We start from the raw sequence: 57,671 nt of genomic DNA on the forward strand, positions 1-57,671 counted from the left end.
CCGAGCCCGTCCAGCACCGTCGCGCCGGCCTCGGCCAGCAGGTTGGCGTCGGCGCAGCCACCGGTCGCGGTGTGCGACACCGGTACGCCGAGCCCGGCGCCCACCTTCGCGGCCAGCTCGGCCAGCCGGTGCCCGGCCGGGTCCGGCTCCCACGGCGGGGTGGGCGCCTGCACGGCCAGCTCGGCGTGCACGCCCGAGACGAGCGGCGCGGCGACCAGCCGGCGGATCTCGGCCAGCGCGGCCTCGTACTCGCCGGTGCGCCAGGCGCGCAGGTCGACAAGCATCCGGGCCCGGTCGGCGACCACGTTGGGCCGGCCGCCGGCCTCCAACGCGCCGACGTTCACCGTCACCCCGGGCCAGCGGCCGTTGAGCTGGTCCAGCGCCACGGTCAGCCGGGCGGCGGCGAGCAGCGCGTTGGCGCCGCGCTCCGGTTCGATGCCGGCGTGCGCGGCCCGCCCGCGCAGCGTCACCGCCAGGTCGGCGACGCCCTTGCGGGCGGAGACCAGGTCGCCGTTGTCGCGGGCGCACTCCAGGCAGAGCGCCACGTCGGCCTCGACCCCGAGGGTACGCAGCAACGGCCGGCTGCCCACCGACCCGATCTCCTCGTCCGGCGTGCAGACCAGCACCAGTTCGCCGTAGCGGTGCCGGTCCAGCGTGGCGAGCACCTCGACGGCGGCGAGTCCGGCGAGCACGCCGCCCTTGTCGTCGCTGACCCCCGGCCCGTACGCCCGGCCGTCCTGCACCCGGAACGGGCGGGCGGCGGCGGTGCCCGGCGGGAACACGGTGTCCAGGTGGCCGGCGAGCAGGATCCGGCGGGTGCCGGCGCCCCGGCGGCGGGCGACCAGCACGTCGCCGAGCGGCCGGCCGGCCGGGTCGGCCACCGGCGCCCGCTCGACGGACAGCCCGGCGCCGAGGCACCAGCCCTGCACCAGGTCGGCGACCTCCCGCAGCCCGTCGACCTGACCGGAGCCGGAGTCGACCGCGACCAGTCGGGCGAGCCGGTCGTGGTACGCGGTCAGCCGGTCACCGGCGGCGCGCAGCAGCGGGTCCATGTCAGAGCACCTTGTCGAGGAAGGCGCGGGTGCGCTCGTGGCGGGGTCGGCCGAGCACCTCGTCCGGCGGGCCGGCCTCGACCACCACGCCGTCGTCGAGGAACGCGACCTGGTCGGCGACCTCGCGGGCGAAGCCCATCTCGTGCGTCACCACCACCATGGTCATGCCGTCGGCGGCGAGCCCCTTCATCACGTCCAGCACCTCGCCGACGAGTTCCGGGTCGAGCGCGGAGGTGGGCTCGTCGAAGAGCATCAGTTTCGGGCGCATGGCCAGCGCCCGGGCGATCGCCACCCGCTGCTGCTGGCCGCCGGAGAGCTGGCTCGGGTAGTGGTCCGCGCGCTCGGCCAGCCCGACGCGGTCGAGCAGGCGCATCGCCTCGGCGCGGGCGCGTTCGCGCGGGGTGCGCAGCACCCGCACCGGCGCCTCGGTGACGTTGCCGAGCGCGGTGAGGTGCGGGAACAGGTTGAACCGCTGGAACACCATGCCGATGTCCCGGCGGCGCACGGCCACCTCGCGGGCCTTCAACTCGTGCAGCTTGTCGCCCTGGCGGCGGTAGCCGACCAGCTCGCCGTCCACCGAGAGCTGCCCGCCGTCGATGCGTTCCAGGTGGTTGACGCACCGCAGGAACGTCGACTTGCCGGAGCCGGAGGGGCCGAGCAGGCAGGCCACCTCGCCGGCGGCCACGGTCAGGTCGATGCCCTTGAGCACCTCGACCGGGCCGAACCGCTTGGTCACGCCCTCGGCACGGACCATCGCCGTCATCGCACGCCTCCCCGGGCGAAGCCGCGGCCGAACCGGCGCTCGATCAGCCACTGGCCGACGGAGAGGAGGCTGACCAGGGCGAGGTACCAGATCGCCGCCACCAGGAGCAGCGGGATCACCTTGTAGTTGTTCTGGTAGACGCTCTGCACGGCGGTCATCAGGTCCCGTCCGGCGATGATCGACACGAGCGCTGTCGACTTGAGCATGGTGATGGTCTCGTTGCCCATCGGCGGGATGATCACGCGCATGGCCTGGGGCAGCACCACCCGGCGCAGGGTGAGCGTGGGGCCCATGCCGAGCGCGGCGGCGGCCTCGGTCTGCCCGTCGTCGACGGCCAGGATGCCGCCGCGGATCACCTCGGCCGCGTACGCCATCTCGTTGAGCGACAGCGCGAGCACGGCGGCGACGGTGCCGGTGATCACCACGCTGGTGGGGCGGTCGAACAGCACGGTGCCGGTGAACGGCACGGTGAGCGTGATCCGGGGGAACAGCGCGCCGAGGAACCCGAAGAAGATGATCTGCACCAGCAGCGGGGTGCCGCGGAAGACCCAGATGAACGTCCACGAGACGCCGCGCAGCACCGGGTTGTCGGAGAGCCGCAGCACGGCGAGCAGGACGCCGCCGGCGGTGCCGAGCAGCATGGCGAGCAGCGTGAGCCAGAGCGTGGTGACCACGCCGTCGAGCACGTAGTCCTGGCACAGGTAGTGGGCCACGGTGCGGGGTTCGAGGTTGGGGCTGGTCAGCAGCGCCCGCAGGAACATCGCGGCCAGCCCGGCCACGACCAGCGCGGTCAGCCAGCGGCCGTAGTGGCGGACGGGGACGACCCGTACCGTCGGGGGTTCGGTGGTGGTCATCGTGGGAGTGCCTCCGGCAGGGGTGCGGCGGTCGCCGGGCGCCTTCGGGCCCGCCCTCACGGAGTCGAAAGGGCGCCCGGCGACCGCGGTTCGGGGGGCGGTGGTCCGCCGGTCAGTCGATGGCCTGGTCGACGGTGGCCTTGTCGATCGCGATCGGGGTCTGCTTCCAGCGGGCCAGGATCTTGCCGTAGGTGCCGTCGTCGATCAGGGACTGCACGGCGGCCCGGTACGCCTCGGCCAGCTCCTTGTTCGCCTTGAGGAACCCGAAGCCGTTCGGGCTGGCCAGCCAGCCGTTGGGCGAGGACGGGTCGTCGACCAGCTCGGCCTTGCCGGCGAGCGAGCCGGCGGTCTCCACCAGGTTGACCCGGGTGGCGGCGACCACCTGCACGTTGCCGGCGATCAGCGCCTGCACCGCCTGCGGGTTCTCCGGGTACTCCTTGATCTCCAGCGGCCGGCCGGCGCAGCTCTGGGTGGCGTACGTGGCCAGGTTCTTCGCCTGGTTGCTGGCCTTCTGCACGGCGACCGTCCGGCCGCAGAGGTCGGCCACCGTCTTCACGCCGAGCGGGTTGCCGGCGGCGACCAGGAACCCGGTGCCGGAGGCGGAGTAGTCGACGAACGTGGCGACCTGCTGGCGTTCCTTCTTGTCGGTGATGCCACCGGCGATGGCGTCGTACTTGGCGGCCTGGAGGCCGGGCACCAGGCCGTCGAACGGCTGCTGGGTGAAGGTGGCCTTGAGGCCGAGCCGGGCCGAGGCGGCCTGGAACAGGTCGGGGTCGAGGCCGACGAACTGGTCGGTGCGGCCCTCCACCTTGAAGTCGACGAACGGCTGGTAGGGGGCGTTGGTGGCGACCGTGACGGTGCCGCGACCGCGGACGTCGGACGGGACCTTGGCGGCGACGGCCTTGTCGGTCTCGACCGGTCCGACACCGTCGATGGTGACCGAGACGGGCGTGATCTCGTCGGTGGCGCCGCCGGTGGCGGTGGCGCCACCGCAGGCGGTGGTGGCGAGCAACGCCGTGGTCGCGCCGACCAGGGCGAGGAAACGGATGCGCATGGGGAGTCCTTCCGGGGGCCGGATCAGCCAGCCCCCGGACTGTAACTCACGTTACGATCTCGGTGGGGTTACAGTTTTTTGTAACGGACGTTTCAGTGGTCGCCGAACGCCTGCTGCGCCCCCTCCATCGCCTTCAGCCGCGCGCCGGCCACCGGGCCGAGCCTGTCGATCAGCGCCGCGACCAGCGTCTCCACCAACGCCAGCGTGGGCACGAAGCTGTCGTACGGCGACGGCGAGTCGACCCGGGCGGGCAGCACCACCTCGGCCAGCCCGGCCACCGGCGACAGCCACCGGTCGGTGAACAGCACCACCCGGGCGCCCCGCGCGGTCACCTCCCGGGCCAGCGCCAGCGTCGGCTCCTCGTACCGGCGGAAGTCGAAGAGCACGACGAGATCCCGCTTGCCGACGTCGACGAGCATGTCGGCGCGCGCCACCGGCCCGGGCGGCAGCAGCCGGCTGTTGCCGCGCACCTGCATCAGGTGCAGCACCAGGTAGTTGGCCACCAGCGCGGAGAACCGGCCACCGGCCGCGGTGACCCGGAACTGCTGGTCGGCGAGGAGCCGCACGGCCGCGTCCAACTCCCCCCGGGGCAGGTCGGCGAGCGTGCCGGCCACCGCCGCCGGCAGCGTCGCCTCGGCCCGGGGCAACGCGCCCTCCGGCGGCGCCCCGCCGTGCTCGGCGGCCCGGTAGGCGGTCAGCGGCGAGGTCTCCCGCTCCGCCAACTCGTCGCGCAGCGCCCGCTGGAACTCCGGGTACCCGCCGAAACCGAGCCGGGACAACAGCCGCAGCACGGTCGGCGCGCTCACCTCGGCGCGTTCGGCAAGCGCGGCCACCGTGCCCAGGCCGGCGGAGGGATAGGCGGCGAGCAGCGTGCGGGCGACCCGGCGCTCGGCCGGGCTGCACTCGCCGAGCCGCCCACGGATCAGCGCCGCGACGCCCACCACGTGCGGATCGTCGACAGCTTCGGAGTTCGGCACGAGCAGAGCGTAACGGCCCACCGACCCGTGGGGGGGCGGGCGTCGCCCGCCCGCCCACGAACCCGTTCCGGTCAGGACTTCGTGATCGCGCAGGCGTAGTCGGCGGTGCCGGAGCCGGCGTACGCCTCCAGGTCGAGATGGTAGGTGGCCGAGCCGGAGGCGGTCCGGGTCAGCGTGACCGACTCGTCCGTCCCGGCGCCGTCGTTCACCGACCGGGTCAGCGTGCTGCCGGTGGCGCTGAGCAGGTACAGGTCCGCGTCGTAGGCGGACGGCACCGCGCAGTTGACGGTCAGCGTCTGTCCACTGCCGAGCGTGAGCGAGAAGTAGTCCCGGTCGGCGGTGCTCTTCATGTCCCCGGTGACGGTGGCCGGGTAGGTCAGTCCGGAGATGTCGTTCGCGGCGGTCCGGGAGTCGTTCGGCTCCACCTCGGCGTAGGACGACCCGCCCGACGGCGGCGGGGTGGTCGAGCAGTCGGTCACCGGCGTGCCGCTGTAGAGGCTGCTGTCCGGCACGCCGGCGCGCACGCTGCGCAGGTAGTAGCCGCAGGTGGGCCGGTTGGCGAAGTCGTAGCTCTGCCCGTCGGTCAGCTTCCAGATCTTGACGCCGGTGTAGGTCAGCGGCTGCCCGGACACCGCCACCTCGGGCTGGTGGTCACCGAGCACCACGTACGCGCTCGGGCCGCTGAGCGTGGCCCGGCCGGCCCGGTCGACGTAGAGCGACGCGCCCTCCTCGACCCCGACGCCCCACGCCTTGCCGCCGGCGACCAGCCCGTCCTTGACCGCGCGGGCCACGAACGCGATGGTCCGGCCCATCCGGTCCCGGGTGACGAAGTGCGAGTCGTTGATCGTGCCGGCGTAGTTCGGCCAGCGGAACATGCCGGTGGTGAACGTCAACGACCTGTCGTACGGGTTGGCCAGCGCGGTCGCCGAGGTGGTGCTCGCGGTGCAGGCGTCGTACACCACGTCGCTGTTGACGTGGTGCCCGGCGCTGCCGCCGCCGACGCCGCCGCCCTTGGCCACCACCGACTCCACCGACGCCTCCAGCGCGGTGCCCTTCCAGGCCACGTAGCGGCACTGGTCGCCGCCGGCGAAGTAGACGAACTCGGCGTTGCGGATGTCCGCGTTGACCTGACTGTTGTTGCCGTCCGCGGTGGCGGTGAGAGTGAGCGTGGTGCAGGAGTTGACGCCGGCCAGCGGCGTGATCACGTCGCACTCCGGGGTGCCGGTGCCGGAGCCGGCGACCACCACCACGTCGATCGCGCCGGTGCCGCCGCGGATCGCGTCGACCGCCCTGGTCATGGTGGCGGTGACGATGCCGCCGGAGCCGTTCATGGTGTACGCCGGGCCGGACCAGCTCGCCCGGCTGGCGTCCGTGGCGCTGCCCTGGCGTACCCGGGTGACCTGGGCGTGCGCGGCGGTGACGCCGAGCGGGGCGACGGTGAGCAGCGCGGCGGCGGCCGCCGTCACGGCGAGTCGGTGAGAGTTGCGGGAAGGGGACATGGGCACCTCCGAGGGGCCACGAAGCGATGAAACAGAAGTTACATCCATTGAGTTCACTGCTCAATACGTAACTTCTGTTACATCAAGATGACGGCGGCGCCGGGCACCGGGCCCGACGCCGCCCGCCCGCGTCAGGCCGGTCGGATGCCGACCACCACGTCGGTGAACGTGGTGGCCGTCGCGCCCCGGAAGGCCGCGAAGCCGGTGCCCCGGGTCAGCCGCGCCACCCACACCGGGTCCTTCTCGTACGACGTGCCGCCGACCGCCACGCACCCGGCACGAGCGGCCAGACCGTCCTCCACCAGCCCGACCATGGCGTAGTCGTAGAAGACGTCCTCGGACGGCGTCGCGGCGCACGCGCCGGCGGCCGGCCGGACGCGCGGCTTGCCGGCGGCCGGCACGAGCCGCCAACGCGGCGCGTCGTACGCGTCCCCGGCGGTGAGCCGGCTCCACCGCACGCCCTCGATCCCCCACACCCCGCCGTGGTCGGTGACCCGGGCCCGGCGCAGGTCCAGCACGCCGACCCCGCGCTGCCCGAGCACCCGCAGCGACTGCCGTCGGCCGCCGACGCCGGTCACCTCCAGCGCGGTGTTCTCGTCCAGGCCGAACACCCGGTGGTGCCCGGTGTCCGAGGCGAGGCGGATCGACCGCGCCTCCCGCCCCCGGCGGGAGAAGTGCGTGTCGACCAGCCCGGCGGTGAAGAACCCGAACCCGCCGCGCGGCAGGTAGCCGAGCACGTCCGGGTCGTCGAAGTAACCCGGCTTCGCGCCGTCGCGCAGCCCCGGCTCGGTGGAACCACCGGTGATCATGTCCCGGCCGGCCATGATCTGCGCGCCCGCGCTGGTGCCGGCGACCACCGCGCCGCCCCGCAGCTTGCGCCGGATCGCGGCCAGCGCCGCGCTGTCCCGCTGCGCCGCGCCCCGGGTCATCGTGGTGACGTAGCGGTACTGGTCGCCGCCGCCGAAGAAGAAGCCGGTCATCGACTCGATCTGCCGGACCACCGCCGGATCGTCGGCGGCGCCCGGGTGGTCCAGGTCGATCGGGATCCACCGGGCGTCGGCCACCCCGTAGGAGCGGAACAGGTCGGCGTAGTAGTCGCCGTTGCAGACACTGTTGTTGCAGTCCGGCGTGCCGGCGTCGGGATCCTCGGCGGGCACCGGCGCGCCCGCGGTGAGGATGCCGATCCGGGCCTTTCCGGGGCCGCCGGCCAGCCGGACGATGTCGTCGTAGATCTCCCGGTTGTCGTCGGCGAGCGCGCCGCCGACCAGCACCAGACTGCCGCCGTGGCGGTGCGGGTGGGACCCGGTGGCCGAGGCCGGGACCGCGGCGACCGGCACACTGAGCACGACCGCCGCGCAGGCGCCGACCCCCAGGGTCAGCAGGCGGTTCAAGGGCATGGTTGCTCCTCACAGAACCGTGAGGGCGGACCGCGAGCAGAGCGTACGGCATCCGCGCCGCAGCGACAATGTTGAGAGCGCTAACATCGCCTTCCGTTGATCTCCGACGCCAACGAAGCGTTGACAGTCGACTATGTAAACGCCACGCTAAGAGCGATTGTTAGCGTTAACTTGGTCGTCATCTCCGTTGGAGGAGGATCGATGGACCCCACCACCACCCGTCGTCGCCTGGCGGTCGCGCTCGCCCCCCTGGCCCTGCTCGTCGCCGTGACCGCGTCCGTGATCGCCCCGGACGCGTCCCCGGCGCGCGCCGCCGGCACCGGCCCCTGCGACATCTACGCCGCCGGCGGCACGCCCTGCGTGGCCGCGCACAGCACCACCCGCGCGCTCTACGGCGCCTACGCCGGGCCGCTCTACCAGCTACGCCGCGCGTCCGACAACACCACCCGCGACGTCGCCCCGCTCGCCGCCGGCGACGTCGCGAACGCCGCCACCCAGGACGCGTTCTGCGCCAACACGAGCTGCCTGATCAGCGTCATCTACGACCAGTCCGGCCGCGGCAACCACCTGACCCAGGCCCCGCCCGGCGGGTTCTCCGGCCCGGCGGCCGGCGGCTACGACAACCTCGCCGACGCCACACTCGCCCCGGTCACGCTGAACGGCCGCAAGGCGTACGGGGTGTTCGTGGCGCCCGGCACCGGCTACCGCGACAACACCACCAACGGCATCGCCAAGGGCGACCAACCCGAAGGCATGTACGCCATCTTCGACGGCACCCACTACAACGGCGGCTGCTGCTTCGACTACGGCAACGCCGAGACCAACAGCCGCGACAACGGCAACGGCACCATGGAAGCCATCTACTTCGGCAACATCAAGGTCTGGGGCTACGGCACCGGCAACGGCCCCTGGGTGATGGCGGACCTGGAGAACGGCCTCTTCTCCGGCGTCAATCCCGGCTACAACGCCAACGACCCGTCGGTGAGCCACCGGTTCCTGACCGCGATCGTCAAGGGCGAGCCGAACCACTGGGCCATCCGGGCCGGCAACGCCCAGTCCGGCGCGCTGTCCACGTACTACAACGGGCCCCGTCCCAACGCGCCCGGCTACAACCCGATGAAGAAGGAAGGCGCGATCATCCTCGGCATCGGCGGCGACAACAGCCACGGCTCCGCCGGCACGTTCTACGAGGGCGTGATGACCTCCGGCTACCCGACCGACGCCACCGAGAACGCGGTCCAGGCCAACATCACCGCCGCCGGCTACGCGGCGGCCACCGGCGGCAGCCGGCAGAACGTGGAGATCGTCGGCGGCCAGTCGGGCCGCTGCGTCGACGTGCCGAACGGCAGCACCACCAACGGCACCCAGGTGCAGCTCTGGGACTGCTGGGGCGGCACCATGCAGCGCTGGACCTACACCGCCGCCCGGCAACTCCAGGTGTACGGCAACAAGTGCCTCGACGCCGAGGCGTCCGGGACCACCGCCGGCACCCGGGCCATCATCTGGGACTGCAACGGCCAGGCCAACCAGCAGTGGAACCTCAACGGCAACGGCACCGTCAGCAGCGCCCAGTCCGGGCTCTGCCTCGACGCCACCAGCCAGGGCACCGCGAACGGCACCAAGGTCGCGCTCTGGACCTGCAACGGCGGCGCCAACCAGCAGTGGAACCTGCGCAACTGATCCGGCGTCCGGGCGGGCGACGGCCCGCCCGGCCGACCCCGTACTCCCGTCCCGGAGGCTTCGTATGCCCGCTCCCCTCATGAACCGCCGGATGCTCCTGCGCGCGACCGGCGCGACCGCCGTGGCGGCCACCGCCGGCGCCGCCGTCGGTTCCCTCGCCGGCGGTGGCGCGGCCGGCGCGGCGCTGGCCCCGGCCCGCCCGGACATCGGCGTCTCCGCGTACGCGTTCGACCCCGGCCAGGTACGGCTGACCGCGAGCCGCTGGCTGGACAACCAGAACCGCACGCTGTCCTACCTGCGTTTCGTCGACGTCAACCGGCTGCTCTACAACTTCCGCGCCAACCACCGGCTCTCCACCGCCGGGGCCGCCGCCAACGGTGGCTGGGACGCGCCGAACTTCCCGTTCCGCACCCACATGCAGGGCCACTTCCTGACCGCCTGGGCGCAGGCCTGGGCGGTGACCGGCGACACCACCTGCCGGGACAAGGCGGTCACCATGGTCGCCGAGCTGGCGAAGTGCCAGGCCAACAACGGCGCGGCCGGCTTCAACACCGGCTACCTGTCCGGCTTCCCGGAGTCGGACTTCACCGCGCTGGAGGCCCGGACGCTGAGCAACGGCAACGTGCCGTACTACTGCATCCACAAGACGCTGGCCGGCCTGCTCGACGTGTGGCGCCTGATCGGCAGCACCCAGGCCCGGGACGTGCTGCTGGCGCTCGCCGGCTGGGTCGACCAGCGCACCGGCCGGCTCACCTCGGCCCAGATGCAGGCCATGCTCGGCACCGAGTTCGGCGGCATGAACGCGGTGCTCACCGACCTCTACCAGCAGACCGGCGACGCCCGGTGGCTGACCACGGCGCAGCGCTTCGACCACGCCGCCGTGTTCAACCCGCTCGCGTCGAATTCCGACCAGCTCAACGGACTGCACGCGAACACCCAGGTGCCGAAGTGGATCGGCGCGGCCCGGGAGTACAAGGCCACCGGCACCACCCGCTACCGCGACATCGCCACCAACGCCTGGACCATCACCGTCGGCGCGCACACGTACGCCATCGGCGGCAACAGCCAGGCCGAGCACTTCCGCGCGCCCAACGCCATCGCCGGCTACCTGCGCAACGACACCTGCGAGGCGTGCAACACCTACAACATGCTCAAGCTGACCCGGGAGCTGTGGCAGCTCGACCCCGACCGGGTCGGATACGTCGACTTCTACGAGCGGGCGCTGCTCAACCACATGATCGGCCAGCAGAACCCGGCCGACAGCCGCGGCCACGTCACGTACTTCACCCCGCTGAACCCGGGCGGTCGACGCGGTGTCGGCCCGGCCTGGGGCGGCGGCACCTGGAGCACCGACTACAACTCCTTCTGGTGCTGCCAGGGCACCGGGCTGGAGACCAACACCAACCTGGCCGACGGCATCTACTACCACAACGGCACCACGCTGACCGTCAACCTGTTCCTGCCCTCGGTGCTCACCTGGAGCCAGCGCGGCATCACGGTCACCCAGAGCACCTCGTACCCGGTCTCGGACACCACGACGCTCACCGTCACCGGCTCGGTGGCCGGGTCGTGGACGATGCGGATCCGGATCCCGTCGTGGACCACCGGGGCGACCGTCAGCGTCAACGGCACGGCGCAGGGCATCGCCACCACGCCGGGCAGCTACGCCGTGCTGACCCGCGACTGGGCCGCCGGGGACGTGGTCACGGTCCGCCTGCCGATGCGGGTGACCACGGTGGCCGCCAACGACGACGCGGCGGTCCAGGCGGTCATGTACGGGCCGGTGGTGCTCTCCGGCAACTACGGCAACACGACGCTGAGCGCGCTGCCGACGCTTGACGTCGCCTCGGTCACCCGGACCGGAGGCAGCTCGCTGGCGTTCACCGCCACCGCGAACGGCGCCGCCGTCAACCTCGGACCCTTCTACGACGCGCACGGGTTCAACTACACGGTCTACTGGCGGGCCGGCACGGGCGGCGGCGGTGGCGGCGAGGCGAGCTTCCGGCTGGCCAACGCCGCCAGCGGGCTCGTGCTGGGCATCCAGAACATGTCCACCGCCGACGGCGGGCTCGCCCTCCAGTGGGGCGACACCGGCACCGCCGACCACGACTGGCAGCTCCTGGTCGACGGGTCGGCGCTGAAACTACGCAACGTCAACAGCGGCAAGGTGCTCGGCGTGGAGAACATGTCCACCACCGACAACGCGCGGATCCTCCAGTGGGCCGACAACGGCACCGCCGACCACCTCTGGACCGTGGTCGACGTCGGCGACGGCACCCACAAGCTGCGCAACGTCAACAGCGGCAAGCTGCTCGGCATCTCCGGCGGCTCGACCGCGCAGGGCGCGACGGCGGTGCAGGACCCGGACAACGGCAGCGCGGACAACCAGTGGCGCTTCCTGCCCAACGGCACCCGCCGGCTCCAGAACCTCGGCAGCGGGCTCGTGCTCGGCGTGCAGGACATGTCCACCGCCGACGGCGGGCTGGTCATCCAGTGGGGCGACTCCGGCACCGCCGACCACCTCTGGACCGCGCTCGTGGACACCGGCGGCTACCTGCGGCTGCGCAACTCGAACAGCGGCAGGGTGCTCGGTGTCGAGGGCGGCTCCACCGCTGCCGGCGCGCGGATCGTCCAGTGGGCCGACAACGGCGCCGCCGACCACCGCTGGCGGCTGCGCCACGGCGGGAACGGCTACTTCCGGATCCAGTGCGCGAACGGCGGTCGGGTGCTCGGCCTGAGCGGCGGCTCCGGCAGCCAGGGGGCGCAGGCCGTGCTCAGCGACGATTCCGGCGCCGCGCACCAGCGCTGGCGCTTCGTCTGAGACTCGGGGTACGCGTCGGGGCGCCCCGCCCCGCGTACCTCCGTGGTGACGCCGTCGCCGCCGGGCCGGGCGACCCGGCGGCGACGGCTCCGCCCCGCCGCGCGAGCCGGCTGATCGGACGCGCCCGGCGGACGCCCGGTCGGCGGACGCTGACGCCCCTGCCGAGCCCACCGGCTCGGCGCGGGGCCGGGGTGGGCCGAAGAACCGCTCAGCGCAGCGGGGGCGAGGCTCAGCGCACCGGGGGTGGGCCGACGCTGCGGCGCGGGACCAGCGTCGGCGCGATGGTCTGCCGCAGCGGCCCGACGCTTGCGGACTCGATCTGGGTCAGCAGCAGATCGAGGCTCGCCCGGGCCACCGCCCCGAAGTCGGGCCGCACGGTGGTCAGCGGCGGGATGAAGTAGGCCGCCTCCGGCACGTCGTCGAAACCGACCACGCTGATGTCGTCCGGCACCCGTCGGCCGTGCTCGTGCAGCGCCCGCAGCACACCGAGCGCCAGGTGGTCGTTGGCGGTGAAGACGGCGGTGACCTCCGGCATCCGGGCCAGCATCTGACCGCACCGGTAACCCGCCGCGGCCGACCAGTCCGCCGGGACCAGCGGCGGCACCTCGGCGCCGGCGAGCCGCAACGCCTCGCGCCAGCCCTCGATCCGGCCGGCGCTGTCGAACCAGTCCGACGGGCCGGACACGTGCCAGACCGTGCGGTGCCCGGCGTCGAGCAGGTGCTGGGTGGCGGCCCGGGCACCGGCCACCTGGTCCACCGTCACCAGCGGGATCGGCCGGCGCGGATCGCCGTCGACGGTCACCAGCGGCACGTCGTGGGGCAGCCGTTCCAGTGCCTCGCCGGCCGACTCGACCGGCGCGATCACCACGATGCCGGCCACCCGGTGCGCGAGGTGACGCTCCACCGCGGCCGAGATGGACCGGTGGTCGAGGTCGCTGACGCTGCCCACGCTGACCGCGAAGCCGGCCTCGGCGGCGGTCTGCTCCAGCGCGGCCAGCAGCGAGGCCGGGCCGTAGAGCGTGGTGTTCTGCGCGACCACGCCGATCACCTGGGACCGGCCGGTGACCAGCGCGCGGGCCGCGCGGTTGGGTCGGTAGCCGAGTTCGGTGATCGCCGCCTGGACCCGTAGTCGGGTCTGCTCCCGCACATTGGGATGCCCGTTCAACACCCGGGAAACCGTCTGGTGCGAGACGCCGGCGAGGCGTGCCACGTCCGTCATCGCAGGACCGCGCACGGCCACCTCACTTTCGCCACTGCCCACGTGGCCGAACCGGGTCGACGTCGACCGGGCCGGCCCGGGTGGCGACAGTCTACGCCAGTTGTCCCACCGGTCACGGTACGGTCGATCCACCGTTCGCGTCATCCTGTCGGATTATCGGAGAATTGACGACGAGCCCATTCTCCATTCATGGCGACCACGGGGAAGCCGCAGCTCCGGACCCGGTCGGAGGACCGGGGTGGGGCATTTCCGGCGAGTGCCGGCACCCCACCCCGGGCAATTCTCCGGCGCGTCAGGCGCGGAAAATGGTGACCCGCGTCACGGCGACCGAACCGGTTTCCGGTGCAGAACTGCCGGCCCGGTCAGAATCCGCGGGCGAGCCGGTAGTACGCCTGGTTCCAGCGCAGCTCGTCGGCGAAGCGGTGCGCCTCGGTGTCACCGTCGATGACCACCAGCTCGGTACGCGTCATCGCGGCCAGGTCGCGCAGCTCCTCCACACCCACCGCCTGGGAGAGCACGGTGTGGTGCGGCGCGCCCGCCGTGATCCACGCCTCCGCCGAACCGGACAGGTCCGGCCGGGGCCGCCAGACCGCGCGGGCCACCGGCAGCCGGCGCAACGGCTGCGGCGGCGGCACCACGTCGACCACGTTGGCCACCAGCCGGAACCGCTCCCCCATGTCGGCCATGCCGAGCACCACGGCCGGGCCGGACGCCGCGTTGAAGACCAGCCGGACCGGGTCCTCCCGCCCACCGATGCCCAACGGGTGCACCTCCGCCGTCGGCACGTCCGCGGCGATGCTCGGGCACACCTCCAGCATGTGCGCGCCGAGCACCAGCTCGTGCCCGAACGTCAGGTCGTAGGTGTAGTCCTCCATGAAGGACGTGCCGCCCTCGACGCCGACGGCCATCGCCTTCAGCGTCCGGACCAGCACGGAGGTCTTCCAGTCCCCTTCCCCGCCGAAGCCGTACCCCTCGGCCATCAGCCGCTGCACCGCGATGCCGGGAAGCTGGCGCAGGCCGCCCAGGTCCTCGAAGTTCGTGGTGAACGCGTGGAAGCCGCCGGTGTCCAGGAACGCGCGCAGACCCAACTCCTGGCGGGCGGCGTAACGCAGCGAGTCGTGCCGGTCACCGCCGGGACGCAGCGCGGCGTCCACCCGGTAGGTGTCGTCGTACTCCTTGACCAGGTCGTCCACCTGCGCGTCGGCGACCGCGTCGACCGCGTCGACCAGATCGTTCACGCCGTAGGTGTTGACCGAGACGCCGAACCGCAGCTCCGCCTCGACCTTGTCCCCCTCGGTCACCGCGACGTCGCGCATGTTGTCGCCGAACCGGGCCAGCCGCAGCGTCCGCATCGACGACCAGCCGACCGCCGCGCGGGCCCAGGCCCCCACCCGGCCGACCACCCGCGGGTCGGTGACGTGGCCGGCGATCGTCTTGCGGGCCACCCCGAGCCGGGTCTGGATGTACCCGAACTCGCGGTCGCCGTGCGCGGCCTGGTTCAGGTTCATGAAGTCCATGTCGATGGTGTCCCACGGCAGCGCCACGTTGGCCTGCGTGTGCAGGTGCAGCAGCGGCGTCTGCAGCGCGTCCAGCCCGGCGATCCACATCTTCGCCGGCGAGAACGTGTGCATCCAGGCGATCACCCCGACCGCGCCCTGCACGGCCGCGTCCCGGCACACCGCCAGGATGTCCGCGCTGGAGGTCAGGACCGGCTTCCAGCACACCCGGACCGGGATGTCCGGCGAGGCGTCCAACCGGGCGGCGATCTCCCGGGACTGGTCGGCGACCTGCCGGAGCGTGTCCTCGCCGTAGAGGCCCTGGCTGCCGGTGAGGAACCAGACCTCGGGCTGGGGGTGAGTTGCCATGTTGTTGCCTTCCGCGCTAGGAGCCGTCACTTGAACCGGATGCCGATGAGGCGCTGGAGGAGGATGAACGCGAAGAGCAGCCCGCCGATCACGATCTTCGTCCACCAGGAGTTGAGGCTGCCGTCGAACGTGATCAGCGTCTGGATGACGCCGAGCACCAGCACGCCGAGAACGGTGCCGAAGACGTAGCCGGACCCGCCGGTGAGGACGGTCCCGCCGATCACGACCGCGGCGATCACGTCCAGCTCCATGCCGACGGCGATCAGCGGCGCGCCGGAGAGCGTGTAGAACGACAGCAGGATGCCGCCGATCGCCGAGCACAGCCCGCTGATGGTGTAGACGGCGATCCGGGTGCGCCCGACCGGCAGGCCCATCAGCAGCGCCGACTGCGCGTTGCCGCCGACCGCGTACACGTTGCGGCCGAACCGGGTGTACGCCAGCACGTACGCGGCCACCAGGACCACCGCGAACGCGATCAGCACACTTATCGACACGAAGTTCCCGGCCGGATTGCCGATGCGCTCCTGGGACATGCCGGTCCAGAAGCCGTCGGTGATGGAGATCGAGGCGCCGCTGATGAACGTGCACATGCCCCGGGCGAAGAACATCCCGGCGAGCGTGACGATGAACGGTTGGATGTCGAAGAAGTGGATCGCGCAGCCCATCAGGAACCCCAGGATCGGGCCGATGAGCAACGCGATCACGAGCACCAGGGCCGCCGGCATGCCGTCGCGCAGCAGCGCGGCCGACACCATCGCGGTCATCGCGACCACCGCGCCCACGGACAGGTCGATGCCGCCGGTGAGGATGACGAACGTCATGCCGACCGCGACCACGAGCACGAAACCGTTGTCGATGAAGACGTTGAAGATGACCTGGACATTGGAGAAGGCGCGGTACTGCGACACCCCGATGCCGTACATGACCAGCAACAGCGTGAGGGTGGCCAGGACGGGGACGTGCCGCCGGGACAGGCTGGGCCGCCAGGACCGGCCGGTGGTCAACGACGTGCTGGTCATGCCGGCACCTGCTCCTTCTCCCGCTGCGGGGTCGCCGGGCCGGGCTCGACGCCGCGCCGGCGGCGACGGAACCGGGCCCGGAACGCCGGGGCCTGCACGAGGCAGACGGCGATGACGACGACTGCCTTGAACAGCAGCGACGTCTGCGGCGAAATGTTCATGGCGTACACCGTGGTGGTCAGCGTCTGGATGATCAGCGCGCCGAGGACGGTGCCGCTGAGCGAGAACCGGCCACCGGCCAGTGAGGTGCCGCCGATGACCACCGCGAGGATCGCGTCGAGTTCGATCCAGAGCCCGGCGGCGTTGCCGTCCGCGCTGGACACGTTCGCGGTGACCATGAAGCCGGCCAACGCGGCACAGGCGGCGCTGACCACGTAGACGAGGAAGACGATCCGCCGGGACCGGATGCCGGCCAGCCGGCTGGCCTCGGCGTTGCCGCCGACCGACTCGACGATCAGCCCGAGCGCGGTACGCCGGGTGAACGCGGCCACCAGCAACGCCGCGGCGAGCGCGATCAGGATGGCCAGCGGCAGCGTCAGGAAGTGCCCGAGCCCGATGGCCCGGTAGGGCTCGGAGTTGATCGTGATGATCTGGCCCTCGGTGACGAGCTGGGCGATTCCCCGGCCGGCCACCATGAGGATCAGTGTGGCGATGATGGGCTGGATGCCGATCACCGCGACCAGCACCCCGTTCCACGCGCCGAGCACCAGCGCGACGCCGAACGCCAGCGCCAGCGCGGTGAGCACGGTGGACGGGCTGTTCGGGTCGGCCGCCTCACTGATGTGCAGGCAGGCGATCGCGCCGCTGATGGCGCAGAGCGAGCCGACGGACAGGTCGATGCCACCGGTGGCGATGACCAGGGTCATCCCGAGCGCGACGAGGATCAGCGGCGCGCTCAGCCGGAGGATGTCGATCGGGGTGCCGTACAGGTGGCCGCTCTTGACCTCCACGGCGAGAAAGCCGGGCCGGTAGACCGTGTTCGCGAGGATCATGACCACGAGCACCAGGGCCGGCCAGAACAGGCGGTGCCCGGTCAGCGGGCGGAGGCGGTCGGTGAGGGTGTTCATCGGTTCACCTCCTCCCGGGGGGTTCCGCTGGCGATGGTGCGCATGACGCGGTCCGCGTCGAGCGTGTCGTCGTTGGTGAGCTGGGCGACCATCTCACGGTCCCGCATGACGGCGACCCGGTGGCTCAGGCGCAGCACCTCCTCCAGTTCGGCGGAGATGAACAGCACCGCCATGCCGCCGTCGGAGAGCTGCACCACCAGCTTCTGGATCTCGGCCTTGGCACCGATGTCGATGCCGCGGGTGGGCTCGTCGAGGATGAGCAGGCGCGGCTCGGTGATGAGCCAACGCGCCAGCAGCACCTTCTGCTGGTTGCCGCCGGAGAGGTTGCGCACCGGCAGCTCCGGGTTCGCCGGCCGGATGCTGAGCGCCTGGACGTACTTCTGGACCAGCTCGTCCTGCCGGCGACGCGGGATCGGCCGCAGCCAGCCGCGGGCGGCCTGCATCGCCAGGATCATGTTCTCCCGGACCGACAGCTCCGGAACGATGCCCTCCGCGCGGCGGTTCTCCGAGCAGAAGCCGATGCCCCGGTCGATGGCCTGGATCGGGGTACGCAGCGGCGCCCGGCCGCCGTCGACGAGGACCTGGCCGTGGTCGGCGCGGTCGGCGCCGAAGAGCAGCCGGGCCACCTCGGTGCGGCCGGAGCCGAGCAGGCCGGCCAGGCCGACCACCTCACCGGCGTGGATGCGCAGGCTGAACGGGGCGACCGCCCCGCGCCGGCCCAGCTCCGTGGCGTCCACCAGCGGAGCTCGCCCGTCCGGCGCGACGGTGGCGCGTTTCTGCTGCTCGTCGAGGCGCTCCAGCACGTCCAGCTCCTGGCCGATCATCTTCTCCACCAGGCTGAACTGGGGCAGCTCCTCGGTGCGGTACTCCCCCACCAGGGTGCCGTTGCGCAGCACCGTGATGCGGTCGGCGATGCCGTAGACCTGGTCGAGGAAGTGCGTGACGAACAGGATCGCGATCCCCTCGTCCCGGAGCTGGCGCATGATCCGGAAGAGCTGGGCGACCTCGCCGGCGTCCAGGCTGGAGGTCGGTTCGTCGAGGATGAGCACCCGGGCCCGCACGTCGATGGCCCGGGCGATGGCGACCATCTGCTGCACGGCGAGCGAGTACGTGCCGAGCGGCGCGGCGACGTCCAGGTCGAGGTCGAGCCGGGCCAGGAGCGCCCGGGCCCGGCGACGCATCTCGCCCCAGCGCACGGCGCCCAGCCGGCGGGGCTCCCGGCCGATGGAGATGTTCTCCGCCACCGACAGGTTCGTGCAGAGATTGACCTCCTGGTAGACGGTGCTGACGCCGGCTGCGGCGGCCTGCATCGGACCGGAGAAGGACACCTGCTCACCGGCGAGCGTGACGGTGCCGGCGTCGGTGCCGTAGACGCCGGTCAACACCTTGATCAGGGTCGACTTGCCGGCGCCGTTCTCGCCCATGAGGGCGTGGACCTCGCCCGGGAACAGCCGGAAGTCGACGTCGTGGAGCGCGCGGACCCCGGGGAAGGTCTTGCTGATTCCGGTCATGGTCAGGACCGGACGGTCACCCGTCATGCCATCGGACCTCTTCTGAAACGGTGGTGGCACGGGGGCCGCCGTCGGTGCGACGGCGGCCCCCGGTGTGGGGCTCAGTACTTGCGGTTGGGCAGCGCTTCCTTCGCCGTCTCCTGCGTGAAGGTGGTCTCCTCGGTCTCGATCCGGGGCGGCACCTCCTCGCCGGCCTTGACCTTCTTGGCCAGGTCCATCAGCTGCGGGCCGAGCAGCGGGCTGCACTCGGCGATGAAGTTGAACTTGCCGTCCGCGAGCGCCTGCATGCCGTCCTTCACCGCGTCCACGGTGATGATGGTGATGTCCTTGCCGGGCACCTTGCCGGCCGCGGTGATCGCCTCGAGCGCGCCCAGGCCCATGTCGTCGTTGTGCGCGAAGAGCACGTCGATCTTCGGGTTGGCCTTCAGGAACTGCTCCATGACCTGCTTGCCGCCGGCGCGGGTGAAGTCACCGGACTGCGACGCGACGATCTTCAGGTTGGGGTTGGCCGCGATGGCCTCGCCGAAGCCCTTCTTCCGGTCGTTCGCCGGCGCCGAGCCGGTCGTGCCCTGAAGCTCGACGATGTTGACCGGACCGGTGGCCGCCTTCTTCTGCTCCACCAGCCACTCACCGGCGAGTCGGCCCTCCTTGACGAAGTCCGAGCCGAGGAACGTCTTGTAGAGCGACTTGTCGGCCGAGTCGACCGCGCGGTCGGTCAGGATCACCGGGATCTTGGCGTCCTTGGCCTCCTTGAGCACGGTGTCCCAGCCGGACTCCACCACCGGCGAGAAGGCGATGACGTCGACCTTCTGCTGGATGAAGTTCCGGATCGCCTTGATCTGGTTCTCCTGCTTCTGCTGCGCGTCGTCGAACTTCAGCTCGACGCCGGCCTGACCCGCCGCCTCCTTGATCGAGGTGGTGTTGGCGGTCCGCCAGCCGCTCTCGGCGCCGACCTGGGAGAAGCCCAGGACGAGCTTGTCACTGCCGCCGCTGCCGGAATCGCCGCCGGTGTCGCTGTTGCCGCAGGCGACCATGCCGCCGGCGAGCAGCACGCCGGTCAGGACCGCGATCACCGTACGGGCCGTACTCCTGGTTCGCATCGTTCTCCTCGGGGTGGGGTGATCCGGGCGCGCGACCGGCGGAGCCGGGGCGACCGGTTGTGGTGGTGGGATGAGGTGGTGCTGGTCCGGGTCACCCGGCGGGCGGGCGCTGGCCGTACACGTTCTGGTAGCGGTCGTGGAGCGCGTCGACGTCGGCCGACGCGATGGGCAGCGGCGGCCCGAGCGCGCGGGCCAGGTGCGCGGTGCGGGCGACGTCCTCGCACATCACCGCCGCCTTGACCGCCGCGCGGGCGTCCCTGCCGATGCTGAACACGCCGTGGTTGCGCATGAGCACCGCGGGCGAGCGGTGCCCGGACAGCGTGCTGACGATGCCCTTGCCGATGTCGTCGCCGCCGATCAGCGCGAACGGACCGACCGGGATCTCGCCGCCGAACTCGTCGGCCTGCGCGGTCAACCAGCACGGGATCGCCTCGCCCCGGGCCGCCCAGGCGGTGGCGTAGCCGCTGTGCGTGTGCACCACGCCGCCGACCTCGGGCATCGCGCGGTAGACGTAGGCGTGCGCGGCGGTGTCACTCGACGGCGAGCCGGCGCCGTCGACCACGACCCCGTTGAGGTCGCAGACCACCATCGTGTCGGCGGTGAGGTCGTCGTAGTCCACGCCGCTCGGCTTGATCACCATCAGGTCCTGGCCGGGGACGCGCGCCGAGACGTTGCCGGCCGTCCAGGCCACCAGGCGGTAGCGGGTCAGCTCGCCGTGCAGGCGGGCCACCGTCTCGCGGAGCGCGGTGACCTGCCGGGCGATGTCGGGGTTCATCCGACCACCTCCAGGGCCGGGTCGGCGGGCGTCACGGCGGCGTCCACCGCCGCGTTCCGGATCGCCCGCAGGCGGAGCATGACGTCGTTCGCGCCGCGACCGAAGTGGTCGTGCAGCGCCCGGTACTCGGCGTAGAGCGCGTCGTACGCCCGCACGTTCTCCGGGATCGGCCGGTAGACGGCCTCGTCCACCCGCCCCATGGCCGCCGACGCCTCGTGGATCGACGGGTACGCCCCGGCGGCGACCGCCGCGTGGATGGCCGACCCGAGCGCCGGCCCCTGGGCGGAGCCGATGATGCCCAACGGCCGGTTGGTGACGTCGGCGTAGATCTGCATCAGCAGGCGGTTCGAGGTGAGCCCGCCGGCCACCACCAGGTCGTCGACCGGCACGCCCGCCTCGGCGAACGCCTCCACGATCATCCGGGTGCCGTACGCGGTGGCCTCCAGCAGCGCGCGGTAGACGTCCGGCGGTCGGGTGGCCAGCGTCAGCCCGACGATCAGCCCGCTGAGGTCGTGGTTGACCAGCAGCGAGCGGTTGCCGTTCCACCAGTCCAGCGCCACCAGCCCGTGTGCGCCGACCGGTTGGGCGGCGGCCAGCTCGGTGAGCCGCTCGTGCGAGTCGAGGCCGGTCGGGGCGGCGTGCCGCACGAACCAGCCGAAGATGTCCCCCACGCCGCTCTGCCCGGCCTCGAAGCCCCAGGCGCCCGGGCTGATGCCGCCGTCGACCACGCCGCACATGCCGGGGACCTCGGCGGGGTGGGTGCCGTTGAGCACGTGGCAGGTGGAGGTGCCCATGATCGCCACCAGCCGGCCCGGGCGTAGCGCCTGCGCGGACGCGGCGGTGACGTGCGCGTCGACGTTGCCGACCGCGACCGCGATGCCCTCCGGCAGCCCGGTCCAGGCCGCGGCGCGGGCGCTCAGCGCGCCGGCCCGGTCGCCCAGCGGCCGCAGCGGGCCGTCCAGCTTGGCCACGAAGTCGGGGAAGCCGGGGTCGAGCGCGGCGAGGTACTCCGGTGACGGGTAGCGGCCGTCCTGCCGGATTCCCTTGTAGCCGGCGGTGCAGACGTTACGGGTCTCCGCGCCGCACAGCTCCCAGACGATCCAGTCGGCCGCCTCGATGAAGCGCTCGGCCCGCCGGTAGACCTCGGGGTCCTCGGCCAGGATCTGCAACCCCTTGGCGAACTGCCACTCGGCGGAGATCTTGCCGCCGTAGCGGCCGATCCACGGCTCGCCGCGCTCGTGGGCGAGGGCGTTGATCCGGTCGGCCTGCGGCTGCGCGGCGTGGTGCTTCCACAGCTTGACCCAGGCGTGCGGCCGGTGGCGCAGCTCCGGGACCTCGCACAGCGGCGTGCCGTCGGCGAGCGTCGGCAGCACGGTGCAGGCGGTGAAGTCGGTGCCGATGCCGACCACCCGGGCCGGGTCCACCCCGGCGGCGGCCAGCGCGGCCGGCACCGCCTCGCGCAGCACGTCGCGGTAGTTGTCCGGGTCCTGCAGGGCCCAGTCCGGGGGCAGCGCCGGGCCGCCGTCGGGCAGCGCCGTCTCGATCACCCCGTGCCGGTACTCGTGCACCGCGGTGCCGAGTTCGGCGCCGTCCCGGACCCGCACCACGAGCGCCCGCCCGGACAGCGTGCCGAAATCGACCCCGACCACGTACCGGTCGGTCGCCTCCACGTCGCTCATCTACACCTCCACCGCGTCACGGAGTTAGTGTTAGCGCTCACATATACATCCGTCAAGACACCTCCGCGCAACGGCTGCGTAACGGAGCCGACGGCGACGCCGCACCCTCCACCGTCGGCGCGGGGACCGGCCCGCCCAGGCCGACGGAAGATCCACCACGGACGCCGACGACCGGCTGTCGACACCCGGACAGGGCGCGTTGTTAGCGACAACAATCGATGCCCTGAGAGTCGGTGGAAGAACGGAGCGGGCAGCGACCCGACGGGACGTACGGAGACACGGCGCGACGCCCCGCAGAGGGGCTCTCAACGGCCCGTTTCCGACCCGACCGGCGGCCGGAGGGCCGCCCGGGCGACCACGACGCGACGGGCACGATGATGTACACACTTTGATGTCAGCGATAACATTCCTGACCTCGCCGTGCCGCTGTGCACCCCCGGGACGGGACGACCCCGCAGCACCCCGGAGGGACGGCCGGGGCCGCGACGAGTGGCCGATCCGGTCGGACGCCGACGCGGCCGTGGACCGGTGACATCGGGCCCGGAACGACACGACGGATGCCGGCCGCCGCCGCGTGCACGACGGCGACCGGATGGCCGGCCGGACGGCGCACCCCCGTCCGGCCGGCCGCTCACCGGCTGCCCGCGGCCCGGCGCTTGTTCCAGATGTCGAACGCCACCGCGGCGAGCAGCACCAGCCCCTTCACCACCGACTGGATCGACTGGTCGATGCCCATGAGCTGCATGCCGTTGCTCATCACCGCCATGATCAGGCCACCCACCATCGCGCCGACCACGGTGCCCACCCCGCCGGTGACCGCCGCGCCGCCGATGAAGGCCGCCGCGATCGCGTCCAGCTCGAACATGTTGCCCGCCGCCGGCTGGGCCCCGTTGGAGCGCGACGAGTAGATCACGCCGGCCACCGCGGAGAGGAAGCCCATGTTGACGAAGACCCAGAAGTTGACCGTCTTCACCCGCACGCCGGACAGCGTCGCCGCCGGCAGGTTGCCGCCGATCGCGTAGACCTGGCGACCGAAGACGGTACGGCGGGTGAGCAGGCCGTAGACGAGCACCAGCACGGCCAGGACGATCAGCACGATCGGCAGGCCCCGGGCGTGCGCGAGCTGCCAGGCGAACCACATGACGACCGCGCCGACCACCGCCACCCGCAGCACGAAGAGCGGGAACGACTCCACCGGCTGCTCGTGGCGGACCCGGGCCAGCCGGGTCCGGAACACGCTCGCCGCGTACCCCACCACCGCGAAGACGCCGATGAACAGCGTGAACGCGTCGAAGCCCTGCCCGCCGAGCAGGCCGTTGAGGAAGCCCGCCGCGACCCGCTGGTAGTCGGCCGGGAACGGCGACAGCGAGATGTTGTCCAGCACCCGCAGCGTCAGGCCGCGGAACAACAGCATGCCGGCCAGCGTGACGATGAACGCCGGAATGCCGGCGTACGCGACCCAGAGACCGTGCCAGGCGCCCACCGCGACGCCCACGGCGAGCGCGGCGAGGATGCCGACCCACCACGGCATGCCCTCCCGGATCACCAGTACGGCCGAGACCGCGCCGGTCAGCGCGACCACCGACCCGACGGACAGGTCGATGTGGCCACCGATGATCACGATGACCATGCCGATCGCGAGCACCAGGATGTAGGAGTACTGAAGAACGATGTTGGTGAGGTTGCCGGGGCTCAGCGAGACGCCGTCGGTGAGGATCGCGAACAGCGCGACGATCACCACCAGGGCGATGTAGATGCCGCTCTGCCGCAGGTTGCCGAGGATCAGCGTCCGCGGGTCACTGGTCCCGGTCTTCAGGGTGGCGGCCGCGCCGGTGTCGGGCGCGTCGACCTTCGGGGAGGTGGCGGGCTTCGTGCTGGTCATCCGACGAGATCCCTGTCCTTGGTCATGAGTTCCATCAGGTTCTCCTGGGTGGCGTCGCCCACCGGCACCTCGCCGGTGATCCGGCCGGCCGCCAGGGTGTAGATGCGGTCGCACATGCCGAGCAGCTCGGGCAGCTCGGAGGAGATGATGACGACGGCCTTGCCGTCCGCCACCAGGCGGTTGACGATGGTGTAGATCTCGAACTTCGCCCCGACGTCGATGCCCCGGGTCGGCTCGTCGAGGATCAGCACGTCCGGGTCGGTGAACAGCCACTTCGCCAGCACGACCTTCTGCTGGTTGCCGCCGGAGAGCTTGCCCACCACCGACATGACGCTCGGCGCCTTGATGTTCATGTCGCGCCGGCCCCGCTCGGCGACCGTGATCTCCTCGTTGCCGTCGATCCAGCCGTTGCGCGCGAGCTTGCCGAGCGCGGCGGCCGAGATGTTGCCCCGCACGTCGTCGATCAGGTTGAGGCCGTAGTGCTTGCGGTCCTCGGTCGCGTACGCGATGCCGGCGGCGATCGCCTCGGTCACCGTGCGGGTCCGCACCTGGCGGCCGTTGACGAAGACCCGGCCGGTGATGTCCCGACCGTACGCGCGGCCGAACACGCTCATCGCCAGCTCGGTGCGGCCGGCGCCCATCAGGCCGGCGATGCCGACCACCTCGCCGGCGCGGACCGTGAGTGAGGCATGGTCCACCACCAGCCGGTCCTGCGTCGGGTGACGCACGGTCCAGTCCTCGATCCGCAGCACCTCGGCGCCGGGCGTCGACGTCCGGGTCGGGTAGAACGCCGCGAGGTCGCGACCGACCATGCCGCGGATGATCCGGTCCTGGGTCGCCGTGCCGTCGCTCATGTTCAGCGTCTCGACCGTGCGGCCGTCCCGGATCACGGTCGTCGAGTCCGCGACCGCGGTGATCTCGCCCAGCTTGTGCGAGATCATGATGCAGGTGATGCCCTGGTCGCGAAGCCGCCGCAGCAGGTCCAGCAGGTGCGCCGAGTCGACGTCGTTGAGCGCCGCGGTCGGCTCGTCCAGGATGAGCAGCCGCACCTTCTTGGACAGCGCCTTGGCGATCTCCACCAGTTGCTGCTTGCCCACCCCGAGCTGGATCACCGGGGTCACCGGGTTCTCGTGCAGCCCGACCGAGCGCAGCAGCGCCGCGGCCTCCGCGTTGGTCCGGTGCCAGTCGATCAGCCCGGCGCGACCACGGCGCTCGTTGCCGAGGAAGATGTTCTCGGCGATCGACAGGTACGGCACCAGCGCCAGCTCCTGGTGGATGATGACGATGCCGTGGGACTCGCTGTCCCGGATGCCCCGGAACCCGACCGGCTCGCCGTCGAGGACGATCTGCCCGTCGTAGCTGCCGGTCGGGTACACCCCGGACAACACCTTCATCAGGGTGGACTTGCCGGCGCCGTTCTCGCCGCAGATCGCGTGGATCTCGCCGCGCCGGACGGCGAGCGAGACGTCCTGGAGCGCGGCCACTCCGGGAAAGGTCTTCGTGATGTTCCGCATTTCGAGGATGTGATCGCTCATGGAAACCGTCCTGCTCGTGGCCGTCGCGTCGGTGCGCCGGCGGGCCCGGCGACAGGTGCGTCACCGGGCCCGCCGGAGAGCGGCTCAGCCGGCCCGGCCGGCGGCGACCTCCTGGGCGGTCAGGTAGCCGGAGTCGATCAGCGCCGACTTGATGTCGTCCTTGTAGACGGTCTGCACCGGCAGCAGGAACGCGGGCACGACCTTGACGCCGTTGTCGTACGCCTTGGTGTCGTTCGCCTTGGGCTCCTGCTTCTTGAGGAACGCCTCGGCGGCGACCACGGCCTGGTCGGCGAGCAGGCGGGTGTCCTTGAAGACGGTCGAGCTCTGCACGCCGTCGTTGATGAGCTTGACGGAGGCGACCTCGGCGTCCTGGCCGGTGATCACCGGCATCTTCTTGGCCCCGCCGCGGTAGCCGGCGTTCTGCAGGGCGGTGATGATGCCCCGGGAGATGCCGTCGAACGGCGACAGCACGCCGTCGACCTTGCTGCCGTCGTTGTAGCTGGAGGTGAGCACATCCTCCATCCGCTTCTGCGCGGTCTCCTGCTGCCAGCGCAGGATGGCGATCTGCTCGATCTTCGTCTGGCCGGACTTCACCTTCAGCGTGCCGGCGTCGAAGTACGGCTTGAGCGTGTCCATCGCGCCGTTGAAGAAGAAGTGCGCGTTGTTGTCGTCGAGCGAGCCGGCGAACAGCTCCACGTTGAACGGGCCGGTCGCGGTGCCCTTCGAGCCGTCCTTGTTCTGCAGCCCGAGGCCGACCAGCAGCGCGTTGGCCTGGGCCACGCCGACCTTGTAGTTGTCGAAGCTGACGTAGAAGTCGACGTTCGGGCTGTTGCGGATGAGCCGGTCGTAGGAGATGACCGGGATCTTCGCCGCCGCGGCGGCCTGGAGCTGACCGCTCAGCGCGGTGCCGTCGATCGGGGCGATCACCAGCACGTCCGCGCCCTGCGTGATCATCTGGTCGATCTGCTGCGACTGGGTGGGGATCTCGTCGCCGGCGTACTGCAGGTCGACCTTGTAGCCCTTGGCCTGGAGCTTCTCCTTCACCGAGTTGCCGTCGGCGATCCACCGCTCCGAGGTCTGGGTCGGCATCGAGACGCCGATGGTCAGGTCGCCGGGCTTGGCCGAGCTGGTGTCCCCGCCGCCACCCGCGCCCTCACCACTGCATGCGGCCAGGCTGACGGCGATCGCGACGCCACCGAGCGCGGCCAGAAATCGTCTGCGCACGAGCTTCCTCTCCCCTGCGTACTCACGGACCCACGGATAACCCTCCTCGGAGTGTTAACGCTCACAAGATTCACCGTCAACCGATGACGGGAAATGCGCATGTCTCGGTCTCGTAACAAGGCTCGGCTAGGGCCGGCCGGTTCGCCCGCGGTCTCCGGCGGCGCGACGACGGATCGTCGCGCCGCCGGAGACGTGCCTCAGAGGGCGGCGCAGGTCGGGGTCAGCCCCGACGCGCTGCCGGTGCCCTGGAACCCGAACTCGGTGCTCTGACCGGCCCCGAGCTGGCCGTTGTAGTCCACATTCGCGAACCGCACCGTGCCGGTGCTACCACTGGCGGTCGCACTCCACGTGTTCGTCACACTCGCCCCACCGGGCAACGTCAGACTCACCGTCCAACTCCGCGTACCGGCCGAACCCGCCGTCACCTTCACCGTCGCCACGAACCCACCGGTCCACGAGTTCAGCGACACCGACGCCGAACACGCACCCGGCACCGGCGGCGCCGGAGTCGTCGGACTCGGCGGCGGCGTGGTCGGGCTCGGCGGCGGCGTGGTCGGGCTCGGCGGCGGCGTGGTGGGGCTCGGCGGCGGGGTGGTCGCCCCGGTGCCGTCGAAGCCGAGGAACCGCACCGCCTGGGCGGCGTCGAACGGAATCGAGTGGCCGTAGCCCTGGAAGCTGATCGCCTCGACCGGCGGCGTCCCACCGGTGCCGCCGTAGCGGGTCCGGGTGGCGCTGGCCTGCGGGTAGTCCGTCATGCTCGGGGTCTGCGAGACGCCCAGCACGTTCGTCCACTGCTTGATCTGCTCGCCGAAGTTGACGTAGCTCAGCGTGGTGTCCGTGGTGCCGTGCCAGATCTGCATGCGGGGACGCCGGCCGGTGTAGCCGGGGTACGCGTTGCGGACCAGGTCACCCCACTGCTGCGGGGTCTTGGTGATCCGCCCGCCGGAGCACTCGCTGTTCCACTCCGAGCCGTTGGTGGTGGCGAAGCAGCCGAACGGCACGCCCGACGAGCTGACCCCGGCGTGGAAGACGTCCGGGTACACGCCGGCCATCACGTTGGTCATCATGGCGCCGGACGAAGCGCCGGCGACGCCGATGCGGGCCGGGTCGACCGGGTAGCGGCCCGTCACGTAGTCGATCATCGACTTGAGACCGACCGGGTCGCTGCCGCCACCGCGCCGCAGCGCCTGCGGCGACGACACGTCCCAGCACTTGCTGCTGCGGGTCACCGACGGGTAGATCACGATGAACCCGTAGCGGTCGGCCAGCGGGCTGTAGCCGGAGCCGGTGTGCATGGCCGGACCGCTGCCGGTGCAGTAGTGCAGGACCAGCAGCAGGGCCGGCCGGGCCGGGAGCCGGTCCGGCACGTACAGGTGCATCTGCAGATTTGTCGGGTTGGTGCCGAAGTTCGTCACCTGGGTGAGCGCGGCGGCGGACGCCGGGCCGGCGGCGCTGACGACGGCGACCGCCGTCGTCAGCGCCGTCGCCAGCACGGCCGCGAACAGCGCGATCTTGGCTCTCATCGACGGTTCCTCCAAGGCGGGGGGACGGGAGGGAGGCCGTCGGCCCGGCCCACGGTACGCGCGGGCCGGGCCGACGACGGGCTCAGAGGGCGGCGCAGGTCGGGGTCAGCCCCGACGCGCTGCCGGTGCCCTGGAACCCGAACTCGGTGCTCTGACCGGCCCCGAGCTGGCCGTTGTAGTCCACATTCGCGAACCGCACCGTGCCGGTGCTACCACTGGCGGTCGCACTCCACGTGTTCGTCACACTCGCCCCACCGGGCAACGTCAGACTCACCGTCCAACTCCGCGTACCGGCCGAACCCGCCGTCACCTTCACCGTCGCCACGAACCCACCGGTCCACGAGTTCAGCGACACCGACGCCGAACACGCACCCGGCACCGGCGGCGCCGGAGTCGTCGGACTCGGCGGCGGCGTGGTCGGGTTGCCCGGCGTCGTCGGCGGCGGGGTGTTGGACCCACCGGCGTTGAGCGCGTTCAGCACCGACGTGTACGCGGCCTTCTTGTTGCCGGAGCAGTCGAAGAGCAGCGCGTTGTCCGAGCCGCGCCACGAGTCGCAGTCCCGCACGCCCCACACGGTGATGCCGGTGCAGCGCGACACCGCCATGCAGGACCGGGTGACCGTGCCGAAGATGTTCGCCTGGTTGCCGCCGGTCATCACGTCCAGCTCGGTGATCTGCACGTCCACGCCGAGGTCGGCGAAGCGCTGGAGGTTGGCCTGGTAGTCGCCCGGGATCGTGGTGCCCAGGTGCGACTGGAAGCCGACGCAGTCGATCGGCACGCCCCGGGACTTGAAGTCCCGCACCATGTTGTAGACGCCCGTCGACTTCGCGTTGACCCCGTCGGTGTTGTAGTCGTTGTAGCAGAGCTTCGCGCCCGGGTCGGCGGCCCGCGCGGCCCGGAAGGCCGCCTCGATCCAGTCGTTGCCGGTGCGCTGGAGGTTGGAGTCGCGGCGCCCACCGCCGCCACCGTCGGCGAACGCCTCGTTCACCACGTCCCAGGCGTAGATCTGGCCCCGGAAGTGCGTGGCGACCTGGGTGACGTGGTTGATCGCGGCGTTGCGCAGCGCGGTGCCGGACAGGCCCTGCGCCCAGCTCGGCTGCTGCTGGTGCCAGAGCAGGGCGTGGCCGCGCACGCTCATCCCGTTGGCCCGGGCGTGGCTGACCAGCCGGTCACCACCGGTGTAGGTGAACCGCCCCTGCTGGGGCTCGGTGGCGTCCCACTTCATCTCGTTCTCGGCCACCACGGAGTTGAACTCGCGGTTCAGCACCGTCACGTACGTGTTGTCGGACAGTTTGCCGGTGGCGACCGCGGCGCCGAAGTAGCGGCCCTTCTCGGCCGCCGACGCGCCCAGGGTCGTGCCAGCGCTGGCGTGGGGCGCCAGCGCCACCGCCATGCCGGCGGCTAGCGCACCGGCCAACAGGCTGGTGGACAGCAGGGCTCTCATGGGTCTCATGCGGATTCCTCTTCCGGGTTGCAGCGGTGGTGGTGCGACGCCTCGTCCCGCCTCGACGGCGGTGCCGAGGGTCCGGCCAGCGCGGCTCGCCCGGTGAGCCTTGCGGTGCCTGTGCCCTGCCATCGACTGTGAGCGATAACATGCGGCACGTCAAGTCGCGGGCCGCAGCCGGCTGCGGCCGACGCCGGCTAGCCCGCCCCGCCCGAGGGCACCGGCGCGGCGCCGGACCGGCCCGGCTCGGCGGCGAGCAGCCGGGCGGCGAACTGGTGCACGGTGCGCAGCATCGTGTACCGGGGACGCGCCGCGTGGTGCCGGGCCGTCAACAACGACTTCGCCACCAGCGCGTCGAGCACCACCCGGGTGCCCGGTCGCCACCGGGGCGCGACGCCGCAGACCCGGTCCACCTCGTCCAGGCCGAAGAGCCGGGGCAGCCCACCGAGGCGGACGAAGCACCAGCGCTCGGCCGGCGTCAGGCAGTCGAGGCTGCGGTGCAGCGCGGCGGACAGCGACCGCCCGGACGCCGGCTGCCCGGGCCGTCGGGGCGGCTCCAGGGTGGCGAGCGGGTTGTCCAGGTGGCGCAGCAGCTCGTCCAGGGTCCGGTCGGCCATCCGTTCGGCGGCCAGCTCGACGGCGAGCGGCAGCCGGTCGACCAGGCCGCAGATGGTGGCCACCGTGCCGACCTCCTCGACCCCCAGCTCGAAGCCGGGTCGGGCCCGGGCGGCCCGGCGGGCGAACAGCTGCACGGCGGGCATGCCGCGTACCCCGTCCGGGCCGGTGGTCAGCGCCGGCAACGGCGGCAGGCGCCACACCGACTCGTAGGGCAGGCCGAGCGGCTCACGCGAGGTGACCAGCACGGTGACCCGACGCCCGGCCCGCACCACGTCGTGCACCAGGCCGGCGCAGGTGTCGGTGAGCCGGTCGACGTTGTCCAGCACCAGCAGCAGGTGCCGGTCGGCCAGCAGCCGGGCCACGGGTGCCGGGTCCGGGCCGGCCCGGCGGACGCGGCGACGGATCGCCCGCAGCGCGTCGGCCGGGGTGCGGGCGGCAGCGAGGTCGACGGTGACGACGCCGTCGGCGTACCCCTCGCCGACCCGCTGCGCGACGGCGGCGGCGAGCGCCGACTTGCCCCCGCCCGCCGGCCCGGCCACGGTGACCACCCGCTGCTCGGCGAGCAGGTCGGACAAGGCGGCGAGGTCGGCCTCCCGGCCGATCAGGTCCGCGTCGTCCCGGGCCGGGTCCGGTCCGGACGGTCTCCCGCCGGTCGCGCCGCGGGCCGGCGGAGGCGTCCCGGGTCGGCGCGGCGCGGGACCGCGTCGCAGCTCACGGCCGGCGGCGGCCAGTTCCGGACCGGGCTCGATGCCCAGTTCGGCGGTGAGCCGGGCGGTGATCTCGGCGAGCCGGTCCCGGGCGGTCGCCCGCCGGCCGGTCCGCGCCAACACGCTGACGTGCCCGGCCTGCACGGCCTCGTGCAGCGGCTCGGCGGCGGCGAGCCGTGCCGCGACGGCCAGCACCTCGTCCGGCCGGTCGAGGTCCAGACCGAGACGGACCAGATCGAGGCCGGCATTGACCCATTCCCGGCGGAGCGCGGCGACCGTCTCCGACCCCGGCAGCAGCGCGCGCAGGTCGGTCAGGTCGGGATCGGACCAGCCCGCGACCGCGGCGGTCAGCAGCGCGAACGCGGTCGTCCGGTGGGCTCGGCGCGCCAGGACGCGGGCCGCCTCGGTGAGCCGCCGGAACCGGGGCAGGTCGACCTGGTCCGGGTGGAGCTGGAGGCGGTACGCCCGGGGCGCGGAGACGATCACGTTGGTACGGGCGTGCCGGGGCGACGCCGGCTCCAACACGCGCCGCAACCGCGCCACGTAGGTGTGCAGCAGACGGCTCCCGCTGGGCGGCAGACGGTCGCCCCACAACGACCGGGCGAGCGTCTCGATCGGGAGGTTCTCCCCGACGTGCAGGGCCAGCAACGCCAGCAACGCGCGCTGCTTCGACGGACCGAGCGCCACCGGCGTGCCGCCGTCGTGGACCCGGACCGCGCCGAGCACGGTGACGGAGAAGTGACGTCCCACGGACCGGTGATTCCCTCCCCTGACCGCTCCCTGTCTGCGCGTCAAGAATGCTGCATACCGCTCGTGCGACGCTTCTTCGTGTTTGCCGGCCCGGCGCGGAACTTTCGGCCCGGACGCGGACCAGGGGAGGATCGTCGATGACCACGCTCGCCAGACCCACCGCCAACCGCCCGCTCACCCACCACCGCCGCCCGATCGCCGCGCTGGTGGCCGTGGCCGGGGGCCTGCTGCTCGCCATGCTCTGGTCGTTCGAGCTGGTCGACCACGTGATCGGTGACTCCGTCGCCAACTCCGTGCTCGGCACCGACGCCAAGCAGACCGTGATCGGCGGGTCCGCGGCCGGCGCCCTGTTCGCCTTCGTCTCCGGCTTCGCCGGCACGTTCACCGCCTGCAACATCGCCGTGTTCGGCGCGCTGCCGGACGTCGCCGGCCGGGCCGACGGGTCACGCCGGGGGCGCGTCGCCGCCGTGCTGGCGCCGCTGGGCTGGCTGGCGCTCGGGCTGGTGGCGGTGGCCGCGGTGTACGGCTTCGTGGCCGTGCTGATCGGGTCCCGGCTCCCCCAGCTCTCCACGGCCACCGTCGGCTCCGGCTTCCCGGTCCGGCTGGTGCAGGCGTCGGTGGTGTTCGGGCTGATCGGGCTGGCGTTCGCCGCGCTCGGCCTGGCGGCGCTGGGGCTGCTCCCCGACCCGTTCGCCAACCGGCCCACGGCCCGCCTGGTGACGCTCGGCGCCCTGGTCGGCGGCTTCCTGGTCGGGCGGCCGTACCCGCTGTTCCACAAGCTGCTGGAGCAGGCGGTGGACAGTCACAACCCGTTCTACGGCGCGCTGGCGCTCGTCCTCCAGTCGCTCGGCAACATCCTGGTGATGGTCGTGCTGGCGCTGCTGCTGGTGCTGGGCACGCGCGGCGGCGTACAGCGGTGGTTGTCCCGGCCCGGCCGGGCCGGCCTGCTGGTCGGCGTCGCGCTGCTGGTGCTCGGCGCGTTCCTGGTCTTCTACTGGGACGTGCGGCTGCCCGCCAAGTTCGGCTACGGCTGGTTCCCGACCATGCCCTGGAACGCCTGACCGTCGTCCCCGTCGCGCTCACCGGCTGCGGCCACCGCCACGGTGCGCAGCAGCCGGTAGCGGGCGCCGTCCGGGCCGGCGTCCGGCTCCAGCAGGCACTCGTCGGCCAACCGGTCGAGCACGTCGCGCACCTCGCCGTCCGGGACGATGCCGGCGCAGCGCGCGACCGCGTCGTCCGGGGAGAAGCACAGCTCCCCCCGGGCCAACCGGGCCAGGCACGCCCGGTCGGCCGGTCGCAGCGGGGCCAGGCTGCGCCGCAGCGCCGAGGTGAGTGACCGGTGGTGCCGCGGGTGTCCCCGCCGCCGCGGTCGCAGCAGGTGGAGCGGGTCGGCGACCCGCCGGAGCACGCCGTCGAGACTGTCGGTGTAGAGGCAGGCGGCGGCGAGTTCCAGGGCCAGCGGCAGCCCGTCCAGCTCGCGGCAGATCCGGGCCACCGTGGGAGCGTCGGCCGGCGACAGGCGGAAACCGGGGCGGACCAGCCGGGCCCGGTCGACGAAGAGGCGCACCGCCGGATTCGCGGCCAGCGTCTCCACGTCCGCCGGCCCGGGGACCGGCAGCGGGCCGAGCCGGAACACCGCCTCGCGGGCCGGCCCGGGCCGGCGGCGGGACGTGACCAGCACGGCCGTGCGGGGGCAGCGGTGCCGCACGTACTCGATCATCTCCGCGGCGCGCCCGGCCAGGTGCTCGACGTCGTTGAGCACCAGCAGCATCCGACGCTCCGCCACGACGCGCAGCGGATCGGCGGTGGCCGCCAGCCCCAGCGTCTCGGCGAGCAGGCGCAGCACCGCGCCGCAGTCCGGGGCCTCGGCCGCGTCCACGGCGGCGACGCCGTCCGGGAACACGGCGGCGACCCGTTCGGCGACCGCCAGGCCGGTGGCGGACTTGCCGCAGCCGGCCGGGCCGACGATGGTCACGTGCCGGTGCGCCACCAGCAGCGTGGCGCAGTGCGCGACCTCGGCGTCACGGCCGATCAGCGTGCCGACGGCCGGCCCCGGCCCGCGCCAACCGGGCGGCCGTGCGGTCCGCGGCCGGGCCGGGGCGCCCGACGCCGCCAGGGCCGGTGCGTCCCCGGCGCGCAGCAACGCGGCGTGGATGCGGCGCAGTTCCGGTCCGGGCTCCACGTCCAGCTCGGCGCGGAGCCGGGCCCGGACGTCGAGGTAGTGGTGCACGGCGGCGGCGCGCTGGCCGCTGCCCGCGAGCACCTCCAGGTAGCGGGCCTGCACCGCCTCCTGCAACGGCTCGGCGGCGGCGAGCCGCTCGACCACCGGCACCACCTGCGAGGTCTGGCCCAGGGCGACCGCCACCGAGGCGTACAGCAGGCCGGCGTCGACCCAGGCGGTACGCAGCGCGGTGACGTGCCGCGGGCCGGCCAGCAGCCCGGTGAGGTGGGTGAGCGTCGGGTCCCGCCACAGGTCCAGCGCGGTGGCGAGCAGTTCGAACGCGTCGTCGAGCGCGCCGGCCGCCCGCCGACTGCGGGCCTGGCCGAGCAGCGTGCGGAACAGGCACGCGTCGACGTCCTCCGGGGGGACGTCGAGCCGGTAGCCGCCGGGCACCGACGCGATGACGTTGGTGCGGGCCCGGGGCGCGGTGTCGGGCTCCAGCACCTGGCGCAGCCGGGCGACGTACGTCCGGATGAGGTGTGCGCCGCTGTCCGGCGCGTCGTCGCCCCAGAGCGCCTCGGTGAGCGCGCCCAGCAGGACCGGCTGCCGGGGGTGCAGGGCGAGGTAGCCCAGGACCGCACGTTGCCGGGCGGGACCCAACGGGATCTCCACCGGGCCGCGGAGCGCGGCGACCGGACCCAGCACCCTGATCCGGACCGGGTCCACGGCAGCGGCCATGTGCGCCTCCCCCCACCGGGAGGCTAGGTGACCGACAGACGACTGTCCATGACGGAGCGCCACTCGTCGATGACCCACCGCACAAGCTGGCCGGCATTGCGCACGGCAGGAGTCCCGCCGCCCCGGGTCGTGTCGGGGCCGCCTGTTACGGTTCCGCCGCCCTTGCCGCTGCCGCACCGGAGGTTGGTGTGATCAATTCGCACGTCTCGTCGTTCGCCGGGTTGCCGGTCCTGCCGTTCACACCGGGAATGGCGCTGCCGGCGGATCCGTCCGCCGTGGCCTGGCGGTTGGAGGTCGAGGAGTTCGACGCCGACCCGACCGAGTTCGCCGGTCTGGTCCGCGCCCTGCTCGACGAGGTGCCGGCCGAGGCGGTACGCGCCGTGGTGGTGGGCGAGTGGGGCGAGGCGTACGAGCGTCCGCTGCCGGTCGACCTGCTGGTCGACGCCGCGTCGAAGTGGACCGGGCTGCGGGCGGTGTTCCTGGCCGACCTGGTCGGCGAGCAGTGCGAGATCTCCTGGCTGACCCACGGCGACGTCACGCCGCTGCTGGCCGCGTGTCCGGCGCTGGAGGTGCTGTGGATCCGCGGCGCGCAGGGGCTGCGGCTGGAGCCGGTCCGGCACACCGCGCTGCGCGAGCTGCGGATCGAGTCCGGCGGCCTGCCGGCCGAGGTGGTGCGCGCGGTCGCGGCGTGCGACCTGCCGGCGCTGCACCGGCTGGACCTGTGGCTCGGCGTCGCCGACTACGGCGGCGACGCCACCGTGGACGACCTGGCCGCGGTGCTGGCCGGCGACCGGCTGCCGGCGGTGCGGCACCTCGGGCTCTGCAACGCGGAGCACGCCGACACGATCGCCGCGGCGGTCGCCGACGCGCCGGTCGTCGGCCGGCTGGAGGTCCTCGACCTGTCCATGGGCGTGCTCGGCGACGCCGGCGCGACGGCGCTGCTGGCCGGGCAGCCGCTGACCCACCTGCGCCGGCTCGACCTGCACCACCACTTCCTGTCCGAGGAGGTGGCCGCGTCGGTGGTCGCCGCGCTGCCCGGCGTCGAGGTCGACGTCTCCGACCCGCAGACCGCCGACACGTACGACGGCCGGCCCTACTACTACACCGCGGTCGGGGAGTGACCGGCGGCGGTGGCGTGCTGACATGCGACTGACCGTGGTGGGCAATCCCGCGAACCGCCGGGTGGCGCTGTTCACCCGCGCGGTGCGCGCCGCGGGGCTGCCCGCCCCCGCCGTCCTGCCCTGGGCGGACGTGCTGACCGGGGCCGTCCCGCCGCCGGCCGGCGCGCTGGTGCGGGTCGACTCCCCGGGCGAGGATCCGCACGTCGACCGGCTGCTGCGACGGTCGGCCACCGCCGCCCGGCACGGCGAGCTGATCGGCCTCGCCGACGCGTACGCCGGTCTGGTGGCCGGGCTCGACCGGGTCGCCGCCGGCGGCGCGGAGCTGCTGAACCCACCGGCGGACGTCGCGGTGCTCTGCGACAAGCGGCGCTGCCACGCGGTGCTGTCGGCGGCCGGCGTGCCGGTGCCGGACGCGCTGCCGCCGATCGGCGGCCATGCCGCGCTGCGCGAGGCGATGGCGGCGGCCGGGTGGCGCCGGGTGTTCGTCAAGCCGGCGCACGGGTCGTCCGCCGCCGGGGTGCTCGCGCTCGCGGTCGGTCCGCGCGGCGTGCGGGCCGACACCACCGTCGAGCCCACCCAGGACGGGTTGTTCAACTCGCTGCGGGTCCGCCGGCACACCGACGAGGCGACGATCGCCGCGATCGTCGACCGGCTGGCCCCGGACGGCCTGCACGTCGAACGGTGGCTGCCCAAGGCCGGCCTGCGGGACCGGGTGGTCGACGTGCGGGTGCTGGTGGTCGCCGGCCGGCCGACGCACGCGGTGGTGCGCGCCGCCCGGGGCCCGCTGACCAACCTGCACCTCGGCAACGCCCGGGGCGACCTGGCCGAGCTGCGCGCCGCGGCCGGCCCGGCGGGCTGGTCGGCGGCGATGGAGACCTGCGAGCGCGTCGCCGCCTGCTTCGCCGGCTCGCTGCACGTCGGCGTCGACCTGATGTTCCTGACCGGGTGGCGCCGGCACGCGGTCGCCGAGGTGAACGCGTTCGGCGACCTGCTGCCCGGCGTGCTGACCGAGGGCCGCGACAGCTACGCCGAACAGGTGCACGCGCTGACCACCGGCCGGTGGCGGCGGTGGCGGGCGGAGGTGGCCGCATGCGCGGCCTGATCGGCAGCCACGACCTGCTCCTGGTCACGCTTGACACGTTGCGCCACGACGTGGCCGCCGAGCTGGTCGCGGCGGGGCGGACGCCGCGGCTGGCCCGGGCGCTTCCCGGCGGCCGGTGGGAGCGCCGGCACTCCCCCTCCAGCTTCACCTACGCCGCCCACCACGCGTTCTTCGCCGGCTTCCTGCCCACGCCGACCACGCCGGGGCCGCACGAGCGGCGGTTCGCGGCGGCGTTCCCGGGCAGCGAGACGGCCGGTGCGGACACCTGGGTGTTCGACGCCCCGGACCTGCCCAACGCGCTCGCCGCGGCCGGGTACCACACGCTCTGCCTGGGCGGGGTCGGTTTCTTCAACCGGCGTACCCCGCTCGGCGCGGTGCTGCCCGGCCTGTTCGCCGAGGCGCACTGGGAGCCGGAGTTCGGCGTCACGTCCCCCACCTGCCTGGACGCCCAGCTCGACCGGCTGGCCGAGGTGCTGGCCCGGGTGCCGACGGCCCGGCCGTTGTTCACCTTCCTCAACGTCGCCGCGCTGCACCAGCCGAACCGGCACCACCTGCCCGGCGCCGAGACCGACAGCCGGGCCAGCCACGCCGCCGCGCTGGAGTACGTCGACGGCCGGATCGACCGGCTGTTCCGGCTGGTCACCGGTCGCGGCCGGCCGGTGTTCACGATCATCTGCTCCGATCACGGCACCGCCTACGGGGAGGACGGCCACACCGGCCACCGGATCGGCCACGACGTGGTGTGGACCGTCCCCTATGCCGACTTCACCCTGCACCCGGGAGAATGGTGACCAGCACCGAACCGAGCCTCGACGGCTCCGCCTACCAGCAGTATCTCTACGCGTACCCGCACAAGACCTCCTACCGGGCGCTGCGGCCCCGGCCCCGGCTGGCCGACGTGTGGCGCGCCGAGGCGCGGGACGCGCTCTTCCTCTACCTGCACGTGCCGTTCTGTGAGATGCGGTGCGGCTTCTGCAACCTGTTCACCCGCGCCAACGCGCCAGCCGAGCAGGTCACCGCGTACCTGCGGCAGGTGCGCCGGCAGGCCGGGCGGGTCGCCGAGGCGCTCGGCGCGGACGCCGGGTTCGCCCGCGCCGCGTTCGGCGGCGGCACCCCGACCTACCTCACCGCCGACGAGCTGACCGCGCTGTTCGCCGTCGCCACCGAGACGCTCGGCGCGCGCCTGCCGGGCGTACCGCTGTCGGTGGAGACCTCGCCGGCCACCGCGACGCCGGACCGGCTCGCGGTGCTCGCCGCGCACGGCACCACCCGGGTGAGCATCGGCGTGCAGAGCTTCCTCGACGTCGAGGCCCGCGCCGCCGGCCGGCCGCAACGCCGCGCCGAGGTGGAGGCCGCGCTGGCCGCGATCCGGGACGCGCGGATCCCGTCGCTGAACATCGACCTGATCTACGGCATCGACGGCCAGACCGCCGACACGTGGCGGCAGAGCCTGGACGCGGCGCTGGCCTGGCGGCCGGAGGAGCTGTTCCTCTACCCGCTCTACGTCCGGCCGCTGACCGGGCTCGGGCGGCGGACGCACGCCCGCGCCGACTGGGACGCCCAGCGCCTCGCGCTCTACCGGCAGGCGGTGGAGACGCTCGGCGCGGCCGGCTACCGGCAGGAGTCGATGCGCCAGTTCCGCCGGGCCGACGCGCCGGCGGCCGACGGTCCGGGCTACTGCTGCCAGGACGACGGCATGGTCGGGCTGGGCTGCGGCGCCCGCTCCTACACCACCGCGTTGCACTACTCCTTCGACTACGCGGTGAGCGTCACGCAGGTGCGCGCGGTGCTCGACGACTACCTCGGCCGTCAGGCCGACGACTTCGCGTACGCCGAGTTCGGTTTCCGGCTGGACGACGCGGAGCAGCGTCGCCGCTGGCTGCTCACGTCGCTGCTGCGCGCCGACGGGGTGGACGCGGACGCCTACCGGGCCCGCTTCGGGCGGCGGCCGGTCGACGACTTCCCGCAGCTCGGCCGGCTCGTCGAGCGGGGCTGGGCCACCGACGGCGGGCTGCGGCTCACCGCGGCCGGGCTGGCCCGCTCCGACGCCGTCGGCCCGTGGTTGACCTCCGCCGAGGTCCGACACGCGATGACCGGGTACGCGTTGCGATGACGCTGTCGATCCTCTACCGCGGTCCGCTGGCGAGCTGCAACTACGACTGTCCCTACTGTCCGTTCGCCAAGCGGCGCGACCCGCCGGAGCTGCTGCGCGCCGACCGGGCGGCGCTGGCCCGGTTCACCGACTGGGTCACGGCGACCACCGACGTGCGGCTGTCGGTGCTGTTCACGCCGTGGGGCGAGGCGCTGACCCGGCGCTGGTACCGGGACGCGATGGTGTCGCTGTCGCACCTGCCGCACGTCGACCGCGTGGTGGTGCAGACCAATCTCGCCGCCCGCGTCGACTGGCTGGCCGACGCCGACCCGGGCTCGGCCGCGCTCTGGACGACCTACCATCCGGGGCAGGTCGAGCGGGCGCGGTTCCTGGGCCGCTGCGCGCGCCTGACCGAGCTGGGCATCCGGTACTCGGTGGGGGTGGTCGGCCTGCCCGAACACCTCGACGAGGCGCGGGCGCTGCGGGCCGCGTTGCCGCCGGCCGTCTACCTGTGGGTCAACGCGGCCGAAGGTCGCCGTTACGACGCCGAGGAGGAGGCGACCTGGACCGCGCTGGACCCGCACTTCGGCTACAGCGTCCGGCCGCACCTGTCGCTCGGGCGGCCGTGCCACGCCGGGGAGACCGCCGTCTCGGTGCTGGGCGACGGCACGGTCCGCCGGTGCCACTTCATCCCCACCCCGATCGGCAACCTCTACGACGGCTCGTGGCGGGCCGCGTTGAAGCCCCGCGGGTGCGAGACCGCGGTCTGCGACTGCCACATCGGGTACGTCCACCTCAAGCCGCTCGGCCTGCGGGAGGTCTTCGCCGGTGGGGTGCTGGAGCGGATCCCGGCCGGCTGGCCGCCGCCGGCCTCGACGCCGCGCTGACGGTTGGTCGAAACGGTCCCGCCCATTGACAGACGTCGAATGTTAACGCAAACATTGACCGATGCCTCTTCATGAGGCACCGGGAGCTGGGCACACCTCGCACCGCCGCCGGTCCAGGGCAGGCCGTCGCCACCCCACTCACGGACCGGGAGGTCCCCGTGCGACTCACGCACCATCCCCGCCACCGGGCGGCGTTGATCGCCGCCGCCACCACACTCACGCTCACCACCGCCGGCCTCACCGCCACCCAACTGCCCGCCTCGGCCGCCACCGGCTGCGCGGTCAGCTACACCGTCTCCTCGTCCTGGTCCGGTGGCTTCGGCGCGAACGTCTCCGTCACCAACCTCGGCGACCCGGTCAGCAACTGGCGGCTGACCTGGTCGTTCGGCGCCGGCCAGACCGTCACCCAGTACTGGAACGCCACCATCACCCAGACCGGCGCCGCCGTCACCGCCGCCAACGTCTCCTACAACGGCGCCATCCCCACCGGCGGCAGCACCAGCTTCGGCTTCAACGGATCGTGGACCGGCAGCAACCCCGCCCCCACCAGCTTCGCGCTCAACGGCACCACCTGCACCGGCGGCGTCAGCACGCCGCCCACGACGACGCCGCCGACGAGCACGCCACCCACCACGCCGCCACCGAGCACCCCGCCACCGGGCGGCGACGGGACGTGTGACATCTACGCGGCCGGCGGCACCCCGTGCGTCGCCGCGCACAGCACCACCCGGGCGCTGTTCCGCGCCTACAGCGGGCGGCTCTACCAGGTGCGCCGCGCCTCCGACAACACCACCCGCGACATCTCCACGCTCAGCCCGGGCGGGCCCGCCAACGCCGCCGCGCAGGACTCGTTCTGCGCCAACACCACCTGCGTCATCACCTGGATCTACGACCAGACGACGCGGGGCAACAACCTCGGCTACCAGGGCGCCGGCGGCATCGGCGGCGCGGTGCAACCGGCCGTGGCGAACCGCGAGGCGATCACGGTCGGCGGCGCGAAGGCGTACTCGCTGTTCATCCCCGGCAACAGCAGCTACTGGCGCGACGGCCACCTGACCGGCGTACCGACCGGCAGCGCGCCCGAGGGCATGTACATGGTCACCAGCGGCACGCACGTCAACAGCGGCTGCTGCTTCGACTACGGCAACAGCGAGACCACCCGCCGGGCCGACGGCGCCGGCGCGATGGACGCGATCTACTTCGGCACCAGTTGCTGGTTCGGCGGCTGCTCCGGCAGCGGCCCCTGGGTCCAGGCCGACCTGGAGTGGGGCCTCTACCCCGGCGGCAGCCAGACCTGGAACCCCAACCAGCGCGCCTTCACCAGCAAGTTCGTCACCGCCACGCTGAAGAACAACGGCACCTCACGGTTCGCCATCAAGGGCAGCAACGCCCAGTCCGGCAACCTCTACACGCTCTACGACGGGTCGCTGCCCCCCGGCTACAGCCCGATGAAGAAGCAGGGCGCGATCATCCTGGGCAGCGGCGGCGACTGCTGCATCGACAACAGGAACCAGAGCGTCGGCACGTTCTACGAGGGGGCCATGGTGGCCGGCTACCCCTCGGACGCGACGGAGAACGCGGTCCAGGCCAACGTCGTGGCCGCCGGCTACCGCTGAGCCGATCCGGCCGCCGCCCGGTCCCACGGGGCGGCGGCCGGATCACGGGCGGACCCGGTCGCCGTGGACGGGACGCCGCACGCCGGGCGGGCGCGGGACGGACGGTAGGCTGCGGGCGGTCATCGGGGCGTCCGAAGGGGAAGTGCGTGACAGGCGTGTCGGTTCGCGGGGCGGTTGCGGCCTGCGGAGTCCCGAAGTGAGCGAGGGACTGCGTCCCGGTGACCCGGTCCGGCTCGGTGGCTACGAACTGCTCGGCCGGCTCGGCGAGGGCGGCATGGGCAGCGTGTTCCTGGCCCGGTCACCGCAGGGCCGGCAGGTGGCGGTCAAGGTGGTCCGCGCCGAACTGTCCCATCACGACGAGTTCCGGGGCCGGTTCCGCAGCGAGGTGAACCGGGCCCGCCAGGTGCCGCCGTTCTGCACCGCCGAGGTGCTGGACGCCGACCCGGACCACGACCCGCCGTACCTGGTGGTGGAGTACGTCGACGGGCCCAGCCTGGTGCAGGTGGTCCGGGACCGGGGGCCGATGACGGCGGCCGGCGTGCACGGCATCGCGGTCGGGGTGGCCACCGCGCTCACCGCCATCCACGGCGCCGGCGTGATCCACCGGGACCTGAAACCCGCCAACGTCCTGGTCGCACCCGGCGGGATCAAGGTCATCGACTTCGGCATCGCCCGCGCGTTCGAGGCCACCAGCCAGCACACCCGGACCGACCAGATGGTCGGCACCGTCGCGTACATGGCTCCGGAGCGGTTCGAGACCGCGTCCGGCCAACGCACGGGCCCGGCCGCGGACATCTTCGCCTGGGGCGCCGTGGTCGCCTTCGCCGCGACCGGCCGGACGCCGTTCGAGGGCGAGTCCGCCACCGCCACCGCGATGCGGATCATGACCCAGCCGCCGGACCTGACCGGTCTGGACGGGCCGCTGCGGGAGCTGGTCTCCCGGGCGCTGGAGAAGGATCCGGCCGACCGGCCCTCGGCCCGGGACCTGCTCGACGGCCTCCTGACCGCGGCCGCGCCGGCGGGCGGGGCCGCCGTCCGGGCCGCCGGGCCGGTGACGCCCGCCGGCGCGGCAGCGGCGAGCGGCCCCGGTGTCGGTCCCGGCCCCGCCGCCAACGCGGGAGCGAACGCCGGTCCCGCAGGGGGAGCCGGCCCCGACGGCGCGGACCGGGGCGCCCCGGCGGACGCCGGCGCGGCCACGACGCGGCGCCGCCGACTCATCGGGATGGCCGCCGGCGCCGCCGTGATGGCGGTGCTGGTGCCGGCCGCGCTGTACGGCGCGGACCTGGTGGGTGACCGGTCCGGCGCGACGCCCACCGGCTCCGCCGGCAGCGGCACGCCGACCCCCGGCGGCCCGCCGTCCGCGTCCCCCTCGACCGGCGGTCCGGCCACCGGCGGCACGCCCGCCGCGACGCCGGCGTCCCGCACCCCGGGCGGGTCACCGCCGGCGGCCGACCGGACCCGGGCCATGCTGGCCGGGCAGCGGCGGGTCCTGCTGCACGTGGTGGAGATCGACCGGGACCTGTCGCTGCCGTTCGACGGTGAGCTGACGGTCGGCGACGGCACCGGCAAGGACGCGCTCTTCGTGCTCGAACCGGTCGGTGTCGACTACCTGATCAAGTCGGTGAACCCGGACATCGCGCACCGTCCGTGCCTCGGCGTCAAGCTCGACCCCGAGGGGTACGCGTCGCTGGTGGGCGCCGAGTGCGAGCCCACCGGGGCCACCGTGTTCAGCATCACCCGCGAGGGCAAGGACGACAAGGGCCGCACCTCCTACTCGATCTTCAACGACAAGTACGGCCTGGTGCAGTGGGAGGACACCGAGAAGAAGATCTACGTCCAGGAGCTCGGCGACGCCCCGATCGACACCACATTCAGCCTGGTCGACCGCGGCGCCGCCTGAGCACCGTCAGGTCAGGTCAGCAGCTCGACGTACCCGCCGGAGCCGTGCACGCGGATCCGCTGCCCGTCCCGGATCAGCCGGGTGGCCCGCGGCACGTTCACCACGGCCGGCAGGCCGTACTCCCGGGCGATGACCGCGCCGTGGGTCATCGGCCCGCCCACCTCCGTCACCAGGCCGGCCACGGCCACGAACAGCGGCGTCCAGCTCGGGTCGGTGTGGACGGTGACGAGGATGTCGCCCGGTTCGAGGTCCGCGCGGGCCAGGTCGAGGACGACCCGGGCCCGCCCCTCCACCGTGCCGGCCGACACCGGCACGCCGGCCAGCGCGCCGGTCGGCAGGTCGTCGCGCCGGTACGCCCCGTGGACCGCCTCGCCGTCCGAGGTGAGCACGCGGGGTGGCGTGAGCGCCTGGTGGAACCGGAACGTCTCCGCGCGCTCGCGGACGAGCCGCGCGTCCACCCGGCGCGTCCGCACCGCGTCGCGGAACTCGTCGAAGGTCAGGAAGAAGACGTCCTCCCGGTCGGGCAGCACACCGTCGCGTACCAGCCGGTCGGCCTCCACCATCAGCGCCTGCTTGTAGACGAGGTAGCGGCTCACGATGGCGTACTTCGGGTACTCGCGGTAGCCGATGAAGGTCCGGACCCGGTCGATCATCCGCTGGGTCTCGTCGGCCTTGCGGTCCCCGTCCGGCAGGGCCCGGAGCCGGTCGAGCACCTCCCGGGCCTTCCGCTGCACCGCCTGCCGGCCCTCCGCGAAGCGCCGTCCGGCGGCGCCGGGCGCGAAGTTCCGGACGTGGTCGAGGATCAGCGGTACGAGCGTGGCCGGTCGCTCGCTCCACCGTGGCCGGGTGATGTCGATCTCGCCGACGCACCGCATGCCGTACCGGTCGAGGTAGTCCTGGAGGGCGTCGTGTGCCTCGCGCCCGCCCGGCAGCTTCGGCAGCTCGTCCAGGAAGCCGTCGTCGTCCGCGGCGTCCCGCAGGAACGCCACCACCTCGGGGTGGGGGCGGATGACGTCGGCGACGTCGAGCAGCGCCAGCCCCATCTCCGAGGTGACGTTGCCGGGGGCGGACAGGCTGAGCGTGTCGGCGGCGTTCCGCTCGCCCAGCCACTCCCCCAGCTTGTCGTTGAGCCACCAGGTGGCCTCCATCCCGGCCATGATCGCCTGCATGTTGACCGGGTCGACGAGGGCCCGCTTGTGCTCCGGGAACGCCTCCGCCACCAGGAAGTCGAACAGCGCCGGCCCGGTCCGGGTGCCGATGTCGCGCCGCAGCGCGGCGATGCTGGCCCGACTCTGCTCGATCAGCGCGGTGACGACGGCCGGGTCGGTCTCGATCGTCGCCGACGGCAGCCCGGGAGGCGGACCGGCGGGGCCGTCGTCGGCCAGCGTCGGCACGACGTCACCGCGCTCCAGGAGCGTCTCCAGCGCGTCCCTGGTCAGCGGATCCGATCTGGTCATCAGGTCCAGGAAGGCGGCCCGGCCCGCCGGGGTGGCCAGGTGCCGGGTGGCGTCGACGAACAGCCGGCCACCGGCCTCGTGCATCGGCGCCATGGCGGTCAGCCGCCACATCGACAGCCCCAGCGGCTTCATCGCGTCGGTCATCATCTGCTGGTGGCCGACCGAGAGGTAGACGTGGTTCTGCCCGTCGTCGACCACCGGGACCGGGAACAGCGTGGTGATCGGGCGGCTCTGGAGGATGTGGGGTTCGCCGTCGGCCAGGGCCCACTCCACGTCCTGCGGGCCGCCGAACCGCGCCTCGATCCGCCGCCCGAGCCGGACGAGACGGACGACCTGCTCGTCGGTCAGCGCGGGCTGCTCCCGCCGGGCCGGATCGACCGCCTCGGTCCGCGTCCCGCCGCCCGGCACGGCACGGACGGCCCGTGGCTTGCTGGCGATGGTCCGGGAGACGACCCGGTCGTCGCGCACCGTGAACACGTCCGGGGTCACCAGGCCGGCGACCAGGGCCTCGCCCAGACCGAACCCGGCCTCCACGGAGGCGACCTTCCGGTTCCCGCTGACCGGGTCGGCGGTGAACAGGATCCCCGCCGCGTCCGGGAGCACCATCCGCTGCACCACCACGGCCATCTGCACCGTACGGTGATCGATGCCGTTGCGTAGGCGGTAGGTCACCGCCCGTTCGGTGAACAGCGACGCCCAGCACCGGGCGACGTGGGTGCGGATCTCGTCCGGGCCCACCACGTTCAGGTAGGTGTCCTGCTGGCCGGCGAAGGAGGCCGTCGGCAGGTCCTCCGCCGTCGCGCTGGACCGCACCGCGTAGGCGGCGTGCGCGCCGAGCCCGGCCAGCGCCCGGCTGATCGCCGCCGCGACCTCGCCCGGCACGGCCACCTCCTCGACGACCCGGCGGATCTCGGCGCTGACCGTCCGGATCGCCTGCCGGTCGTCGGGGCCCAGACGGCAGAGCCGGTCGAGCGGCGCGTCGAGCGCCGGCAGGTCCGCCACGGCCCGCCGGTACGCGTCGGTGGTCACGCAGAAGCCGGGCGGCACGCTCACCCCGTCGAGCCGCGACAGCGCCCCCAGGTGCGCGCCCTTGCCACCGACGGTCGCGAGCTGCTCCTCGTCGATCTCGTCGAACCCGACCACGTATCTTCCGGCCCTCATCGTGCCCCCGTTTCCCCAGCTCATCCGCGTCCGGCCGACGATTCTGCGGCACCACCGGGGTCTTGCCGCAAGCCCCGGGGTGCGATATACGTTAGAAGTGGCAGGGAGCGACGTCTCCCTGCCTTCGGTGTTTTCCGGCCCTCTCCCCGCGGCGTCAGTGGCGTCCGGCGGCAGGCCCCGGTCCGAGAACACCACGCGTCGGCCGGCGACGACGGGAAACGTCGCAGCGGACGGGCGGGCAGCGGCCGGGATCGTGGCGCTCCCGACGGCGGTCGGTGGCATGACGGGGACGTCCTGGGGGCAAGACCGGAACGGAGAGCTACGCTGAGGGGCCGTTCGGGCGACTCGATGACGGGTTGTATCCGGATTTGTCGCCCACGGTGGTGCCTCGACCTGGACGAGCGGGATCTGCTGCGGTGAGGGAGACTCGGGCGATGACCGGCGCTGGCACCGACCCGCGGACACGTGCCGACGTGTTCGCCGTCGACGGTGAGATCGGCCCGGATCTGGCCCGGGTCGACTGGTCGACCCATCCGCTGGGGCAGCCCGACGGGTGGCCGCAGAGCCTGCGGACGGCGGTGCGCATCCTGCTCTCCTCCCGCTTCCCGATGTGGATGGCCTGGGGCCCCGAGCTGACGTTCTTCTGCAACGCCGCCTACCGCCGCGACACGCTGGGCCGCAAGTACCCGTGGGCGTTGGGCCGACCGGCGAACGAGGTGTGGGCGGAGATCTGGGCCGACATCGGCCCCCGCATCGACACCGTGCTGCGCACCGGCGAGGCGACCTGGGACGAGGGGCTGCTGCTGTTCCTGGAACGCGCCGGCTACCGGGAGGAGACCTACCACACGTTCTCCTACAGCCCGCTGCGCGACGACGACGGCACGCTGGTCGGGATGCTCTGCGTGGTCAGCGAGGAGACCGAGCGGGTCATCGGCGAGCGACGGATGGCCACGCTGCGGGACCTCGGCTCCGACCCGAGCGTGATCCGCACCGAGCAGGAGACGCTCGCCTTCGCCGGCCGACAGTTGGGGCGCAACGCGCACGACCTGCCGTTCACGCTGACGTACCTGTTCGGGGACGAGGGCGACGCACGTTTGGCGGAGGCGACCGGGTTCGCCGCCGGCCATCCGGCGGCGCCGGCCACGCTGTCGCTCGACGACCCCGACGCGGTCTGGCCGGCCCGGGCGGTCACCGAAGGGGACCTGGTCCGGGTGCCGCTGGACTCCGCCGTGCACCACGACCTGCCGACGGGCGCCTGGCCGGACCCGCCGACCGAGGCGTTGCTGGTGCCGCTGCGGCAGCAGGGCGGAACGCCGTACGGGTTCCTGGTGGCCGGGCTCAACCGCTACCGGGCCCTCGACGACGGCTACCGCGGGTTCGTGGAACTGACCGCCGGGCATGTGGCGACCGGGATCGCCAGCGCCCGCAGCTACCAGGCCCAGCAGCGGCGGGCCGAGGAGCTCGCCGAGCTGGACCGGGCGAAGACCGCGTTCTTCTCCAACATCAGCCACGAGTTCCGCACCCCGCTGACGCTGATCATGGGACCGGTGGACGAGCTGCGCGGCCGGCTGCGGGACGCCGACGGGCCGATCCGCGAGGAGCTGGAGGTCATCCGCCGTAACGGGCTGCGCCTCGGCAAGCTGGTCAACAGCCTGCTCGACTTCTCCCGGATCGAGGCCGGCCGGATGCAGGCCCGCTACCAGCCGGTGGACCTGGCCGCGGTGACCGCCGACCTGGCCAGCGTCTTCCGCTCGGCGGTCGAACGCGCCGGCCTGACCTTCGAGGTCGACTGCCCGCCCCTGCCCGAGCCGGTGCACATCGACCCCGGCATGTGGGAGAAGGTGGTGCTCAACCTGCTCAGCAACGCCCTGAAGTTCACCTTCGACGGCACCGTGCGGGTCGAGCTGCGCGCCGAGCACGGGCAGGCCGTGCTGCGGGTGGTCGACACCGGCATCGGCGTCGCCGAGGAGGAGATGCCCCGGCTGTTCGAGCGGTTCCACCGCATCGAGAACGCCCGCTCCCGCTCCGACGAGGGCAGCGGCATCGGGCTGGCCCTGGTCAAGGAGCTGGTCACGCTGCACGGCGGCAGCATCACCGCCAGCAGCACGGTGGGCCGGGGCACCGCGTTCACGGTCCGGCTGCCGTTCGGCGACGCCCACCTGCCGGCCGACGCGATCGCCCCGGCCGGCTCCGGCCGGGTGCCGGTCTCCGCCGAGCCGTTCGTGCAGGAGGCGCTGCGCTGGCTGCCCGGCGACCCGACGGCCGAGGTCGTCCCGGAGGACGCCCCGCCGGTCGATGGTCCCGCGCCGACCCGGCCGGGGCAGGCCCCGGCGCGGGTCCTGGTCGCCGACGACAACGCCGACATGCGCGAGTACCTCACCCGCCTGCTGCGCGCCGCCGGGCACCGGGTGCGGGCGGTGGCCGACGGGCAGGCGGCGTTGGAGGCCGCCCGCACGCACACGCCGGACCTGGTGGTCAGCGACGTGATGATGCCCCGGCTGGACGGCCTGCAACTGGTGGCCGCGCTGCGGGCCGACTCCCGGACCGCCGGCACGCCGGTGCTGCTGCTGTCCGCCCGCGCCGGGGAGGAGGCCGCCATCGAGGGGTTGGAGGCCGGCGCGGACGACTATCTGGTCAAGCCGTTCCCGGCCGCCGAGCTGCTGGCGCGGGTGCGGGCGAACGTGGAGCTGGCCCGGCTGCGCAACCACCACGCCCGGTGGCGCACCGCGCTCGTCGACTCGTTGCAGGAGGCGTTCTTCGTCTGCGACGAGGCCGGGGCGGTCATCGAGATCAACACGGCCTTCACCGACATTCTCGGCTACGGTCCGGAGAACCTGCCCTACCTGCCGGTGCAGCCGTGGTGGCCGGACCCGGAGGCCGAGCCGGAGGCACACCGTCAGGTGTCCACCGCATTCTCGGCGCTGATCGGCCAGACGAAGGGCACCTACACCGTGCCGGTGACCCACCGCGACGGGCACCGGCTCTGGATCGCGACCGCGTTCAACCAGGTCGACGACCCGGACACCGGACGCCGGGTCATCGTGGGCACGTTCCGCGACGTCACCACCGAGCACTACGCCGTGCAGCGGGAGACCGCCCTGGCCGGGCTGAGCCTCCGGCTGTCGCAGGCGGACGATCTCACCGACGCCCTGCACGGGGTGCTGGACGAGATGCGCAAGCTGTGGCGCGCCACCGGAGTGGTCACCGCCGTCTTCGGCGACACCTCGGATCCCGACGTCACCGCGACCGACCCCCTGCCGCAGTGGGACACGCTGCCCGACGAACGCCGGCAGGCGTTGCTGGCGTTGCGGGACACGCCGCTGCTGACTCCGGTGGCGACGCCGGCGCACGGGGCCGGCATCGCGCTGGAGCATCCGGACGGCACCATGGCGCTCTGGATCGACCTGGGCGAGAAGCGGCCCTTCACCGAGCAGGACCAGACTCTGCTGGCGCTGCTCGCCGGCCACGTCGCCCAGGGGCTGCACCGGGTGCACCAGATCGACCAGCAACGGGAGACCGCGCTGGCCCTGCAACGGGCGATCCTCGGCCCGGCCCAGCTGCCCGCCGGCTTCGCCGTGCGCTACGCCCCGGCGTCGCTGCCGCTCAAGGTCGGTGGCGACTGGTACGACACGGTCGAGCTGCCGGACGGGCGGATCGCGATCGTGGTCGGCGACTGCGTCGGCCACGGCCTGCGGGCCGCCACCGTGATGGGGCAGCTGCGCAGCGCGTGCCGGGCGCTGCTGTTGCAGGACGCCAGCCCGGCCCAGACGCTGATGGCCCTGGACCGGTTCGCCGCCCTGCTCCCGGGCGCGCAGTGCGCGACCGTCCTCTGCGGTGTGCTGGACCCGGCGACCGGCCGGCTGCGCTACTCCAGCGCCGGGCACCCGCCGGCCATCGTGGTGCACCCCGACGGCACGTCCGAACTCCTCGACCAGGGCCGGTCCCGGCCGCTCGCGGTCCGCGCCGGGCGGGAACGCCCGGAGGCGGAGGTCACCGTGCCGGCCCGGGCCACGCTCATGCTCTACACCGACGGTCTGGTCGAACGCCGCCGCCAGCCGCTGACCGCCGGCATCGACCGGGCCACCGCGGCGATCCAGGAGGGCCGGGGTGTCCCGGTCGAGGCGCTGGCCACCGAGCTGATGGACCAGCTCACCCCGGAAGGCGGGTACGACGACGACGTGGCGCTGCTGCTCTACCGACACCCCGGGCCGCTGGAGCTTGACTTCCCCGCCGAGTCGTCGCGGCTGGCCGAGGTGCGTACCGCGTTGCGCGGGTGGCTGGACCGGTGCGGGCTGGCCCCGGCGTACTCCTACAACGTGCTGGTGGCCGCCGGTGAGGCGTGCGCCAACGCGATCGAGCACGGCCACCGGGACAGTCCCGGCGGGCGGATCCGGCTGCGCGCCGCCGCCACCGCCGACGCGTTGCGGCTGAGCGTCACCGACAGCGGGCACTGGCGGGACCGGGACCGGCCGTCGGACCCGCACCGGGGCCGCGGGCTGGTGCTCATGCGTGCTCTGATGGACTCCATCACGGTGACCCCGGGGGCCACCGGCACCACCGTCGACATGCAGGCAAGGATCATCCGATGAGCACGGCCCTGACGCTCACCACCGGCAGCGACCCCGACGGGGGGCGCGTGCTGACCGCGGTCGGCGAGATCGACATGAGCAACGCGGCCGCCTTCGCCGCCGCGCTCGACGACGCCGTCCGACCCGACGGCGACCCCCTCGTGGTGGACCTGACCGCCGTGGATTATCTCGACAGCGCCGGCCTGGCCGCGCTGTTCCCGCACGCCGAACGCATCGCGCTCGTCGCCAGTCCACTGCTGGAGCCGCTGCTCACCATCTCCGGTCTGGCCGACCTCACCACCGTGCGCAGCGGTTGAGGGTCTGACCGGCGCCGACCACGACGTCAGCCCGGCACCCGCCGGAGTCACTCGGGCGCTGTCCTCCGTAACCGGTTTCCGCAGCACCGCGTCCCGCAACCTTGAGAAGCATCGATGTTAGCGTTAACGCAGGTGGTGGCGTTGGCGCGGGCATTCATAAGACGTATGGCCTCTTGTTTGGTCATTCTCACCCGGACACAAGCGTTGACGTTACGCAGATGTAACGCTTAACGTCTGATGTCTCAGTCATGTGAGCCCCCTCACCCACCACCACTTTCGGAGGGATCACCATGTCCCGTCCCCACCTCACCCGCCGTTCGCTCCTGGCCGCTCTCGGTGCCGGCGGCGCCGCGGTCGCCGTCGGCGGCGTCCTCCGTCCCGGGTCCGCCGCCGCCGCCATCCCCGGACCCGCCAGCTACGCCGAGACGTGGGCGTCGGTCGGTCAGCACCCGGCCGCGCCGGAGTGGTTCCAGGACGCCAAGTTCGGCGTCTACTTCCACTGGGGAGCGTTCAGCGTTCCGGCGTACGCCAACGAGTGGTACCCGCGCAACATGTACAACAACGGCTCCAACGAGAACAACCACCACAAGTCCGTCTACGGTGACCCGTCGGTCTGGCCGTACCACAACTTCATCAACGGCGCGAACGACCGGTCGGGCCGGTTCGTGCAGTTCGCCCCCCGGCTGCGCTCGGCCGGCGGCAACTTCGATCCCGGCGAGTGGGCCCAGTTGTTCGCCGACGCCGGTGCCAAGTTCGCCGGGCCGGTGGCCGAGCACCACGACGGTTTCTCCATGTGGAACAGCCAGGTCAACGAGTGGAACTCGGTGGCCCGCGGGCCACGGCTGGACCTGCTCCGCCTGCACACCGACGCGATCCGGGCCCGCGGCCTCAAGGTCATGGTCGCCATGCACCACGCGTACAACTTCACCGGCTTCTACCAGTGGGCGCCGCAGCAGTCCGACGCCAGCCTGCGCAAGCTCTACGGCCAGTTGGGCACCGCGGCGGAGGAGCAGCTCTGGTACGACAAGCTCCGCGAGGTCATCGACCAGGCCCAGCCGGACATGATCTGGCAGGACTTCAACCTCAGCCGGATCAGCGAGGCGCAGCGGCTGCGGTTCCTTGCCTACTACTACAACCGGGCCGTGGCGTGGAACAAGGAGGTCGTCGCCACCTACAAGGACGGGTTGGACCTCGGCGGCACGGTCTTCGACTACGAGCGCGGCGGTCCCGCCGCACTGCGTCAGCCGTACTGGCTCACCGACGACAGCATCAGCAGCTCCAGTTGGTGCTACACGGTGGGGATCGGCTACTACTCGCTGAACCAGATGCTGCACTCGCTGCTCGACCGGGTCAGCAAGAACGGCAACATGGTGCTCAACATCGCGCCGACGGCCGACGGCACCATCCCCGACGGACAGCGCAGCATCCTGCTCGCCATCGGTGACTACCTGCGCCGCTTCGGCGAGTCCGTCTACGCCACCCGGGCCTGGACCACGTACGGCGAGGGGCCCACCCAGATGGGCGGCGGTTCGTTCAGCACCCCGCGCGCCGGCACCGCCCGGGACATCCGGTTCACCCGCAGCAAGGACAACCGGGTGCTGTACGCCACGTTCCTCGGCTGGCCGGGCAGCACCGCCACCATCACCACGCTGGCGTCGGGCCGGATCAACCTCGGCACCCTGACCGGGGTGCAACTGCTCGACACCACCGCCGGCAGCTACGTCAACCTGCCGACCCGCACCCAGGACTCCAGCGGCCTGCGGATCACCATGCCGTCGGCCGGCGCGCCGTTCAACGCGCCCGCGTACGTGGTCAAGCTGACGTTCAGCGGCCCGATCCCGGCGCTCGGCGGCGGTTCGACCACCTGGCAGCGGATCACCAACGTGACAAACGGCCTGGCGCTCGACAGCGGCGGCAACGTCGCCTCCGGCTCCCCGCTGAAGCAGTGGAGCTGGGACGGCAGCACGAACCTCCAGTGGCAGCTCGTCGACCTGGGCACCGGGTACCACCGGATCGTCAACCGGACCAACGGCATGGTCGTCGACGGGTTCGGCCAGACCACCAACGGCGCCGCCGCCCAGCAGGCGCCCTGGAACGGCGGCAACAGCCAGCAGTGGCAACTCACCGACCAGGGCAACGGGCGGTACCGGATCGCCAACCGGGCCACCGGCCTGGTGCTCGACGGGGGCGGCCAGGTCGCCTCCGGTTCCCCGGTCAAGCAGTGGAGCTGGGACGGCAGCACCAACCTGCTGTGGACCCTCGCCACCGTCTGAATCCCTGAATCCACGTCCGACGCGTGCGCGTCACGCACCCCCGGCGGTGCTGGCGACACGCGTCGGACGACGTTCCGACTTGGAGGACCACGATGACCCGTAGAGTTCTGCTGGGGCTGGGCCTGACGATGACGCTCGTCGCCTCGGCCACGCTCGCTGCCGGCTGCGGCGACGGTGCGGGGAAGGACAGCGACTCGGGCGGCTCCGCCCCGCTCGTCGGGGTGGACTACCCCCGATCCGACACCGACTTCTGGAACTCGTACATCACGTACGTGCCGACGTTCGCCGACGAGCTGGGCGTCGACCTGAAGACCACCAACTCGCAGAACGACATCGCCAACCTGATCTCGAACGCCCAGACCTTCATGAGCCAGGGGGTCAAGGGCGTGGTGATGGCCCCGCAGGACACCGCCGCGATCGCGCCGACGCTCCAGCAACTGGCTGCCAAGAAGATCCCGGTGGTCACCATCGACACCCGCCCGGACTCCGGCGAGGTGGCGATGGTGATCCGCGCCGACAACCGCGCCTACGGCACCAAGGCGTGCAAGTTCCTCGGCACCAAGCTCGGCGGCAAGGGCAAGGTGGTGATGTTGCAGGGCGGCCTCGACTCGATCAACGGCCGGGACCGGACCGAGGCGTTCCACGAGTGCATGCGCGCCGACTACCCGGGCGTCACGGTGTTCGGCGAGGCGACCGACTGGAAGGCCGACGTGGCGGCCAGCAAGCTCCAGACCCGGTTCGCGTCGGACCCGGACCTCAAGGGCATCTACATGCAGTCCTCGTTCGCGCTCTCCGGCACGCTCCAGATCCTCAAGCAGCGCGGCCTCCAGGTCCCGGCGAGCGACCCGAAGCACGTCTTCGTGGTCTCCAACGACGGCATCCCGGAGGAGCTGGCCGACATCGGCCGGGATCTGATCGACGCCACCGTCAGCCAGCCCGCCGACCTGTACGCCAGGTACGGCCTGGAGTACGTGAAGGCGGCGATCGACGGCAAGACGTTCCAGCCCGGCCCGACCGACCACCACAGCACGATCATCCAGGTGCGGGAAGGGCTGCTGGAGGACCAGCTCCCCGCGCCGCTGGTGACGAAGGACGGCGCGCCGGTCGCGGGCGAGCCCACAGTGAAGTTCGACGACAGGTCCCTGTGGGGCAACACCGCATGAGCGTCCGCTCACCCGCCTCGACCGACGGGCCGGCCGGCGACCTCCGGCCCGTCGTGGAGGCCGTCCAGATCACCAAGCGTTTCGGGTCGACGACCGCCCTCTCCGACGCCGGCATCGTGGTCCGGCCCGGCGAGACGCACGCCCTGGTGGGCCGCAACGGCGCCGGCAAGTCGACGCTGGTCAGCATCCTCACCGGCCTCCAGGCGCCGGACGACGGGGCGGTGGCCTTCGACGGCCGGCCCGCGCCACCGCTCGGTGACCGGGCCGCCTGGCGGCGGCGGGTGGCCTGCGTCTACCAGAAGTCCACGATCATCCCCACGCTCACCGTGGCGGAGAACCTGTTCCTCAACCGGCACGACCGCGGTCGCGGCGGGCTGATCCGCTGGTCGCGGCTGCGCCGCGCGGCGCAGGAACTGCTGGCGACCTGGTCGGTCGACGTGGACGTGCGGCAGCCCGCCTCGACCCTGCCGGTCGAGCAGCGGCAGTTCGTGGAGATCGCCCGGGCGCTGTCGTTCGGCGCCCGGTTCATCATCCTCGACGAACCGACCGCGCAGCTCGACGGCGCCGGCATCAACCGGCTGTTCACCCGGCTCCGTGACCTGCGTGCCCACGGGGTGACCTTCCTGTTCATCAGCCACCACCTCCAGGAGATCTACGAGATCTGCGACCAGGTGACGGTCTTCCGCGACGCCCGGCACGTCCTCACCGCACCGGTGGCCGAGCTGAGCCGTCCGGCCCTGGTGGCGGCCATGACCGGGGAGGACGTGACCCTGCCGGAGGCCGACCACCCGCCGCTGCCGGCCGACGCCCCCGTGCTGCTGTCCGTCCGCGACCTGGTCACCCCGTCCGGCGCCGAACTGTCCCTGGAGACCCGGGCCGGCGAGGTGGTGGGCGTCGCGGGCGGCGGCGGCAGCGGCAAGGTCGAGGTGGCCGAGGCGATCGTCGGCCTGACCCGGGGCGCCGGTGGGACGGTCGCCGTCGACGGCCGCGTGCTGCGGCCGGGCAGCGTGCCCGACGCCCTCGACGCCGGGGTGGGCCTGGTGCCGCAGGACCGACACCGCGAGGGCCTGGTGCCACTGCTGTCCATCGCGGAGAACGTCACGATGACCGTGCCGGAGCGCATCGCGCGGCGTGGGCTCATCTCGCCGGGACGCCGGGACGCCGTGGCCCGCACCGCCATCACCGAGCTGGCCGTCAAGGCGGCCGGACCACACGTCCCCGTCGCCGACCTGTCCGGGGGCAACCAGCAGAAGGTGGTGATGGGCCGGGCGTTGGCCAACGACCCGAAACTGCTGGTGCTCATCACGCCGACGGCCGGCGTCGACGTGCGGTCGAAGCAGACCCTGCTGGGTGTGGTGGAACAGGTACGCCGCCGGGGCACCGCCGTACTCATCGTCTCCGACGAACTCGACGACCTGCGGATCTGTGACCGCGTCCTGGTCATGTTCGCCGGGCGGGTCATCCGCGAGCTGGCCCACGGCTGGCCCGACAACGAGCTGGTAGCCGCCATGGAAGGGGTGGATCTCCACCATGCCTGAGACGCTGTCCACCACGACGTCGCCGCCGGCCGGGGCGTCCCCGCCGGCCCCGCCGTCGCCCTCCGCACGGAGCCTGGTCCTCACCCGCCTGCGGGACCTGGCCCTGGTGCCGGCGATCGTCGCGGTCGCCGTCGTCGGCTCGCTCGTGAATCCCGTCTTCCTCAGCGCCGACAACCTCCTCAACGTGCTCCAGAGCATGTCGGAGATCGCCATCCTGGTGCTGGCGCAGACCATCGTGCTGATCACCGGCAAGATGGACCTGTCGCTGGAGTCCACCTTCGGCCTGGCCCCCGGCATCGCGGCCTGGCTGGTCGTCGACCCGGCGCTCACCCGCGGTCTTGGGCTCGACGTGCTGCCCGACGGCCTGGCGGTGCCGGTGGTCCTGCTCGTCGGCGCCCTGGTCGGCGCCGTCAACGGGCTGCTGATCGTCCGCTTCGGCCTCAACGGCTTCATCGTGACGCTGGGCATGCTGATCGTCCTGCGCGGACTCCTCACCGGGATCTCCGGTGGTCAGACGTTCTTCGCGCTGCCGGAGTCGATGACCTACCTCGGCTCGGCCACCTGGTTCGGCGCGCCGGCGTCCATCTGGGTGTCGCTGCTGTTGTTCGCGGTCGGGATCGTGGTGCTCGGTTACACCCGTGTCGGCCGGGCGTTGTACGCCATCGGCGGCAACGCCGACGCGGCCCGCGCGGCCGGCATCCGCACCGACCGGGTGTTGTGGGCCGCCCTCGTGGTGGCGAGCGTGCTGGCCGCGCTCGCCGGGTTGCTGATCAGCGGGCGGCTCGCCGCGGTTGCGGCGGCGCAGGGCGACGGCGCCATCTTCCAGGTGTTCGCGGCGGCGGTCATCGGCGGGGTCAGTCTCAACGGCGGCAAGGGCAGCGTGTTCGGCGCCTTCACCGGGGTCCTGCTTCTCTTCATGATCATCAATGTGCTCACGCTCGCCGGGGTGCCCGCCCAGTGGACGAACTTCCTCAACGGCGCCGTCATCCTGGTCGCCCTGACGGTCTCCCGGATCACCGGCGGCAAGGCGCAGACATGACGCCACCGCCGCGTCCGGCGCCGCCGACGAGCCAGCCCACCTCGACCGACCGGGAGAACCGTTGTCCGAGCACATCACATCCGTAGAGACCATCGACGTCCGATTCCCGACGTCGCGCCACCGCGACGGCTCGGACGCGATGAACCCGTTCCCGGACTACTCCGCCGCCTACGTCATCCTGCGCACCTCGGCCGGCGCCGAGGGACACGGCCTCGTGTTCACCGTGGGGCGGGGCACCGAGATCCAGATCCGGGCTCTGCGGTCGCTGGCCCCGATGCTCGAGGGCCAGCCGGTCGACGCGCTGGTCGCCGACCCCGGGGCGCTCGCGCGCCGGCTGGTCGGCGACAGCCAGATCCGCTGGCTGGGCCCGGAGAAGGGGGTCGTGCACATGGCCGCCGGCGGCCTGGTGAACGCGGTCTGGGACCTCGCCGCCCGGCGGGCCGACAAGCCGCTGTGGAAGCTGCTCGCCGACCTCACCCCGGAGCAGCTCGTGGCGCAGGTCGACTTCCGCTACCTGCGCGAC

40 protein-coding genes (2 of these 40 cut by a window edge) are annotated in these 57,671 nt (G+C 72.7%); 17 read left to right on the top strand and 23 right to left on the bottom strand.

All coding sequences use genetic code 11. The annotated features are described in order from the left end of the window. The 7 genes from ACLQ2W_RS13880 to ACLQ2W_RS13910 form a co-directional block, all read right to left on the bottom strand. Positions 1 to 1,052, bottom strand: partial view of a M20/M25/M40 family metallo-hydrolase gene (locus ACLQ2W_RS13880; RefSeq protein ID WP_425786744.1) — the 5' portion only. The gene continues 115 nt to the left of window position 1, outside the view; the window shows 1,052 of its 1,167 coding nt (coding positions 1-1,052); its start codon is at positions 1,050 to 1,052; its stop codon lies beyond the left edge, outside the window. Position 1,053: 1 nt separating this feature from the next. Then, positions 1,054 to 1,815 carry an amino acid ABC transporter ATP-binding protein gene (locus ACLQ2W_RS13885; RefSeq protein ID WP_107157273.1) on the bottom strand — a complete coding sequence of 254 codons (762 nt, stop codon included), beginning with the start codon at positions 1,813 to 1,815 and terminating at the stop codon, positions 1,054 to 1,056. Further along, complete coding sequence (locus ACLQ2W_RS13890; protein WP_425786745.1) at positions 1,812 to 2,669, bottom strand: amino acid ABC transporter permease; 858 nt, start codon at positions 2,667 to 2,669, stop codon at positions 1,812 to 1,814. The genes ACLQ2W_RS13885 and ACLQ2W_RS13890 overlap by 4 nt, the downstream gene beginning before the upstream one ends. A 112-nt stretch (positions 2,670 to 2,781) precedes the next feature. Beyond that, complete coding sequence (locus ACLQ2W_RS13895) at positions 2,782 to 3,723, bottom strand: transporter substrate-binding domain-containing protein (protein WP_425786746.1); 942 nt, start codon at positions 3,721 to 3,723, stop codon at positions 2,782 to 2,784. Positions 3,724 to 3,815: 92 nt separating this feature from the next. Then, positions 3,816 to 4,700 (bottom strand): MurR/RpiR family transcriptional regulator, encoded by an 885-nt coding sequence (locus ACLQ2W_RS13900; protein ID WP_425786747.1) that lies wholly within the window; start codon positions 4,698 to 4,700, stop codon positions 3,816 to 3,818. 71 nt (positions 4,701 to 4,771) lie between these two features. Continuing rightward, positions 4,772 to 6,166, bottom strand: coding sequence for a hypothetical protein (locus ACLQ2W_RS13905; RefSeq protein WP_425786748.1), 1,395 nt, complete (start codon positions 6,164 to 6,166; stop codon positions 4,772 to 4,774). A gap of 164 nt (positions 6,167 to 6,330) precedes the next feature. After that, positions 6,331 to 7,596 (bottom strand): cyanophycinase, encoded by a 1,266-nt coding sequence (locus tag ACLQ2W_RS13910; RefSeq protein WP_425786749.1) that lies wholly within the window; start codon positions 7,594 to 7,596, stop codon positions 6,331 to 6,333. Positions 7,597 to 7,797: 201 nt separating this feature from the next. Here ACLQ2W_RS13910 and ACLQ2W_RS13915 point away from each other — a divergent pair, with 201 nt between their 5' ends. Together ACLQ2W_RS13915 and ACLQ2W_RS13920 are read left to right on the top strand one after the other, a co-directional pair. After that, entirely contained in the window at positions 7,798 to 9,276 is a 1,479-nt protein-coding gene (locus ACLQ2W_RS13915) for an arabinofuranosidase catalytic domain-containing protein (RefSeq protein ID WP_405089884.1), read from the top strand. Positions 9,277 to 9,340: 64 nt separating this feature from the next. Next, complete coding sequence (locus tag ACLQ2W_RS13920; protein WP_425786750.1) at positions 9,341 to 12,097, top strand: beta-L-arabinofuranosidase domain-containing protein; 2,757 nt, start codon at positions 9,341 to 9,343, stop codon at positions 12,095 to 12,097. Positions 12,098 to 12,326: 229 nt separating this feature from the next. Here the strand turns inward: ACLQ2W_RS13920 and ACLQ2W_RS13925 are convergent, their stop codons facing one another. The 14 genes from ACLQ2W_RS13925 to ACLQ2W_RS13990 all read right to left on the bottom strand — a co-directional run bounded on the left by ACLQ2W_RS13925 (position 12,327) and on the right by ACLQ2W_RS13990 (position 32,015). Then, a complete protein-coding gene (locus tag ACLQ2W_RS13925; protein ID WP_281942136.1) occupies positions 12,327 to 13,316 on the bottom strand; it encodes a LacI family DNA-binding transcriptional regulator in 990 nt (329 codons plus the stop codon). 362 nt (positions 13,317 to 13,678) lie between these two features. Continuing rightward, the gene (araA, locus tag ACLQ2W_RS13930; protein WP_425786751.1) at positions 13,679 to 15,181 is read right to left on the bottom strand and encodes an L-arabinose isomerase; all 1,503 of its coding nucleotides are present in this window, start codon (positions 15,179 to 15,181) and stop codon (positions 13,679 to 13,681) included. A 26-nt stretch (positions 15,182 to 15,207) separates the two neighbouring features. Next, positions 15,208 to 16,200, bottom strand: coding sequence for a galactofuranose ABC transporter, permease protein YjfF (yjfF, locus tag ACLQ2W_RS13935; RefSeq protein WP_107157265.1), 993 nt, complete (start codon positions 16,198 to 16,200; stop codon positions 15,208 to 15,210). After that, entirely contained in the window at positions 16,197 to 17,267 is a 1,071-nt protein-coding gene (locus tag ACLQ2W_RS13940) for an ABC transporter permease (RefSeq protein WP_425786752.1), read from the bottom strand. The genes yjfF and ACLQ2W_RS13940 overlap by 4 nt, the downstream gene beginning before the upstream one ends. Then, complete coding sequence (locus ACLQ2W_RS13945) at positions 17,264 to 18,805, bottom strand: sugar ABC transporter ATP-binding protein (protein ID WP_107157263.1); 1,542 nt, start codon at positions 18,803 to 18,805, stop codon at positions 17,264 to 17,266. The genes ACLQ2W_RS13940 and ACLQ2W_RS13945 overlap by 4 nt, the downstream gene beginning before the upstream one ends. A gap of 74 nt (positions 18,806 to 18,879) precedes the next feature. Then, positions 18,880 to 19,878, bottom strand: coding sequence for an ABC transporter substrate-binding protein (locus ACLQ2W_RS13950; protein ID WP_425786753.1), 999 nt, complete (start codon positions 19,876 to 19,878; stop codon positions 18,880 to 18,882). Between the two features lie 91 nt (positions 19,879 to 19,969). Next, complete coding sequence (locus ACLQ2W_RS13955) at positions 19,970 to 20,653, bottom strand: L-ribulose-5-phosphate 4-epimerase (protein WP_425786754.1); 684 nt, start codon at positions 20,651 to 20,653, stop codon at positions 19,970 to 19,972. After that, positions 20,650 to 22,332, bottom strand: coding sequence for a ribulokinase (gene araB / locus ACLQ2W_RS13960; protein WP_425786755.1), 1,683 nt, complete (start codon positions 22,330 to 22,332; stop codon positions 20,650 to 20,652). The genes ACLQ2W_RS13955 and araB overlap by 4 nt, the downstream gene beginning before the upstream one ends. 631 nt (positions 22,333 to 22,963) lie before the next feature. Further along, a complete protein-coding gene (mmsB, locus tag ACLQ2W_RS13965) occupies positions 22,964 to 24,214 on the bottom strand; it encodes a multiple monosaccharide ABC transporter permease (protein WP_425786756.1) in 1,251 nt (416 codons plus the stop codon). Next, on the bottom strand, positions 24,211 to 25,749 hold the full coding sequence (mmsA, locus tag ACLQ2W_RS13970; protein WP_425786757.1) for a multiple monosaccharide ABC transporter ATP-binding protein: 1,539 nt from the start codon (positions 25,747 to 25,749) through the stop codon (positions 24,211 to 24,213). The genes mmsB and mmsA overlap by 4 nt, the downstream gene beginning before the upstream one ends. Before the next feature lie 84 nt (positions 25,750 to 25,833). Further along, positions 25,834 to 26,973, bottom strand: coding sequence for a multiple monosaccharide ABC transporter substrate-binding protein (gene chvE, locus ACLQ2W_RS13975; protein ID WP_425786758.1), 1,140 nt, complete (start codon positions 26,971 to 26,973; stop codon positions 25,834 to 25,836). Between the two features lie 197 nt (positions 26,974 to 27,170). After that, entirely contained in the window at positions 27,171 to 28,496 is a 1,326-nt protein-coding gene (locus ACLQ2W_RS13980) for an extracellular catalytic domain type 1 short-chain-length polyhydroxyalkanoate depolymerase (RefSeq protein WP_425786759.1), read from the bottom strand. Between the two features lie 82 nt (positions 28,497 to 28,578). Next, positions 28,579 to 29,949: an endo-1,4-beta-xylanase gene (locus tag ACLQ2W_RS13985; protein WP_425786760.1), complete on the bottom strand. Its 1,371-nt coding sequence runs from the start codon at positions 29,947 to 29,949 to the stop codon at positions 28,579 to 28,581. A gap of 188 nt (positions 29,950 to 30,137) precedes the next feature. Beyond that, entirely contained in the window at positions 30,138 to 32,015 is a 1,878-nt protein-coding gene (locus ACLQ2W_RS13990; RefSeq protein WP_425786761.1) for a BTAD domain-containing putative transcriptional regulator, read from the bottom strand. Positions 32,016 to 32,152: 137 nt separating this feature from the next. On the opposite strand from ACLQ2W_RS13990, the gene ACLQ2W_RS13995 reads away from it, so the two are divergent. Continuing rightward, positions 32,153 to 33,076, top strand: a complete 924-nt coding sequence (locus ACLQ2W_RS13995; protein ID WP_425786762.1) for a hypothetical protein — start codon at positions 32,153 to 32,155, stop codon at positions 33,074 to 33,076. On the opposite strand, the gene ACLQ2W_RS14000 is transcribed toward ACLQ2W_RS13995, so the two are convergent. Beyond that, a complete protein-coding gene (locus ACLQ2W_RS14000) occupies positions 33,040 to 34,914 on the bottom strand; it encodes an AfsR/SARP family transcriptional regulator (RefSeq protein WP_425786763.1) in 1,875 nt (624 codons plus the stop codon). The genes ACLQ2W_RS13995 and ACLQ2W_RS14000 overlap by 37 nt on opposite strands. 188 nt (positions 34,915 to 35,102) lie before the next feature. On the opposite strand from ACLQ2W_RS14000, the gene ACLQ2W_RS14005 reads away from it, so the two are divergent. From ACLQ2W_RS14005 to ACLQ2W_RS14035, 7 genes are all read left to right on the top strand, one after another. Further along, entirely contained in the window at positions 35,103 to 36,035 is a 933-nt protein-coding gene (locus tag ACLQ2W_RS14005) for an STM4015 family protein (RefSeq protein WP_425786764.1), read from the top strand. A gap of 22 nt (positions 36,036 to 36,057) precedes the next feature. Next, on the top strand, positions 36,058 to 37,137 hold the full coding sequence (locus ACLQ2W_RS14010) for an STM4014 family protein (RefSeq protein ID WP_425786765.1): 1,080 nt from the start codon (positions 36,058 to 36,060) through the stop codon (positions 37,135 to 37,137). Continuing rightward, positions 37,125 to 37,928 carry an STM4013/SEN3800 family hydrolase gene (locus ACLQ2W_RS14015; protein WP_425786766.1) on the top strand — a complete coding sequence of 268 codons (804 nt, stop codon included), beginning with the start codon at positions 37,125 to 37,127 and terminating at the stop codon, positions 37,926 to 37,928. The genes ACLQ2W_RS14010 and ACLQ2W_RS14015 overlap by 13 nt, the downstream gene beginning before the upstream one ends. Beyond that, a complete protein-coding gene (locus tag ACLQ2W_RS14020; protein WP_425786767.1) occupies positions 37,925 to 39,250 on the top strand; it encodes an STM4012 family radical SAM protein in 1,326 nt (441 codons plus the stop codon). Before ACLQ2W_RS14015 ends, ACLQ2W_RS14020 begins: the two co-directional genes overlap by 4 nt. Further along, positions 39,247 to 40,116, top strand: coding sequence for an STM4011 family radical SAM protein (locus ACLQ2W_RS14025; RefSeq protein WP_425786768.1), 870 nt, complete (start codon positions 39,247 to 39,249; stop codon positions 40,114 to 40,116). The genes ACLQ2W_RS14020 and ACLQ2W_RS14025 overlap by 4 nt, the downstream gene beginning before the upstream one ends. Positions 40,117 to 40,274: 158 nt before the next feature. Next, entirely contained in the window at positions 40,275 to 41,732 is a 1,458-nt protein-coding gene (locus ACLQ2W_RS14030; RefSeq protein ID WP_425786769.1) for an arabinofuranosidase catalytic domain-containing protein, read from the top strand. A gap of 196 nt (positions 41,733 to 41,928) precedes the next feature. Beyond that, positions 41,929 to 43,632, top strand: a complete 1,704-nt coding sequence (locus ACLQ2W_RS14035) for a protein kinase domain-containing protein (RefSeq protein WP_425786770.1) — start codon at positions 41,929 to 41,931, stop codon at positions 43,630 to 43,632. 11 nt (positions 43,633 to 43,643) lie between these two features. On the opposite strand, the gene rph is transcribed toward ACLQ2W_RS14035, so the two are convergent. Then, the gene (gene rph, locus ACLQ2W_RS14040) at positions 43,644 to 46,250 is read right to left on the bottom strand and encodes a rifamycin-inactivating phosphotransferase (RefSeq protein ID WP_425786771.1); all 2,607 of its coding nucleotides are present in this window, start codon (positions 46,248 to 46,250) and stop codon (positions 43,644 to 43,646) included. Positions 46,251 to 46,684: 434 nt separating this feature from the next. On the opposite strand from rph, the gene ACLQ2W_RS14045 reads away from it, so the two are divergent. From ACLQ2W_RS14045 to ACLQ2W_RS14075, 7 genes are all read left to right on the top strand, one after another. After that, positions 46,685 to 50,839 carry a SpoIIE family protein phosphatase gene (locus ACLQ2W_RS14045; protein ID WP_425786772.1) on the top strand — a complete coding sequence of 1,385 codons (4,155 nt, stop codon included), beginning with the start codon at positions 46,685 to 46,687 and terminating at the stop codon, positions 50,837 to 50,839. After that, the gene (locus tag ACLQ2W_RS14050; protein WP_425786773.1) at positions 50,836 to 51,135 is read left to right on the top strand and encodes an STAS domain-containing protein; all 300 of its coding nucleotides are present in this window, start codon (positions 50,836 to 50,838) and stop codon (positions 51,133 to 51,135) included. Before ACLQ2W_RS14045 ends, ACLQ2W_RS14050 begins: the two co-directional genes overlap by 4 nt. A gap of 290 nt (positions 51,136 to 51,425) precedes the next feature. Continuing rightward, positions 51,426 to 53,408 carry an alpha-L-fucosidase gene (locus ACLQ2W_RS14055; RefSeq protein ID WP_425786774.1) on the top strand — a complete coding sequence of 661 codons (1,983 nt, stop codon included), beginning with the start codon at positions 51,426 to 51,428 and terminating at the stop codon, positions 53,406 to 53,408. A 92-nt stretch (positions 53,409 to 53,500) separates the two neighbouring features. After that, complete coding sequence (locus ACLQ2W_RS14060; RefSeq protein WP_425786775.1) at positions 53,501 to 54,571, top strand: sugar ABC transporter substrate-binding protein; 1,071 nt, start codon at positions 53,501 to 53,503, stop codon at positions 54,569 to 54,571. Next, positions 54,568 to 56,109, top strand: coding sequence for a sugar ABC transporter ATP-binding protein (locus ACLQ2W_RS14065; protein ID WP_425786776.1), 1,542 nt, complete (start codon positions 54,568 to 54,570; stop codon positions 56,107 to 56,109). Before ACLQ2W_RS14060 ends, ACLQ2W_RS14065 begins: the two co-directional genes overlap by 4 nt. Beyond that, positions 56,102 to 57,148: an ABC transporter permease gene (locus ACLQ2W_RS14070; RefSeq protein ID WP_425786777.1), complete on the top strand. Its 1,047-nt coding sequence runs from the start codon at positions 56,102 to 56,104 to the stop codon at positions 57,146 to 57,148. Before ACLQ2W_RS14065 ends, ACLQ2W_RS14070 begins: the two co-directional genes overlap by 8 nt. A 61-nt stretch (positions 57,149 to 57,209) precedes the next feature. Continuing rightward, positions 57,210 to 57,671: the start of an enolase C-terminal domain-like protein gene (locus ACLQ2W_RS14075; protein WP_425786778.1), read on the top strand. 858 nt of this gene lie beyond the right edge of the window; only the first 462 of its 1,320 coding nucleotides appear in the window; it begins with the start codon at positions 57,210 to 57,212; the stop codon falls past the right edge of the window.

Origin of the sequence: Micromonospora sp. DT227 (assembly GCF_049841835.1) — a bacterium.
In the GTDB taxonomy this organism is placed as follows: domain Bacteria; phylum Actinomycetota; class Actinomycetes; order Mycobacteriales; family Micromonosporaceae; genus Micromonospora.

Coding starts and splice junctions, on each gene's coding strand:
- ACLQ2W_RS13885 (WP_107157273.1), bottom strand. CDS start 1,815: ATGACGGCGATGGTCCGTGCCGAGGGCGTGACCAAGCGGTTCGGCCCG.
- ACLQ2W_RS13890 (WP_425786745.1), bottom strand. CDS start 2,669: ATGACCACCACCGAACCCCCGACGGTACGGGTCGTCCCCGTCCGCCAC.
- ACLQ2W_RS13895 (WP_425786746.1), bottom strand. CDS start 3,723: ATGCGCATCCGTTTCCTCGCCCTGGTCGGCGCGACCACGGCGTTGCTC.
- ACLQ2W_RS13910 (WP_425786749.1), bottom strand. CDS start 7,596: ATGCCCTTGAACCGCCTGCTGACCCTGGGGGTCGGCGCCTGCGCGGCG.
- ACLQ2W_RS13915 (WP_405089884.1), top strand. CDS start 7,798: ATGGACCCCACCACCACCCGTCGTCGCCTGGCGGTCGCGCTCGCCCCC.
- ACLQ2W_RS13920 (WP_425786750.1), top strand. CDS start 9,341: ATGCCCGCTCCCCTCATGAACCGCCGGATGCTCCTGCGCGCGACCGGC.
- ACLQ2W_RS13925 (WP_281942136.1), bottom strand. CDS start 13,316: ATGACGGACGTGGCACGCCTCGCCGGCGTCTCGCACCAGACGGTTTCC.
- araA (WP_425786751.1), bottom strand. CDS start 15,181: ATGGCAACTCACCCCCAGCCCGAGGTCTGGTTCCTCACCGGCAGCCAG.
- yjfF (WP_107157265.1), bottom strand. CDS start 16,200: ATGACCAGCACGTCGTTGACCACCGGCCGGTCCTGGCGGCCCAGCCTG.
- ACLQ2W_RS13940 (WP_425786752.1), bottom strand. CDS start 17,267: ATGAACACCCTCACCGACCGCCTCCGCCCGCTGACCGGGCACCGCCTG.
- ACLQ2W_RS13945 (WP_107157263.1), bottom strand. CDS start 18,805: ATGACGGGTGACCGTCCGGTCCTGACCATGACCGGAATCAGCAAGACC.
- ACLQ2W_RS13950 (WP_425786753.1), bottom strand. CDS start 19,878: ATGCGAACCAGGAGTACGGCCCGTACGGTGATCGCGGTCCTGACCGGC.
- ACLQ2W_RS13955 (WP_425786754.1), bottom strand. CDS start 20,653: ATGAACCCCGACATCGCCCGGCAGGTCACCGCGCTCCGCGAGACGGTG.
- araB (WP_425786755.1), bottom strand. CDS start 22,332: ATGAGCGACGTGGAGGCGACCGACCGGTACGTGGTCGGGGTCGATTTC.
- mmsB (WP_425786756.1), bottom strand. CDS start 24,214: ATGACCAGCACGAAGCCCGCCACCTCCCCGAAGGTCGACGCGCCCGAC.
- mmsA (WP_425786757.1), bottom strand. CDS start 25,749: ATGAGCGATCACATCCTCGAAATGCGGAACATCACGAAGACCTTTCCC.
- ACLQ2W_RS13980 (WP_425786759.1), bottom strand. CDS start 28,496: ATGAGAGCCAAGATCGCGCTGTTCGCGGCCGTGCTGGCGACGGCGCTG.
- ACLQ2W_RS13985 (WP_425786760.1), bottom strand. CDS start 29,949: ATGAGACCCATGAGAGCCCTGCTGTCCACCAGCCTGTTGGCCGGTGCG.
- ACLQ2W_RS13995 (WP_425786762.1), top strand. CDS start 32,153: ATGACCACGCTCGCCAGACCCACCGCCAACCGCCCGCTCACCCACCAC.
- ACLQ2W_RS14000 (WP_425786763.1), bottom strand. CDS start 34,914: ATGGCCGCTGCCGTGGACCCGGTCCGGATCAGGGTGCTGGGTCCGGTC.
- ACLQ2W_RS14010 (WP_425786765.1), top strand. CDS start 36,058: ATGCGACTGACCGTGGTGGGCAATCCCGCGAACCGCCGGGTGGCGCTG.
- ACLQ2W_RS14015 (WP_425786766.1), top strand. CDS start 37,125: ATGCGCGGCCTGATCGGCAGCCACGACCTGCTCCTGGTCACGCTTGAC.
- ACLQ2W_RS14025 (WP_425786768.1), top strand. CDS start 39,247: ATGACGCTGTCGATCCTCTACCGCGGTCCGCTGGCGAGCTGCAACTAC.
- rph (WP_425786771.1), bottom strand. CDS start 46,250: ATGAGGGCCGGAAGATACGTGGTCGGGTTCGACGAGATCGACGAGGAG.
- ACLQ2W_RS14045 (WP_425786772.1), top strand. CDS start 46,685: ATGACCGGCGCTGGCACCGACCCGCGGACACGTGCCGACGTGTTCGCC.
- ACLQ2W_RS14050 (WP_425786773.1), top strand. CDS start 50,836: ATGAGCACGGCCCTGACGCTCACCACCGGCAGCGACCCCGACGGGGGG.
- ACLQ2W_RS14055 (WP_425786774.1), top strand. CDS start 51,426: ATGTCCCGTCCCCACCTCACCCGCCGTTCGCTCCTGGCCGCTCTCGGT.
- ACLQ2W_RS14060 (WP_425786775.1), top strand. CDS start 53,501: ATGACCCGTAGAGTTCTGCTGGGGCTGGGCCTGACGATGACGCTCGTC.
- ACLQ2W_RS14065 (WP_425786776.1), top strand. CDS start 54,568: ATGAGCGTCCGCTCACCCGCCTCGACCGACGGGCCGGCCGGCGACCTC.
- ACLQ2W_RS14070 (WP_425786777.1), top strand. CDS start 56,102: ATGCCTGAGACGCTGTCCACCACGACGTCGCCGCCGGCCGGGGCGTCC.